General features: G+C 62.3%; 52 protein-coding genes (2 of these 52 cut by a window edge). 25 read left to right on the plus strand and 27 right to left on the minus strand.

The window, feature by feature from the left end; translation table 11 throughout:
• On the minus strand, positions 1 to 575 hold the beginning of the coding sequence (locus ACT01B_RS04520) for a 3-oxoacid CoA-transferase (RefSeq protein ID WP_445146191.1). The gene continues 784 nt to the left of window position 1, outside the view; the window shows 575 of its 1,359 coding nt (coding positions 1-575); the start codon lies at positions 573 to 575; its stop codon lies beyond the left edge, outside the window.
• 246 nt (positions 576 to 821) lie between these two features.
• On the opposite strand from ACT01B_RS04520, the gene ACT01B_RS04525 reads away from it, so the two are divergent.
• The gene (locus ACT01B_RS04525; protein ID WP_445147425.1) at positions 822 to 1,817 is read left to right on the plus strand and encodes an isoaspartyl peptidase/L-asparaginase family protein; all 996 of its coding nucleotides are present in this window, start codon (positions 822 to 824) and stop codon (positions 1,815 to 1,817) included.
• A gap of 101 nt (positions 1,818 to 1,918) precedes the next feature.
• Here the strand turns inward: ACT01B_RS04525 and ACT01B_RS04530 are convergent, their stop codons facing one another.
• From ACT01B_RS04530 to ACT01B_RS04540, 3 genes are all read right to left on the minus strand, one after another.
• On the minus strand, positions 1,919 to 2,482 hold the full coding sequence (locus tag ACT01B_RS04530) for a response regulator transcription factor (protein ID WP_445146192.1): 564 nt from the start codon (positions 2,480 to 2,482) through the stop codon (positions 1,919 to 1,921).
• Between the two features lie 101 nt (positions 2,483 to 2,583).
• Positions 2,584 to 3,861 (minus strand): ATP-binding protein, encoded by a 1,278-nt coding sequence (locus ACT01B_RS04535; protein ID WP_445146193.1) that lies wholly within the window; start codon positions 3,859 to 3,861, stop codon positions 2,584 to 2,586.
• Between the two features lie 178 nt (positions 3,862 to 4,039).
• A complete protein-coding gene (locus ACT01B_RS04540; protein WP_445146194.1) occupies positions 4,040 to 5,572 on the minus strand; it encodes a peptide MFS transporter in 1,533 nt (510 codons plus the stop codon).
• A 254-nt stretch (positions 5,573 to 5,826) separates the two neighbouring features.
• Here ACT01B_RS04540 and ACT01B_RS04545 point away from each other — a divergent pair, with 254 nt between their 5' ends.
• The 4 genes from ACT01B_RS04545 (at position 5,827) to ACT01B_RS04560 (ending at position 8,352) form a co-directional block, all read left to right on the plus strand.
• Positions 5,827 to 6,198, plus strand: coding sequence for a diacylglycerol kinase (locus ACT01B_RS04545; RefSeq protein WP_445146195.1), 372 nt, complete (start codon positions 5,827 to 5,829; stop codon positions 6,196 to 6,198).
• A 136-nt stretch (positions 6,199 to 6,334) separates the two neighbouring features.
• The gene (locus ACT01B_RS04550) at positions 6,335 to 6,955 is read left to right on the plus strand and encodes a LemA family protein (RefSeq protein ID WP_445146196.1); all 621 of its coding nucleotides are present in this window, start codon (positions 6,335 to 6,337) and stop codon (positions 6,953 to 6,955) included.
• A gap of 1 nt (position 6,956) precedes the next feature.
• Positions 6,957 to 7,847: a TPM domain-containing protein gene (locus tag ACT01B_RS04555; protein WP_445146197.1), complete on the plus strand. Its 891-nt coding sequence runs from the start codon at positions 6,957 to 6,959 to the stop codon at positions 7,845 to 7,847.
• A gap of 1 nt (position 7,848) precedes the next feature.
• Complete coding sequence (locus ACT01B_RS04560; RefSeq protein ID WP_445146198.1) at positions 7,849 to 8,352, plus strand: TPM domain-containing protein; 504 nt, start codon at positions 7,849 to 7,851, stop codon at positions 8,350 to 8,352.
• Between the two features lie 160 nt (positions 8,353 to 8,512).
• Here ACT01B_RS04560 and ACT01B_RS04565 read toward each other — a convergent pair whose 3' ends face one another.
• Positions 8,513 to 11,374 carry a TonB-dependent receptor plug domain-containing protein gene (locus ACT01B_RS04565; RefSeq protein ID WP_445146199.1) on the minus strand — a complete coding sequence of 954 codons (2,862 nt, stop codon included), beginning with the start codon at positions 11,372 to 11,374 and terminating at the stop codon, positions 8,513 to 8,515.
• 433 nt (positions 11,375 to 11,807) lie between these two features.
• Between ACT01B_RS04565 and lgt the strand changes: the two genes are divergently transcribed.
• The 4 genes from lgt (at position 11,808) to ACT01B_RS04585 (ending at position 15,012) form a co-directional block, all read left to right on the plus strand.
• Positions 11,808 to 12,638, plus strand: a complete 831-nt coding sequence (gene lgt / locus ACT01B_RS04570; RefSeq protein WP_445146200.1) for a prolipoprotein diacylglyceryl transferase — start codon at positions 11,808 to 11,810, stop codon at positions 12,636 to 12,638.
• A gap of 4 nt (positions 12,639 to 12,642) precedes the next feature.
• Complete coding sequence (locus ACT01B_RS04575; RefSeq protein WP_445146201.1) at positions 12,643 to 13,437, plus strand: thymidylate synthase; 795 nt, start codon at positions 12,643 to 12,645, stop codon at positions 13,435 to 13,437.
• A 111-nt stretch (positions 13,438 to 13,548) separates the two neighbouring features.
• Entirely contained in the window at positions 13,549 to 14,037 is a 489-nt protein-coding gene (locus ACT01B_RS04580; protein ID WP_445146202.1) for a dihydrofolate reductase, read from the plus strand.
• A 42-nt stretch (positions 14,038 to 14,079) separates the two neighbouring features.
• The gene (locus ACT01B_RS04585) at positions 14,080 to 15,012 is read left to right on the plus strand and encodes a Nudix family hydrolase (RefSeq protein ID WP_445146203.1); all 933 of its coding nucleotides are present in this window, start codon (positions 14,080 to 14,082) and stop codon (positions 15,010 to 15,012) included.
• A 22-nt stretch (positions 15,013 to 15,034) separates the two neighbouring features.
• Here ACT01B_RS04585 and coaE read toward each other — a convergent pair whose 3' ends face one another.
• The 4 genes from coaE to pilB all read right to left on the minus strand — a co-directional run bounded on the left by coaE (position 15,035) and on the right by pilB (position 19,713).
• Positions 15,035 to 15,658: a dephospho-CoA kinase gene (gene coaE, locus ACT01B_RS04590; protein ID WP_445146204.1), complete on the minus strand. Its 624-nt coding sequence runs from the start codon at positions 15,656 to 15,658 to the stop codon at positions 15,035 to 15,037.
• Positions 15,655 to 16,512, minus strand: coding sequence for a prepilin peptidase (locus tag ACT01B_RS04595; RefSeq protein ID WP_445146205.1), 858 nt, complete (start codon positions 16,510 to 16,512; stop codon positions 15,655 to 15,657). Before ACT01B_RS04595 ends, coaE begins: the two co-directional genes overlap by 4 nt.
• Before the next feature lie 65 nt (positions 16,513 to 16,577).
• Positions 16,578 to 17,846 carry a type II secretion system F family protein gene (locus tag ACT01B_RS04600; protein WP_445146206.1) on the minus strand — a complete coding sequence of 423 codons (1,269 nt, stop codon included), beginning with the start codon at positions 17,844 to 17,846 and terminating at the stop codon, positions 16,578 to 16,580.
• A 145-nt stretch (positions 17,847 to 17,991) separates the two neighbouring features.
• A complete protein-coding gene (gene pilB / locus ACT01B_RS04605; RefSeq protein WP_445146207.1) occupies positions 17,992 to 19,713 on the minus strand; it encodes a type IV-A pilus assembly ATPase PilB in 1,722 nt (573 codons plus the stop codon).
• Between the two features lie 395 nt (positions 19,714 to 20,108).
• Here pilB and ACT01B_RS04610 point away from each other — a divergent pair, with 395 nt between their 5' ends.
• From ACT01B_RS04610 to ACT01B_RS04645, 8 genes are all read left to right on the plus strand, one after another.
• Entirely contained in the window at positions 20,109 to 20,306 is a 198-nt protein-coding gene (locus tag ACT01B_RS04610) for a DegT/DnrJ/EryC1/StrS family aminotransferase (protein WP_445146208.1), read from the plus strand.
• 137 nt (positions 20,307 to 20,443) lie between these two features.
• Positions 20,444 to 20,620 (plus strand): DegT/DnrJ/EryC1/StrS family aminotransferase, encoded by a 177-nt coding sequence (locus ACT01B_RS04615; RefSeq protein ID WP_445146209.1) that lies wholly within the window; start codon positions 20,444 to 20,446, stop codon positions 20,618 to 20,620.
• Positions 20,621 to 20,712: 92 nt separating this feature from the next.
• On the plus strand, positions 20,713 to 21,567 hold the full coding sequence (locus ACT01B_RS04620; protein ID WP_445146210.1) for a glycosyltransferase family 2 protein: 855 nt from the start codon (positions 20,713 to 20,715) through the stop codon (positions 21,565 to 21,567).
• A gap of 21 nt (positions 21,568 to 21,588) precedes the next feature.
• Positions 21,589 to 22,812 (plus strand): glycosyltransferase, encoded by a 1,224-nt coding sequence (locus tag ACT01B_RS04625; protein WP_445146211.1) that lies wholly within the window; start codon positions 21,589 to 21,591, stop codon positions 22,810 to 22,812.
• Positions 22,813 to 22,859: 47 nt separating this feature from the next.
• Positions 22,860 to 24,641 carry an asparagine synthase (glutamine-hydrolyzing) gene (asnB, locus tag ACT01B_RS04630; protein ID WP_445146212.1) on the plus strand — a complete coding sequence of 594 codons (1,782 nt, stop codon included), beginning with the start codon at positions 22,860 to 22,862 and terminating at the stop codon, positions 24,639 to 24,641.
• On the plus strand, positions 24,562 to 25,761 hold the full coding sequence (locus tag ACT01B_RS04635) for a glycosyltransferase (protein WP_445146213.1): 1,200 nt from the start codon (positions 24,562 to 24,564) through the stop codon (positions 25,759 to 25,761). The genes asnB and ACT01B_RS04635 overlap by 80 nt, the downstream gene beginning before the upstream one ends.
• Positions 25,762 to 25,787: 26 nt before the next feature.
• Complete coding sequence (locus ACT01B_RS04640; RefSeq protein ID WP_445146214.1) at positions 25,788 to 26,669, plus strand: lysylphosphatidylglycerol synthase domain-containing protein; 882 nt, start codon at positions 25,788 to 25,790, stop codon at positions 26,667 to 26,669.
• Complete coding sequence (locus tag ACT01B_RS04645; RefSeq protein WP_445146215.1) at positions 26,662 to 27,624, plus strand: class I SAM-dependent methyltransferase; 963 nt, start codon at positions 26,662 to 26,664, stop codon at positions 27,622 to 27,624. Before ACT01B_RS04640 ends, ACT01B_RS04645 begins: the two co-directional genes overlap by 8 nt.
• On the opposite strand, the gene ACT01B_RS04650 is transcribed toward ACT01B_RS04645, so the two are convergent.
• The 7 genes from ACT01B_RS04650 to ACT01B_RS04680 all read right to left on the minus strand — a co-directional run bounded on the left by ACT01B_RS04650 (position 27,611) and on the right by ACT01B_RS04680 (position 35,199).
• Complete coding sequence (locus ACT01B_RS04650; protein ID WP_445146216.1) at positions 27,611 to 28,378, minus strand: TylF/MycF/NovP-related O-methyltransferase; 768 nt, start codon at positions 28,376 to 28,378, stop codon at positions 27,611 to 27,613. The genes ACT01B_RS04645 and ACT01B_RS04650 overlap by 14 nt on opposite strands.
• 67 nt (positions 28,379 to 28,445) lie before the next feature.
• Positions 28,446 to 29,216, minus strand: a complete 771-nt coding sequence (locus ACT01B_RS04655) for a class I SAM-dependent methyltransferase (protein WP_445146217.1) — start codon at positions 29,214 to 29,216, stop codon at positions 28,446 to 28,448.
• Entirely contained in the window at positions 29,206 to 29,970 is a 765-nt protein-coding gene (locus tag ACT01B_RS04660; protein WP_445147426.1) for a class I SAM-dependent methyltransferase, read from the minus strand. The genes ACT01B_RS04655 and ACT01B_RS04660 overlap by 11 nt, the downstream gene beginning before the upstream one ends.
• A 120-nt stretch (positions 29,971 to 30,090) precedes the next feature.
• Complete coding sequence (locus ACT01B_RS04665) at positions 30,091 to 31,944, minus strand: tetratricopeptide repeat protein (RefSeq protein WP_445146218.1); 1,854 nt, start codon at positions 31,942 to 31,944, stop codon at positions 30,091 to 30,093.
• 228 nt (positions 31,945 to 32,172) lie between these two features.
• Positions 32,173 to 34,122 carry a hypothetical protein gene (locus ACT01B_RS04670; protein WP_445146219.1) on the minus strand — a complete coding sequence of 650 codons (1,950 nt, stop codon included), beginning with the start codon at positions 34,120 to 34,122 and terminating at the stop codon, positions 32,173 to 32,175.
• A 59-nt stretch (positions 34,123 to 34,181) separates the two neighbouring features.
• A complete protein-coding gene (locus ACT01B_RS04675; RefSeq protein ID WP_445146220.1) occupies positions 34,182 to 34,613 on the minus strand; it encodes a pilin in 432 nt (143 codons plus the stop codon).
• A gap of 136 nt (positions 34,614 to 34,749) precedes the next feature.
• Positions 34,750 to 35,199: a pilin gene (locus tag ACT01B_RS04680; protein ID WP_445146221.1), complete on the minus strand. Its 450-nt coding sequence runs from the start codon at positions 35,197 to 35,199 to the stop codon at positions 34,750 to 34,752.
• A 602-nt stretch (positions 35,200 to 35,801) separates the two neighbouring features.
• Here ACT01B_RS04680 and ACT01B_RS04685 point away from each other — a divergent pair.
• Positions 35,802 to 37,886: a dipeptidyl-peptidase 5 gene (locus tag ACT01B_RS04685; protein ID WP_445146222.1), complete on the plus strand. Its 2,085-nt coding sequence runs from the start codon at positions 35,802 to 35,804 to the stop codon at positions 37,884 to 37,886.
• A 67-nt stretch (positions 37,887 to 37,953) separates the two neighbouring features.
• Here ACT01B_RS04685 and corA read toward each other — a convergent pair whose 3' ends face one another.
• Positions 37,954 to 38,982 (minus strand): magnesium/cobalt transporter CorA, encoded by a 1,029-nt coding sequence (gene corA / locus ACT01B_RS04690; RefSeq protein WP_445146223.1) that lies wholly within the window; start codon positions 38,980 to 38,982, stop codon positions 37,954 to 37,956.
• 113 nt (positions 38,983 to 39,095) lie between these two features.
• Here corA and ACT01B_RS04695 point away from each other — a divergent pair, with 113 nt between their 5' ends.
• Positions 39,096 to 41,069: an acyltransferase family protein gene (locus ACT01B_RS04695; RefSeq protein ID WP_445146224.1), complete on the plus strand. Its 1,974-nt coding sequence runs from the start codon at positions 39,096 to 39,098 to the stop codon at positions 41,067 to 41,069.
• 14 nt (positions 41,070 to 41,083) lie between these two features.
• Here the strand turns inward: ACT01B_RS04695 and ACT01B_RS04700 are convergent, their stop codons facing one another.
• The 6 genes from ACT01B_RS04700 to miaB all read right to left on the minus strand — a co-directional run bounded on the left by ACT01B_RS04700 (position 41,084) and on the right by miaB (position 46,741).
• Positions 41,084 to 42,325: a lipoprotein N-acyltransferase Lnb domain-containing protein gene (locus ACT01B_RS04700; protein WP_445146225.1), complete on the minus strand. Its 1,242-nt coding sequence runs from the start codon at positions 42,323 to 42,325 to the stop codon at positions 41,084 to 41,086.
• A gap of 35 nt (positions 42,326 to 42,360) precedes the next feature.
• On the minus strand, positions 42,361 to 43,209 hold the full coding sequence (locus ACT01B_RS04705) for an HlyC/CorC family transporter (RefSeq protein WP_445146226.1): 849 nt from the start codon (positions 43,207 to 43,209) through the stop codon (positions 42,361 to 42,363).
• Positions 43,210 to 43,434: 225 nt separating this feature from the next.
• Positions 43,435 to 43,902 carry an rRNA maturation RNase YbeY gene (ybeY, locus tag ACT01B_RS04710; RefSeq protein WP_445146227.1) on the minus strand — a complete coding sequence of 156 codons (468 nt, stop codon included), beginning with the start codon at positions 43,900 to 43,902 and terminating at the stop codon, positions 43,435 to 43,437.
• Positions 43,899 to 44,885, minus strand: a complete 987-nt coding sequence (locus ACT01B_RS04715) for a PhoH family protein (RefSeq protein ID WP_445146228.1) — start codon at positions 44,883 to 44,885, stop codon at positions 43,899 to 43,901. Before ACT01B_RS04715 ends, ybeY begins: the two co-directional genes overlap by 4 nt.
• A 12-nt stretch (positions 44,886 to 44,897) precedes the next feature.
• On the minus strand, positions 44,898 to 45,392 hold the full coding sequence (locus ACT01B_RS04720; protein WP_445146229.1) for a GNAT family N-acetyltransferase: 495 nt from the start codon (positions 45,390 to 45,392) through the stop codon (positions 44,898 to 44,900).
• A complete protein-coding gene (miaB, locus tag ACT01B_RS04725; protein WP_445146230.1) occupies positions 45,389 to 46,741 on the minus strand; it encodes a tRNA (N6-isopentenyl adenosine(37)-C2)-methylthiotransferase MiaB in 1,353 nt (450 codons plus the stop codon). Before miaB ends, ACT01B_RS04720 begins: the two co-directional genes overlap by 4 nt.
• A 361-nt stretch (positions 46,742 to 47,102) precedes the next feature.
• Between miaB and ACT01B_RS04730 the strand changes: the two genes are divergently transcribed.
• Positions 47,103 to 48,221, plus strand: a complete 1,119-nt coding sequence (locus ACT01B_RS04730; protein WP_445146231.1) for a lytic transglycosylase domain-containing protein — start codon at positions 47,103 to 47,105, stop codon at positions 48,219 to 48,221.
• On the opposite strand, the gene ACT01B_RS04735 is transcribed toward ACT01B_RS04730, so the two are convergent.
• Complete coding sequence (locus ACT01B_RS04735) at positions 48,207 to 49,391, minus strand: S1C family serine protease (protein ID WP_445146232.1); 1,185 nt, start codon at positions 49,389 to 49,391, stop codon at positions 48,207 to 48,209. The genes ACT01B_RS04730 and ACT01B_RS04735 overlap by 15 nt on opposite strands.
• Positions 49,392 to 49,749: 358 nt before the next feature.
• Between ACT01B_RS04735 and petA the strand changes: the two genes are divergently transcribed.
• The 5 genes from petA to ACT01B_RS04760 all read left to right on the plus strand — a co-directional run bounded on the left by petA (position 49,750) and on the right by ACT01B_RS04760 (position 53,762).
• Positions 49,750 to 50,355 carry a ubiquinol-cytochrome c reductase iron-sulfur subunit gene (petA, locus tag ACT01B_RS04740; RefSeq protein WP_445146233.1) on the plus strand — a complete coding sequence of 202 codons (606 nt, stop codon included), beginning with the start codon at positions 49,750 to 49,752 and terminating at the stop codon, positions 50,353 to 50,355.
• Positions 50,355 to 51,656: a cytochrome b gene (locus tag ACT01B_RS04745; protein WP_445146234.1), complete on the plus strand. Its 1,302-nt coding sequence runs from the start codon at positions 50,355 to 50,357 to the stop codon at positions 51,654 to 51,656. The genes petA and ACT01B_RS04745 overlap by 1 nt, the downstream gene beginning before the upstream one ends.
• Complete coding sequence (locus ACT01B_RS04750) at positions 51,649 to 52,398, plus strand: cytochrome c1 (RefSeq protein ID WP_445146235.1); 750 nt, start codon at positions 51,649 to 51,651, stop codon at positions 52,396 to 52,398. Before ACT01B_RS04745 ends, ACT01B_RS04750 begins: the two co-directional genes overlap by 8 nt.
• A gap of 101 nt (positions 52,399 to 52,499) precedes the next feature.
• On the plus strand, positions 52,500 to 53,123 hold the full coding sequence (locus tag ACT01B_RS04755) for a glutathione S-transferase N-terminal domain-containing protein (protein ID WP_445146236.1): 624 nt from the start codon (positions 52,500 to 52,502) through the stop codon (positions 53,121 to 53,123).
• Between the two features lie 186 nt (positions 53,124 to 53,309).
• Positions 53,310 to 53,762, plus strand: a complete 453-nt coding sequence (locus ACT01B_RS04760) for a ClpXP protease specificity-enhancing factor (protein ID WP_445146237.1) — start codon at positions 53,310 to 53,312, stop codon at positions 53,760 to 53,762.
• A gap of 18 nt (positions 53,763 to 53,780) precedes the next feature.
• On the opposite strand, the gene ACT01B_RS04765 is transcribed toward ACT01B_RS04760, so the two are convergent.
• The 3 genes from ACT01B_RS04765 to ACT01B_RS04775 form a co-directional block, all read right to left on the minus strand.
• The gene (locus tag ACT01B_RS04765; protein ID WP_445146238.1) at positions 53,781 to 54,188 is read right to left on the minus strand and encodes a DUF3301 domain-containing protein; all 408 of its coding nucleotides are present in this window, start codon (positions 54,186 to 54,188) and stop codon (positions 53,781 to 53,783) included.
• A 197-nt stretch (positions 54,189 to 54,385) separates the two neighbouring features.
• On the minus strand, positions 54,386 to 55,240 hold the full coding sequence (nadC, locus tag ACT01B_RS04770) for a carboxylating nicotinate-nucleotide diphosphorylase (RefSeq protein WP_445146239.1): 855 nt from the start codon (positions 55,238 to 55,240) through the stop codon (positions 54,386 to 54,388).
• Positions 55,237 to 56,817 carry the 3' portion of a DUF1631 domain-containing protein gene (locus ACT01B_RS04775; RefSeq protein ID WP_445146240.1) on the minus strand. Its footprint extends 711 nt past the window's final position, so the window shows 1,581 of its 2,292 coding nt (coding positions 712-2,292); its start codon lies beyond the right edge, outside the window; the stop codon is at positions 55,237 to 55,239. Before ACT01B_RS04775 ends, nadC begins: the two co-directional genes overlap by 4 nt.

A 56,817-nucleotide genomic window follows, 5' to 3' on the forward strand; every position in this document is an offset into this window, starting at 1 on the left:
TCCTCCACCTCGGCCACGCAGAGCTTGCCGCAGGTGGCGATCATCGGGTTGAAGTTGCGCGCCGTCTTGCGGAACACCAGGTTGCCCAGGCGATCGCCCTTCCACGCCTTCACGATGGACACGTCGGCGCGAATGGCTTCCTCCAGCACATACTCCTTGCCGTTGAAAACCTTGGTTTCCTTGCCCTCGGCCAGCTTGGTACCGAAGGCCGTGCGCGTGTAGAAGCCGGGGATGCCCGCGCCACCGGCGCGCAGCTTTTCAGCAAGCGTGCCCTGTGGCACGAGGTGCAGTTCCAGTTCGCCCGCCAGCACCTGGCGTTCGAATTCCTTGTTCTCGCCCACGTAGGAGGCGTAGACACGTTTGACCTGACGAGTCTTCAGCAGCGGACCCATGCCGAAGTCGTCGACGCCGGCATTGTTGCCAACGATGGTGAGTCCCTTGGTGCCTGCGGCGAGCAGTGCCGCAATAAGGTTCTCGGGAATGCCGCACAGGCCGAAGCCGCCGGCTGCGATGGTCATGTCGTCGAACAGCAAGCCGTCCAGGGCCTGCGTCGCGTTTGCATAAACCTTGTCCATTGCGATGCCTTCTTGCAGGGAGAGCCAGTTGCCTAGGATACGACGGATTGATAACCACCCATCCTGTACCAAGGTCGCAAGGCCCGCGAACCTGCTATACGGCCCGGTATGGGGCGGGGCTGCCGAGCTCCATGCGGATGAGCATGGCAGGGTGGCTGGATATACTCGTGGCCGAAGCCATGGGGAGTAACGCCAGTGAAGTCCAGCCGTCTTGTCGCCGCCGTAGCGGCGCTGGGGATCTCATCGATGAGCTATGCCGCCACGCCGGTGCTGGTCATCCACGGCGGCGCCGGGGTGATCAAGCGCGAGATGAGTCCGGCCAGGGAAAAGGCCGTGCGTGCCGCGCTTACCCAGGCCCTGCAGAACGGCTATGCCCAGCTCAAGGCCGGCAAGACGGCGGTGGATGCGGTCAGCGCGGCCATCACGGTGCTGGAGGACGATCCGAACTTCAACGCCGGCAAGGGCTCGGTATTCACGCATGACGGGAAGAACGAGCTGGACGCCGCCATCATGGATGGCTCGACGTTGGAGGCCGGCTCGGTGGCCGGCGTGCATCGCGTGAAGAATCCGATCCTGCTTGCACGCGCGGTGATGGAGAAGTCTTCGCATGTGATGATGGTGGGCGATGGCGCGGAGGAGTTTGCCAAGCAGGTGGGTATCGAGCTCGTCGACCCGTCCTACTTTCGCACGGAAGAACGCTGGCAGCAGTTGCAGAAGGCGTTGAAGGAAGACGCCGAGCACACCAAGCATTCGGACGTTGAGACGGCCAAACACTTTGGCACCGTGGGCGCGGTGGCCCTCGACGCGCAGGGCCATCTTGCCGCGGGCACGTCAACGGGTGGCATGAACGATAAGCGTTGGGGTCGTGTGGGCGACTCGCCGATCATCGGGGCAGGTACTTATGCGAACTCCGGCTGCGCGGTTTCTGGCACGGGCTGGGGCGAGTACTACATTCGCACCGTGGCGGCGCACGAGATCTGCATGCGGGTGACGCAGATGCGTGTGCCGCTGCGGCGCGCGGCGGCCGAAGTGATCAATCAGGAAATCCCGTCGATGGGCGGCAACGGCGGTGCGATCGCACTCGATGCCGATGGCAATGTATCGATGCCGTTCAATACCGATGGCATGTACCGCGGCTGGATCGGTGCCGACGGCGTGCCGCATGTGGCGATTTACGGCGATGAAAACGATGGTACAGCCGAGCCGCTGCCGGCGGCCGATGCGTCAACCGGGCAGCCTTGAAACAATAGCGTGCAGGTTGCTTGGTAGGAGCGACTTCAGTCGCGATGCTGTGGTTCTATCGCGACTAAAGTCGCTCCCACCGTCACCGGTGTTCTCGAGTTTCAGTCGTCGCTGTCCGGGCGCTCGCGTACCGGATGCTTGCTGAGCTTTCGTTGCAGGGTGCGGCGATGCATGCCGAGGCGGCGGGCGGTTTCGGAAATGTTGCCGTCGCATTCGGTCAGTACGCGCTGGATGTGCTCCCACTCGAGACGGCGCAAGGCGAGCGGCGCTTCCGGCGCGTCAACCAGGTCGTCGTCGGCCGTTCCGGTGTCGCCATCCAGCAGGGCGCGTACCACGGCATCCGCATCGACCGGCTTGGAAAGATAGTCATGGGCGCCGCGCTTGATCGCTTCCACCGCCGTAGCGATGGAGGCATAGCCGGTGAGCAGGAGCACACGGATTTCCGGCACCAGGGATTGCAGTTCGGGAATAAGGCGCAAGCCGTTCTCGTCGCCGAGCTTCAGATCGAGCACGCAGTAGCGCGGCTGGTGACGCCGGGCGAGGGCGCGCGCTTCGTCAGCGTTGCTGGCGGTGATCACCTCGAATCCGCGCGAGGCGAGCGCGCGCGCAAGGACGCGGGCGAACGTAGCGTCGTCGTCAATGATCAATAGCTGTTGGTCGCTCATCGAATTCTCCATCGGCACTTGCCCGCAGACGCCCATTGTTGCCGCATGCGACAACGCATGCACCTGTGGTCATCTGCCTCTGTGGCTATCTGCCGCAGCTTTTAGGAGGTGGCAATGACGGATAGAGGCAAACGTAGACACATTTGTGCGCCGTTTTCCGTATTGCTTGTAGTCAATTCACCCTCCAGCCGCTCGGCAGTGGCTTCGGCCAGGGCCAGGCCTATGCCTAGTCCGGTCATTTTGTGCGATTGACCCAGCACGGCCCATTCGCCCGTGGGGGTGAAGCCGGGGCCATGGTCGCTCACGATCAGTTCCAGCCAGCCGCCATCACGCTGCACGGTTAGCGCCACGACTTGCGACTGGTTCAGCGCCGAGGCGTCGGCCGCGTTGTTGAGCAGATTGAGCAGGGCATGGCGCAGGCCGGGCGGCGTACGCAGCACGATGCGTTGCGCATCGTCGTCCACCGTCAATTGCAGGTCAGCCTCGGGTCGCAGCAGCTGGAAGCGCTCCTGGCAGCCATGGATGAAGTGGGTCAGCGTGAGTTGCTCGGGTTCCTGCGAGAGTTGGGCTTTGCCGAAGGCCACCATTTCGCGAAGAATCGTACGGCAGCGATCCACCTGACCTTCCAGCAGGGCGAGATCCTCCCCCAAGGGTGCGTCGCCGGCATGCTCGCGACGCAGTTCGGGCAGCAGCGTGCGCATGGTCGACAGCGGCGTATTGAGTTCGTGTGCGGCGCCGGCAGCCTGGGTCGCGATGGCGAGAATGCCTTCGTCACGCAGGGCGCGTTCCCGCACGCGCTGCACTTCCATCTGCTGCAAGCGCACGGCGCGCGCCAGCCGATTGATGAAGAAGCCAAGCAGCAGGGCGGTAATCACAAAATTCACGCCCATGCCCAGCACATGCAGCGAGAAGCCTCCCGGTGTGGCTCCCAGCATCGGCGCGGGCAAGGGCACATACCAGAACAACAGCACGAGGTAGGCGATGCCAGCGAGTGCGGCCACCATGAATACGGCACCCACGGCCAGGGTCGCGGCGCTGAGCGCGATGGGCATCAACAGCAGGGTGATGAACGGATTGCTGGCGCCGCCGGTGAAATACAGCAGATAACCGAGAACCAGCGTGTCGAAGGCGACATGCAGGATGGTTTCCCATTGCCGGATCGGCCACGGCTGCGTCAGTCGCCATGCGGCGAATACGGCGAACACGGCGAGCAGGCCGATGCCCACCATCAGCGGAATCAGCGGGATGTCCAGCTTCATCCATAACGCGCAAACGAGTACGGCGGCGCTTTGACCGGCGATGGCGCAAATGCGCAGCCAGGCGAGGCTGCGGGTGAGTGCGCGGGGACCGATGCGTTGTTGCGAGGTGGGGCGTTTCATAAACGCGATACTAGCGTTCTTCGTCTTGCCTTAGGACGGCCCAGAGGTAGGCCCAGCGGGACGGATGGCGTGGGCCGTTGGGGTGAAAAAAGCAAGCTTCGAACGCAGCTCGCAGCCCCTTCTCAAGATTGGCCCCTCACCCCAACCCTCTCCCCAAAGGGGAGAGGGTGCGAAAGGCTTAGACTTCTTCGCTATGCACCGCCGGCAGCGGGGTGTGAGATTCCGCGTGACTGCGCGAGAGGCGATTCATCAGCGGCAGCATCACCACGGCAATGACCGTGCAGGCGATGCCCACGAAGCCGAGCTTGTTGAACAGGCTGATATAGATATTCAGCGACTCGACTGGATCCTTGATGTTCTCCGGCATGCTGGCGAGATTGGCCACCACGCTGCCCAGGTATTGCGAGATACCCACGGCCACGTAGTAGGCGCCCATCATGAAACCGCCCATGCGCGCAGGCACATAACGGGCAATCATGGCCAGGCCCAGGCCGCTGACCAGCAGCTCACCCAGCGAGTAGAAGCCGTAACCCCAAACCATGGTCCAGGACGAGACCTGACCGGCGACCGCGCTCATGGCGCCGATGCCGTACATGAAGAAACCCACGGCCACCGCGCCAAAGCCGAGCGCAAATTTGAAGGCGACCGACGGATCCTTGCCGAGGCGACCCAGCGAGTTGTAGATCAGCACGAGAACCGGGCTGAGGATCACGATCCAGATCGCATTGAGGTTCTGGTACTGCTCGGGAATCCAGTTGAACAGGTGCACGCCGAAGACGTCGAACGAGAGGTTGACGTTGTTCTGCGCAAACAGGTTCAGCGAGGTCGCCATCTGGGCGTAGAAGATGAAGAAGAAGATCGTTTGCACGGTAAGCACGAGCGCGGCGATCAGGCCGGCGCGTTCGCTCTTCTCGCTGCTGCGGATCAGGTGCACGAAGATGCCCAGAATCACCAGGCCAGCGAGGTAAACGCAAATCTTCGCCGCCAGCAGGCTTTGCAGGATGAAGGCCGCGATAAACACCATCGCCAGCGAGCCACCGAGCAAGGCCAGCGCGCGGCCGGGCTTCACCGGGTGATCGTCGGCCGGCGAGCCGACGTGGGCAAGCGTGCGGTGCATCAGCGAATAGTTGATGAGGCCAAGCAGCAGGCCCACGGCGCAGGCGCCGAAGGCGGTATGCCAGCCCATGGCGTCGCCGAAACGTTCGCCCACAAAGTTGCGGATCCACGGCGTGGCCGTCATGGACACCATCGAGCCGACGTTCACGGCCATGTAGTAGATGGTGAACGCGCTATCGATGCGAACGTCGTCGCCTTCGTAGATCTTGCGCACCAGGTTGCCGGCGTTGGGCTTGAAGAAGCCGTTACCGACAATGATCACGCCGAGCGCGCTGTAAAGCAGGGTGGGGTTGTTGGAGGGAATCCACAACATGGCGTAGCCCAGCGTCAACACCACGGCGCCGATGACCATGGTGCGGCGGGTGCCGATGAGCTTGTCGCCTACCCAGCCACCAATCGCGGGAGTCGCATAGATCAGCGCGGCGGCCGCGCCCCACACCAGGTTGGCCTTGCTATCGATGAAGCCGAGCTTCTTCATCATGTAGGTGACCATCAACACCTGCATGCCGTAGAAGCCGAAGCGCTCCCACATCTCGATCAGGAAGACGGTGCTGAAGGCGCGGTTCTGGGAGACAGGTGGATTCTGGATTGCCATTCAATTGTCCGTACACGGTTCATACAACGACCGCAGGGCGGCCGGCTCATGCAACCCGGAACCGGGTCACAAAGTGCGCGAGGGTAACCCATCTGTCATTCAGGCGACGTTGCACTGCCGCACGCAGGAAACTGCGATCTGGCGTGAAAAGGCCGGCTGCGGCATTATTCGCGCCTTGTGTCCGCCGTCTGCGGGCGCGGGCAAGGCGCTGCCGCAAGCCGCAAGCCGCATTCTCGAGAGGAACGACGTTCATCATGGCCGCAACCGGTTTTCGCGGACCCAGGCAGATCTGGAATGCCTTCAAGTGGTCGATGAAGGGCCTGCGCGCGGGCTGGCGCCATGAGGCCTCGTTTCGGATGGAGGTGTGCCTGGCCGTGGTGCTGGTGCCGCTGGGGCTGTGGCTGGGCAACGGTCCGCTGGAGAAGATCGCGCTGATTCTGGCGCCGATCCTGGTGCTTTCCGCCGAATTGCTGAACTCTGCCGTCGAAGCCGTGGTGGACAAGGTCAGCCCCGAGTTTCACGAGCTGGCCGGGCGCGCCAAGGATATGGGCTCGGCGGCCGTCTTCCTGCTATTGATGCTGACCGCGCTCAGTTGGGCCCTGATCCTGGGCGCTCGCTGGCTGTAAGAGCCTGCTCGCGATCTCCGCGCAGCCCAGGCCGGGTCTGGTTGCCCGCAAGCAGGCTCTAACCTCGCCAGGGCGCACGTTGCGCCCGCTGCAGTGGGGTGCTGCAATGGCGGCTCCACTGGATGGGAGCAGACTCATGAAACTTCTTCGTGTCCTTGCCTTGCTGCTGGTCGTAGCTGGCCTCTCCGGTTGCGGCTACAACGCCATTCAGCGGCAGGATGAGGCGGTCAAGGCAGCCTGGTCCGAGGTGATCAACCAGTACCAGCGTCGCGCCGACCTGGTGCCCAACCTGGTCAATACGGTGAAAGGCTACGCCCAGCACGAAGAAAAGGTGCTGACCGAGGTGACCAATGCCCGCGCCAGGGTCGGCACCATGCAGCTGTCGCCCGATGCGCTGAACGATCCGCAGAAACTGCAGCAGTTCCAGCAGGCCCAGGGTCAGCTTTCGAGCGCGCTGTCGCGGCTGATGGTGGTCAGCGAGAACTACCCGCAGCTCAAGGCCGACGGCTTGTTCCAGAACCTGCAGGCGCAGCTGGAAGGCACCGAGAACCGCATCACCGTGGCGCGCAACCGCTACGTGCAGGCGGTGCAGACCTATAACTCGATGATCCGCACCTTTCCGAACAATCTCACCGCCAGGATGTTCGGCTACCAGGTGAAGCCGAACTTTACGGTGGAGAACGAGCAGGCCATCTCCACGGCACCGACGGTCGATTTTGGCGGCAGCAAGCCAGCGCCTGCCGCCTCGGCACACTGATATGTCCCGGCGCATCACGCGCCTGCTGCTGGTGCTGGCCATAGCACTGCTATCGCCAGCCTGGCTGCATGCCGAAGACCAGGTGCCCAAGCTCACCCGGCATGTGACCGATCTCACCGGCACCCTGAGCGCGCAGCAGGTCGACCAGCTCGACGCCCAACTGGTAGCGCTGGAAAAGAGCAAGGGAGCGCAGCTGGTCGTGCTGATGGTGCCGAGCACGCAGCCTCAAGACATTGCGGAGTATTCGTTGGCGGTGGCCGAGGCCAACAAGATCGGTCGCAAGGGCGCCGATGACGGCTTGCTCCTGCTGGTGGCCAAGAACGACCGCCGCGTGCGCATGGAAGTGGGTTACGGGCTGGAGGGGGCGATACCGGATGCGGCCACGGCGCGCATCATCCGCGAATACATCGCGCCGAAATTCCGCGTCAACGATTACTACGGCGGCATCAACGATGCGCTTGGCGCCTTGACCCAGCTGGTCAACGGCGAGGCCTTGCCACCGCCGGTGGAGAGCGCCAATCGCGAGCGGCACGGTTTCAACTTCGGCAATGTGCTGTTGATCGGCGTGTTCGCCGCGTTCTTCCTGCGTGGCATTTTGGGTCGCTCCGCCGTTTGGGTCCGCACACCCCTGGGTGCGGTGGTCATCGGCGGCTTGCTGTGGCTGCTCGCCGCCTCGCTCGGTGCCGGCATCATGGGCGCCCTGATTGGTGGCGTGCTGATGCTGTTGCCGGCCGGTGCCGGTCGCTCGATTGGCGGCGGTGGCTGGGGTGGCTTCGGTGGTGGCGGCTTTGGAGGCTTCGGCGGTGGTGGTGGCTTCGGCGGCGGCAGCGGCGGTGGCTTCAGTGGTGGCGGCGGCAGTTTCGGTGGTGGCGGTTCGTCAGGGAGCTGGTGAGATGGCGCGTACCCAACGTCTGCTGATGAACCTTTTCGATGGCTGGTTCCAACTGCGCCATCGCTTTCCGAAGACCGTGCTCGATGAGATGACTCGCGCGATCGCTGGCGGCGAGCGCGAGCACCGTGGCGAAATCTGCTTTGCCATTGAATCGCGACTGGCGCCGCTGGCGGTGATCGAAGGCCAGGACGCCCACCGGCGGGCGAGGCAAGTGTTTGCGCAGCTTCATGTGTGGGACACCGAGCACAACAGCGGCGTGTTGTTCTACGTCCTGATGGCCGAGCACCGCATCGTGATCATTGCCGATCGCGGCATCGCGGCCGCGGTGACGCAGGCCGAGTGGGATGCGATTCGCGATCGCATGCGTAGCTGCTTTGCGCGTGGAGACTGGCGTGAGGGCGCCCTCGAAGGCATTGCCGAAGCGCATGCGCTGCTCAAGCGGCATTTTCCCGGGAACGACAAGGCGCAGCCGGACGAGTTGCCGGATCGGCCGGTTTTGCTTTAGGGCGTGTTTCCGTGGAGGGTGAGGCGAGGTGGATCGCGCACAGGGTGCGCTCCTACAGTAGGAGCGCACCCTGTGCGCGATCGCACCTACGCCTGTCACCCGAACGAAAAAAGGGCGGGCCCGAAGGCCCGCCCTTTCCTGAAGTCTGGCTCGTTCGAGCTTAGAACTTCTGGTTGTACGACACGTACCAGTAACGGTCGATGTCGAACGCCGGGTTGTACGGCGAGCTGCCGGTACCCGAGGTAGTGACGGCGTAGTAGAACGGACCCTTCTTGTTGAAGATGTTGTTCACACCGACCGTGAAAGTGCCCTTCCACGGCGCCGTGTAGTGGACCTGCGCGTCGTTGAACGCCACCGAGCCCTTCTGGCTCATGCCCGTCATGCCCCACCAGGCGTTGGTGTAGTTCGGCGAGCTGCACTCGACCGTCGCCGTGTAGCACTGGTCCTTCAGGCCCGAGTAGTAGCGAATCGTCCAGCTGGCGCCAAAGGCCTGGTAGGCCCAGTCCACCTGCAAGTTCGAACGCAGGCGGTACAGACCATCTTCGCCATACATGAAGCCGACCGGCGTCACCGGAATGGCACCCGGACCGCTGACGGTTTCGTACTTGGTCAGGTAGGTGCTGTCCGAAGCGATGCGGAACGTGCCGATCGCGGTTTCCGGCAGACGGTAGTGAATACCGACGTCGTAGCCTTCGGTCTTCAGCGTGCCCAGGTTCGCCAGGCTTTCGTTGAGGCTGTTGACCGAACCGTTCACCAGGCTGGCGCTATTGCTGCTGGCGCGCGTGAAGCGGCCGCAGAACGACGGATCGTTCTGGACGTAGCAGTAGTTCAGGATGCTCTGCGCGTCGACCGACGAGATGATGTTCTTCACGTAGATGTTGTAGTAATCCACCGTGAAGTCCAGACCCTGCACCTGATGCGGGCTGTAGACCAGGCCCAGGGTACGGGTGATCGAGGTCTCCGGCTTCAGGTTCGAGTTGGAGCCCGACAGGAAGGCAACCGGGGTCTGGCCGCCGCCGGTGCTGCCGATCTGGGCACCCGTCTGGTCGATCTGGCGATAGTTGGCCGGTACGCCGGACGCGGCGCAGCGCTGTGCAACACCCGCGTTGGACGCGGCCGCGCCGAACTTGGAATCGCACGGATCCAGGAACGTCTCGAAGCTCTGGCCGGTGCCGCCGTACAGGTCGTTGATGGTCGGCGCGCGGAAGCCCTCGGCGTAGGTACCGCGAACCAGCAGGTCCGCGAACGGACGCCAGCGGAAGCTGTACTTGTTGTTGGTGGTGCTGCCGAAGTTGCTGTAGTGCGAGTAACGGCTGGCGACGTTGATGCCGAATTCCTGCGCACCCGGGAGGTCACGCAGCAGCGGCACGTCGAGCTCGAGATAGGCTTCGTTGGTGTTGTACGCGCCGGAGGTCGGGGCGCTGGCGAGGTTGGTCGTCAGGCCCGCCGAGTCGGCGGCGTCGGGGCGGAAGTTGCCCTTTTCACCACGATGTTCGACGCCCACGGCCAGGTTGACCGTGCCGGCCGGCAGGTCGAACAGGCCGCCCGAGACGTTGGCGGTGTAGTCGTCGGTGGAGCTGGTCTGACGGCTGGTGCCGACGTGGCTGATGTAGCTCCACACCGAATCCGGCGTGGCGCCCGGACCGGCAAGAACGTTCCACGGCACGCAACCGGCGGCACGATCGGCGACGTTGGCGCACTCGACCTGGCCGTTGATGGTCGTCGTCGGGCCCAGTGCCTTCGCGGCGTTCGGCAGGTAGATGTTGCCGGTGGTGATCTGACGGATCTTGTTCTGGGAGTAGGTGTAGCCAGCGTCCCAGCTCCAGTCATGACCGAGGAACTGGAAGAAACCCTCGGCGCCTAGGTCGATGTGCGCGAGCTTGGAGTTACCCAGGGTGACGCGCGGCATTTCCACCGTGCGGCGGAAGAATTCGGTCGAGTTGCCCGGGAACGGGTTGTAAGCGTTGTTCGGGTCGATGGTCAGGCCGGTATTGCCGGTCTGCAGCGGATAGCCTGCCAGCTGGCTGGAGGTATCACGCGTGCTGTAGTTGGCCGCACCACGCAAGGTGATGTTGTCGGTCAGCTTGTAGCGGTCCTGCAGGAACAGGTTCTTCAGCTTGGAGCCCGCGCGGAACGTCATGTCGCTCTGCGTGTTGTACTTGTCGGCCGTGCTGGTCGGGTCGTACAGGTGGTAATTGGCGAGGTTGCCCGAATCCGTGGCGCCGTGATTGATCACGTACTGGTTGCCAGTGTTCGGGTCGACCACACGGCCCCACGGGCCCAGGCCCAGGCCGGCGTTGGGGTGGCGCGGGCCCTGGGCGTAGCTGGTTTCGCTACGCTCGTTGTTCCACATCGGATCGGTGTTCTGGTACGACGCGCCGACGATGATCGAGTTCTTGGCGGTGCTGTGGCCCCAGGTGAAGTCGTAGTTCTGGGTCTGGCCGTCGCCCTTGCCGTTCTGGCCGTAGTAGACGTTCGCTTCAGCGCCGTCGAACTTCTCGCGGGTGATGATGTTGACCACGCCGCCGATGGCGTCGGAGCCGTAGATGGACGAGGCGCCGTCCTTCAGGACGTCGATGCGCTCGATCATGGCGACAGGGATGGTCGACAGGTCGGTCAGGCCGTTGAGGCTGGTGCTCCAGCGACGGCCATTGACAAGTACCAGGGTGCGCTGCGAACCGAGATTGCGGATGTTGACGTAGCGACCGCCAACGTCAGCGCCGGAGGCCAGCGTGTCCTGCGGGGTGATGTCCGGAGTGCCAGCCGACGGCATGCGAGCCAGGATGTCGTTGACATTGGTCAGGCCGGTGGCCTGGATGGCGGCCCGATCCATGGTGAAGATCGGCTGGGACGTTTCCACGTCCACGCTGCGAATGCGCGAACCGGTAACGGTGATCGTTTCGAGGCTCTTGGCCGAGGACTGATTGGCATCGCTGGAAGACGCATCCTGTGCGGCAACCGACCACGACTGCAGCACGAGTGCTGCGGCGATGGCAGTAGCCAGCAGTGTCTTTTGCTTCATTGTTTGGAACTCCGGACAAAAAATAGCCGTCAGCCAGCGCGCAGCGCTGGGCATCTGGATATGGGGATGGCGCGTAGCACCCTGGGGAAGGATCTGCACGCCGCGGCATCGCCAGGCTTGGGGGACAGGCGATGTAATCCCGAAGTTAAAACAAAGTGACGACTGTGTGCAACCACAAATCCATATTCATGTGCTAGCAGGTGAAATAAGTCATATGTGTAGGAAAAGGTCCCTTTGCGCGCTTCTCACGCACGTTGGAATTCCCGTACGGTTGACGCATGACGTCTACCTTATGTTCTGCGGGCAGTTCGCCGCGCGGGTTCTCCGCCGTTGAGTGTGGCGGCGGCGAACGACAAACACTTAGGCGTCAATGGCTCATGTCTTGCCCCGGCTTGCCCGCTACACTGCCGTTTTGCCGCCGCCCCGTTTGCCCATGACGCAGCCCTTTACCGTTGACTTCAACCCTGTTGCCTTTCATCTGGGGCCGCTTCAGATCCACTGGTATGGCCTGATGTACCTCTCCGGCTTCCTGGGCGCCTGGTTGCTGGCGGAGTACCGGCGCGGCAAGGGACGCCTGCCGGTGACGCGCGATGCGGTGGGCGACCTGCTGTTCTACGCGATGATGGGCGTCATCGTCGGTGGGCGCGTCTGGTACATGCTGTTTTACGCCGACATCCACTGGATCTGGACCGATCCACTGGCGCTGTTCCGCGTATGGGACGGTGGCATGAGCTTCCATGGTGGCCTGCTAGGCGTGCTGGTGGCCGGCTGGTGGTGGTCCCGTCGCCAGGGCGTGCATTTCTTCGACACCATGGACTTCGTGGCGCCGATCGTGCCGATTGGCCTGGGCCTGGGTCGACTGGGCAATTTCATCAACGGCGAGTTGTGGGGTAAGCCGTCGGACGTGCCCTGGGCGATGATTTTCCCGAATGCGCCGGATCGTTTGCCGCGTCATCCCTCGCAGCTGTACGAGATGCTGTTGGAGGGCGTGGTGATGTTCAGCTTCCTCTTCCTGGTCTCGATGAAACCCCGGCCGCGTTACCTGATGTCGGGCCTATTCGCGCTGATGTACGGATGTTTCCGCTTTGCGGTCGAGTTCGTCCGCGTGCCCGATCCGCAGCTCGGTTATCTGGCCTGGGGCTGGCTGACCATGGGGCAGATCCAATCGCTGCCCTTGATCCTCGTCGGTGTCGTGTTGATCGTGATGTCGCGCAAGGCGCCGACCTTGCGCCCTTACGCGGTTTCGCTGCCGGCCAAGGAGTAAGCGCATGCGTGCCTATCTGGATTTATTGCAACATGTGCTCGATCACGGCACCGAAAAGGACGACCGCACCGGCACCGGCACGCGCAGCGTTTTCGGCTGGCAGATGCGCTTTGATCTGGCGCAGGGGTTTCCGCTGGTCACGACCAAGAAACTGCATTTGAAATCGATCATCCACGAGCTGATCTGGTTCCTGCGCGGCGAAACCAATACGGCCTACCTGAAGCAACACGGCGTCAGCATCTGGGACGAATGGGCCGATGCCAACGGCGAGCTTGGGCCGGTGTATGGCAAGCAGTGGCGCGCATGGCCTACCGCCGACGGCGGCGTGGTGGATCAGATTCGCTGGGTGGTGGACGAGATCAAGCGCAATCCCGATTCGCGCCGCCTGTTGGTGAGCGCGTGGAATGTCGGCGAGCTGCCGAAGATGGCCTTGATGCCGTGTCACGCGCTGTTCCAGTTCTACGTGGCGGACGGCAAGCTGAGCTGCCAGCTTTACCAGCGGTCCGGCGACATTTTCCTGGGCGTGCCTTTCAACATCGCCAGCTACGCGCTGCTGACCCACATGATCGCCCAGGTGTGCGATCTGGGCGTGGGCGATTTCGTGCACACCCTGGGCGACGCGCACCTGTACAACAACCACCTCGAACAGGCGCGCCTGCAGCTGTCGCGCGAGCCGCGCCCGTTGCCGCGACTGGAGCTCAATCCGGGGGTACGATCACTGTTCGACTTCCGCTTCGAGGACGTGGCCATCAGCGGCTACGAGCCGTACCCGGCTATCAGGGCGCCGGTGGCGGTGTAAACCCGCAAACAACCCGTGGATGCGTCATCGCATCCTGCTAAAATCGGTCGCCGCGGAGCCTTTGGCCGGCTGCCGTGAGCTGCTCCAACCGTCGATGACCCAAGGATTTTCATGGCTATTTCGTTGATTGCCGCTCTGGATGAGAACTTCGCCATCGGCCGCAAAGGTCAGCTCCCCTGGCATCTGCCGGACGACCTGCGCTGGTTCAAGCAGCTCACCCTCGGCAAGTACGTGCTGATGGGTTACAACACGGCCGTCGCCGTGGGCCGCGCCTTGCCGGACCGCACGAACCTGGTGCTGAGCCGCAAGCACGAGGCACCGTTTCCGGGCCAAATCACCGTGCGTTCCCTGGCCGAGGGCCTCGCCAGGGCCGGCGGCACCGGACTGATGGTGATTGGCGGTGGGGCGGTCTATAACGAGGCGCTGCCGCAGGCCAAGCGCCTCTATCTGACCTGGGTCAACGGGGCGGTCGATGGCGCCGATACGTTCTTCCCAGGCGTGCATTTCAGCGACTGGACCGAAGTCTCGCGTACGCATCACAAGAAGGATGCCGATCACGCCTATGACTTCGACATGGTCGAGTACATTCGCAACGCCTGACCCAGGCGGCCCAGCCATGGCCTTCTCCAGGTGAGCCGAGCCATGCACGTGATGGCCGGCGTGCTGCTGGATGCCCGCGGCCGTGTGTTGCTGGCCCAGCGGCCGCCTGGCAAGCATCTGGCGGGGCTGTGGGAATTTCCCGGTGGCAAGCTGGATGCGGGCGAGATACCGGCCGCCGGGCTCGTCCGCGAGTTGCGCGAAGAGCTGGGTATCGAGGCCGAGATCTGTGATCCCGTGATCCGCGTGCCATGGCACTACGGCGATCGATCCTTGCTGCTCGACGCCTGGACCGTCCGTCACTGGCACGGTGAGCCGATGTCGCTGGAGGGGCAGGCGCTGCAATGGTGCGATCCCGCGGGCATCGATCCGGCCATATTGTCGCCGGCCGATCGGCCCATCCTGCGAGCACTGCAATTGCCGGCGCGCTATCCGATCACGCCCGCCGAAGTACCTCCCGAGGCGTTCGAGGCTTGGCGGCATCGCCTGGTCGAGGCCATCGAGCACGGCCTGCACCTGGCCTTGCTGCGTTTTCCGCTATGGGCGCCTGAGCGTGTGCGTGAACTGGCGGCAGCCTTGTTGCCGGTGGCGCGGGCGCGAGGCGCACACATGCTTCTGAGTGGCGATGTCGCGGGGGCGCTCGAGCTCGGTAGCGGTGTTGGCGTGCAGCTCAAGGCCTTTCAGCTGTCCTCCCTGGAAGAGCGGCCGTTGCCTTTAAGCCAACTGGTGGGTGCCAGCTGCCATGACGAGATTGAGCTCGCCCAGGCGTCGCGGTTCGCCGATTTCGCGACACTGTCACCCGTGTCAGCCACCGCCACGCATCCCGGTGTGGTCCCCCTGGGTTGGCCGACATTCCAGTCGATGCTCGAAGCCGCTTCCGTGCCGGTCTATGCGCTTGGCGGCATGACGGAGGCCGATACTCAGGTGGCGCGACGGGCGGGCGGGCAGGGCGTGGCCGGCATCCGCGGCTTCTGGTAAAGCCTGCTCTCGTGAGAGACGCTCAGCGCGTGGCTTCAGCCAAGGCCAGATAGCGCGTGTGCAACTGCGACACGGCCTGGTCCAGCGCCGCTTCGTCGCCGTGGTTTTCGATGACATCGTGGGCCAGCATCAACCGCTCCGTGCGATGGGCCTGGCGTTCGATCATGCGCCGCGCCAAGGCTTCATCGATGCCGTCGCGCCGTACCAGCCGCTCGAGCTGCATGGCTTTGGGCGCGTCGACCACCAGCACCCGGTCCACCCAGCGGTAGTGGTCCAGGTTTTCCGCCAGCAACGGAATCGCCAGCAGGCAGTAGGCGCCGCGATCAGCGTGGGCGTGCTCGTGTAGCCAGGCGCGTACGCGCGGGTGAATGATGGCCTCGAGCGCGCGCCGTGCCTCGTCGTCACCAAACACGCGTTTGCGCATGGCGGCGCGGTCCAACTGGCCACGGCTGTCGAGCACCTCGCCACCAAAGTGATCGATGACGGCCTGCAGTCCCCCGGTACCCGGAGCGATGACCTCGCGCGAGGCCACGTCGGCGTCGTAGACATGAATGCCCAGCGCTTCGAAGCGTCGCGATACCGCGCTCTTGCCGGCGGCGACACCGCCGGTCAGTGCGACTACGAAGCTGCGGCGCTGACCACTCATCGCAGCCCGGTCAGCTGCATATAGTTGAGCAGAAGCCAGTCCCCCGCGACGAACCACACCCAGCCGGCGGCGGCAATGAAGGGGCCAAACGGCATGGGAATCTCCCGACCATGCTTGCGCAGCAGGATCAGCGTACCGCCGACCAGCGCCCCGATCAGCGACGACAGCAGGATCACCGGCAAGATGGCACTGGGCCCCATCCAGGCGCCCAGCGCGGCAAGCAGCTTGAAGTCGCCATAGCCCATGCCTTCCTTGCCCGTAAGCAGCTTGAACAGCCAGTACACACTCCACAGGCTCAGATAGCCGATGGCCGCGCCGATAATCGCTGAGGAAGGCAGAACGAACATCGGCAACACGGCGAGTACCAGGCCCAGCCACAGCAGCGGAAAGTTGAGCTGGTCAGGGAGGTATTGCGTGCGGAAGTCGATGCCGGCCAAAGCGATCAGCATCCAGGTGAACACCAGGCCTGCGAGAGCGGGCCAGGTCGGCCCCAACTTCCACACGATAACCGCGCTAAGGACACCGCTCAGCAGCTCGATCAGCGGGTACTGGATGGAAATGGAAGTCTTGCAGTAACGACAGCGCCCGCGCAGCAGCAGCCAGCCAAACAGCGGAATATTGTCCAGCGCCGAGAGCCGGTGGAGGCAGTGCGGGCAGTGCGATGGCTCACGCACGATCCCGGGAGGTAGCGGCTTGTCCTCGGACTCGACCCCCAGCGTGTCGAGCGCATCCAGTCGCCATTCGGCTTTCATGCGTTCCGGCAAGCGCAGGATCACGACGTTGAGAAAGCTGCCGACCATCAGGCCGAGCACGCCACCGGCGAGAATCCAGGCCCACAGAGGAAGATCAAGCATGCGCAGTTCCAAAGGCTATAAAAAAGCCCCCCTCCCAATGGGAGAGGGGCTTGGAGAACAGCAGATTACACCGTGCCTGCGAGCTTGAAGATGGGCAGGTAAAGCGAGATGACCATGCCACCGACCAGTGCGCCGAGGATCACCATGATCAGCGGTTCGAGCAGGGTGGCCAGTGTGTCAACGGCGTTGCTCACCTCTTCCTCATAGAACTCGGCCACCTTGAACAGCATATGGTCCAGCGCGCCGGATTCCTCGCCGATGCCGGTCATCTGCACCACCATGTTGGGGAATACGCCGGTTTGGCGCATCGCCAACTGGAGCTGGTGACCCACCGAGACATCTTCTCGCATCTGTCTGACCGCGTCGCCGTAGACAATGCTACCGGTGGCGCCGGCCACTGCATCCAAAGCTTCTACCAGCGGTACACCTGCGCGGAAGGTGACGCCAAGCGTCCGTGCGAAACGGGCGATGGCCGATTGGCGAAGGATATTGCCGATGACCGGCAGCTTCAGCATCACCCGATCGAGGAAGTGAGCGAACTTTACCGAACGCTTCTTGGCCATCACCAAAGCGACGACGCTGCCGATGATGCCGAAAATGACCGCCCACCAATAGGCCTTCATGAACTCAGATGCGTTGATCACGATCTGTGTCGGGGCAGGCAGCTCAGCGCCAGCATCCTTGAAGGTTTGGGCGAAGACCGGCACCACGAACAGCAGCATGATCATGCTGACCAATAGCGCTACCGCCAACACCATCATGGGATAGAACAGCGCCTTTCTGATCTTCGCCTTGAGTGTCTCCGTCTTTTCCTTGTAAGTCGCTACGGTGTCGAGCACGGTATCGAGCACACCCGATGCTTCGCCAGCGTGGACCAGGTTGCGGTACAGTTCGTCGAACTGCACAGGGTACTTTGCCAATGCTTCGTGCAAGGCCGAGCCGCCCTCGATGCCCTGCTTCACATCGGTCAGGATGTTCTTGAAGCGGATGTTCTTCTGGCCGTCGGCGATGATTTCGAAGGACTGCACCATCGGAACGCCCGAGGCCATCATGGTGGCGATCTGGCGACTGAAGATCGCGACGTCGCGGGGCTTTACAGCACTTCCGTTTGCACCGAAAAGCGGTTTGCCGCGTTCGCGCACCGTCTGTGGGTTCATGCCCTGACGACGCAGTTCGGCCTTGACGAGGGTGGCATTCTTCGCCGACATCTCGCCTTTCATACGCTTGCCGCGCTTGTCCAGCGCAACCCAGTCGTACATGGTCAGCTTGCTGATTACAGCGCGCTGGGCGCCCAGCGAACCGGCGTTCTTGGTAGCGGCGGTGGCCGTGGCCATTGTGATTCCCCCTGCTGGTACGGTCGGGTCGTCTTAGGAAGACGACAGCCTGATTTTTTGCAGCTTAAGTCATTCGTGTGGAGCAATTCGTGGCGCCGGACGCAACTTTGGTGCGACCCATAGCCCTATTCGGCCGCTTTAGACCTCAATCCTTGGTGACGCGATCGATCTCAGCCAGGCTAGTAACGCCCTTCTTTGCCTTCAATAGAGCGGATGCGCGCAAGTCGTTCACGCCGGCTTTGCGGGCTACTTCGGCGATTTGCAGCGCATTGCCGCCTTGCAAGATGATCTTCTGGATGTCTTCCAGCATCGGCATTACCTGGTAGATACCTAAGCGTCCCTTGTAGCCCTCGTTGCAACTATCGCAGCCGACGGCTTCATATAGGGTCAGGCCAGCGTCGATATCTTCCTGGGTGAAGCCTGCCGCCAACAGCGTTTGTGGCGGCAACTCTAGTGGCTTTTTGCACTCATGCAGGCGACGGGCCAGCCGCTGGGCAATGATCAGGGTTACCGACGACGTGATGTTATACGGCGCAATGCCCATGTTCATCAGGCGCGAAATGGTCTGTGGTGCGTCGTTGGTATGCAGAGTCGACAGCACCATGTGGCCGGTCTGGGCCGCCTTGACGGCGATTTCGGCGGTTTCCAGGTCGCGAATTTCGCCGACCATGATCACGTCCGGGTCCTGGCGCAGGAATGAACGTAGCGCAGCCGCGAAGGTCATGCCGCGCTTGACGTTCTGCTGGACCTGGTTGATGCCCTCGACACGGATTTCCACCGGGTCCTCGACCGTCGAGATATTGCGCTCGGTAGTGTTGAGGATGTTGAGCGCCGTATACAGCGACACGGTTTTGCCCGAGCCTGTCGGGCCGGTGACTAGCACCATGCCGTAGGGCTTGTGGATGGCATCCAAGTACAGCTGTTTCTGCACCTCCTCGTAGCCCAGCACATCGATGCCGAGTTTCGCAGCCGATCCGTCCAGGATACGCATCACGATCTTTTCGCCGAACAGGGTCGGCAGCGTACTGACGCGGAAGTCGACGGCACGGCTCTTGGACAGGTTGAGCTTGATGCGGCCGTCCTGCGGCACGCGCCGCTCGGCGATGTCCAGGCCGGCCATGACCTTGATGCGGGACGAAATGCGCGAAGCCAACTTCATTGGCGGGCTGGCCACGGCGCGCAGCATGCCATCCATACGCAGGCGCACGCGGTATTGGGTCTCGAACGGCTCGAAGTGGATATCCGAGGCGCCGCGCTTGATCGCATCCACCAGGATCTTGTTGACGAACTTCACAACCGGCGCGTCGTCATTCGCGTTGGCGTCGATGCCGGTGGACTCGGCCTCGTCATCACCGCCCTCCAGCGACAGATCGTCGAGCTCGCCACCGCCCATGTCGGGCATGGCGTTGCTCATGGTGCTGAGCAAGGTCTCGATCGTGCGCAGGAGCTGGCCGCGCTCGACCAGGATCGGTTCCACCATGCAATTAGAATGGAACTTGATCTCGTCCAGCGCATGCGACTGCATGGGATCGGCGATACCCACGAACAACCGCTTGCCGCGCTTGAACAATGGAATGGCGCGATGCTTGTTGATCAGCGCCTCGCTGATCAGATTGACCGGCATCTGGGTTGGTGCCAGGGAACTGACGTCCATCATCGGCATGCCGAACTCGTCGGAAGCGATGCGGGTCAAACGAGCGCTGTCTACCAGGTTGTGGTCCAGCAGCCAGGCGGCGAAGGCGGTCTTGTGCTGGAGCGAATCAGCCACTGCCTTGCGCACGTCGGCCTCGGGCAGCACGTCTTCCGACACCAGCCGGCGCGCCATGCCTGATAGGCCCGCGAGCGAGGGTTGCATTAACGTTGACATGGCAATACTGACTCAGCCCCCTGATTGATTGGGAATTTACCCCAGTTGAGCGGGTAGGTCACCCGCCGCGTGAACTCCATGGCACGCGGGGTGACGCTGCGCACAGATCGCCGCAGCGTGAAAGGCCATGCAACAGGCGTGCCTCGACGGCCAGAAAGACGTAGACGTTACCGCATGGTTGAGATAGAAAAGCCGCTTTTGCCCCGAAGTCACTAGGCATCGTGTCAAAAACCGACTCCCGGCGCCCTTTTCCGGTCTTTGGCGCCCCGCGTATCGAAGAGGCCAAGATTGCCAAGTCGGAGGCCTGCCTGCGTTCGGGCTGGCTGGGCACAGGGCCGCGGGTGGCCTAGTTCGAACGGGACTTTGCCAGTTGGCGAGGCGTGCGTCCGTCCCAGGTGGCGGCTGTCAAAGTCCTGTACGGCGGTCTTGCACGTGAGCATAGTGGCGGCCGGCCTGGTGCCGGACAGTGGGTCATTACCACCTCGCTGACGTTCTGCGCCACGGTCAATGCCATCCTGCATGCCGGGCTCAGGCCCGTGCTTACCGTTGTTGATCGCGTGACCCAGAACATTGACCCGGGGGCCATTGAATAGGCGATCATCCCGCGTAGAGGAGCACATCGCCCGTGCCCGTGCCCGCGCTGCACGGCATGAGCAAGGGTGCATGACACCGTTTCAGCGACCAAGGGTATCGCCACTATCAGGAGGTCGAGCGCGGCTTCAAATACAGGATGACGGATTTGCAGGCGGCGATCAGCATCCATCAGCTGGCGCGCGTGGAGATGAACTGGGAGCCTCGGCCCCAGATCTGGCGGCGGTGCAACGAAGCGCTCGCGGTGCTGCCGATCGACCTGCCGGCGGCACCGGAGGAAGGAGCGGGCGGGCGAGGTACACCCGGCGTGATGTGATCCACCGCCAGCAATTTCACACGGGTGGTCAGAGACCGCGGATCGGCATGTCGCTCAGGTTATGATGCCGGCTCACTCTCGGGGGCCCGCTCTTGACTCGTCTAAGCATCATCCTGCCCGCCAAAAACGAAGGGGCGGCGCTGAAGGATTTGTTGCCACGCCTGCGCCAGGCCGAACCGGCAGCGGAGATCATCATAGTAGATGACGGTTCAACCGATGACACACGCGACATTTGCGCCGCCGCAAACGTGACCTGCCTGTCCTCCCCATATGCCATGGGCAATGGAGCCGCCATCAAACGCGGCGCCCGTGCCGCCAGCGGCGACGTGCTGATTTTCATGGACGGCGACGGTCAGCACGACCCTGCGGACATTGCGCGCCTGTTGGAAAAACTGGAACAAGGTTATGACATGGTCGTCGGCGCCCGCGACTGGAGCAGCCAGGCCGGTGTGGGGCGAGGGGTCGCCAACACCATCTACAACTGGCTGGCGACGCACATGACAGGTCACGAAGTGAAGGATCTCACCTCTGGCTACCGCGCCGTGTGCGCCGACAAATTCCGTGAATTCCTGCATCTGCTGCCCAACGGGTTTTCCTATCCCACCACCAGCACCATGGCGTTTTTCCGCAGCGCGTATCCCGTGGCATATGTGCCGATCAGGGCGGCACAGCGCGTGGGCAAGAGCCACATCAAGCCGCTGAAGGACGGCGTGCGGTTTTTCTTGATTATTTTCAAGATCGCAACGTTGTATTCGCCATTGAAGTTGTTTGTGCCGGCGAGTGCGCTGTTCTTTTTGGCGGGGTGCGCCAACTACGCGCGGACGTTCTTCATGGATGGACGGCTGACGAACATGAGTACGTTGATGTGGAGCGCGGCGGTGATCGTTTTCCTGATCGGATTGGTTTCCGAGCAGATCACATCGTTGATTTACCGGCGCGATGCGTAGACTGATCCGCGTGATTCGGTCATGAAAAAAATGCGCTTGCTCGCATTGTCGACGTCATATCCGTTGCGCACGGGTAGTTCCGCAGGCGTATTCGTCCAAAGTCTTTATCGACGATTGTCTGAAGGATGCGCAATAGACGTGGTCTGTCCCGCCGATTCGAAACCCGTAAAGGCGACATTTGACGATGGCGCGGCACCGGGCATTCGCATTCATGCAGTGCGTTACGCCCCTAGGGCTTGGCGCAGGTTGGCCCAGGAGTCAGGCGGAGTGGTTACGGGCCTGCGGCGCTCACCATGGCACGCATTATTGCTACCAGGACTGCTGTTCGGGCTGTTTTGGCGCTGCCTGCTGTGCGCGGGTGATGCGGATTTAATCCATGCCAACTGGTCGGTATGTGGGGCCATGGCGGGCATCATCGGGCGTTTGCGGAGGAAGCCCGTGATCACGACGTTGCGCGGCAGCGATGTAGCGCGCGCGACGCGTTCGTGGCTGGATCGAATGATCCTCGGCTTGGCCGTGCGTAATAGTCGAATAGTGATTTGCGTTTCGGAGGCGATGGCCGAACGGCTGCAGGCGCAATTCCCACACCGTCGCGCCGACATCCATGCGTGCCTCAATGGCGCCGATGAAGCATTCTTCGAGATTGACAGGGCCGTTTCCGGCGGAACTGGCTTGCGTGTGCTGGCGGTCGGCAACCTGATTCGCCTGAAGGGCTTCGATGTGTTGATCGAGGCTGTCGCGCGTGCGCGCCATCGCGAGCGAATGCATGTATGCATCGTTGGCGACGGACCCGAGCGGGAACCGTTGCTCGCTCAGGCCGCATCCCGTGGCGTGTCCTCCTGTTTCACGTTTGTCGGGACCGTGCCTGCAACCGACATGCCGAAACGCACTGCTGAAGCGGATGTGTTCGTCCTCTCCAGTCGTTCGGAAGGTCGGCCCAATGTTGTCGTGGAAGCCTTGGCTGGCGGTGTGCCGGTTATTTCCACCGATCTGGAGGGTGTGCAGGGGATGGTCAGGAATGGTGACACCGGCTGGCTGGTCGCAGTCGATGACGCAGATGCATTGGCCGCTGCGCTGGATCAGGCGGTCACCGATCGCGTGGAACTTCAACGCCGCGGTGAACGCGCGCGCGCGTTCGCACGCATCCAGATCGGGACGTGGGTGGATACTGCGCGTTGTTACGAGGCGTTGTTCCAGACAGCCCTGACAGCAGGCGGGAGGCAGCACTCGTCATGTGCGGAATAGCCTTTCTCCGGGACCCGGCCGTTTCAACCGGGGAGCGCCGCGAACGCATGGCGGCGGCCTTGCAACGGCTCAAACAGCGCGGTCCCGATGAAACTGGATGCTTTGTCGGCGGCGATTTCGTGGCGGGGCACACGCGACTGGCGATCATCGATCTCAATGGCGGTCACCAGCCCATGCGTGATCCCGCTGGACGCTGGGTTTTGGTGTTCAACGGCGAGATCTACAACTACCGGGAACTGCGAGCGCAGTTGGCGGGACGATGGCACTTCCGGGATGACAGCGACACCGAAGTGTTGCTGGCTGGGTTGATCACGGAAGGTCCAAGGTTTGTCGAGCGCCTGGATGGCATGTGGGCGTTCGTGTTGCACGATGTTGCTTCCGGCGATTTGTTGCTTTCAAGGGATCGCTTTGGCAAAAAGCCCCTCTATTACCGCCGTCGCGGTGCGGCGTTTGCCTGCGCCTCCGAATTGCCGGCACTGGCGGCGCTGACTCCAGATGTAGCGGTCACGGAAGATGCTGCGGGCATCGCGGACTATTTTCGCTACGGTTACGCGCTGCCCGGAACAACATGTGTGGCGGGCGTCAGTGAAGTTTTGCCGGCGCACACGCTGTGGCTGGGCGCGGATGGCTCCATCGTCCAGGAGCGCTATTGGGCGCCATCGGTCGAACCTTGGACAGGCAGCTTCGGAGAAGCTGCCGGGCGGGTACGCGAACTGTTGACGCAAAGCGTGCGCCGACGCCAGTTGGCGTCCGACGTTGAAGTCGGGGCGTTCCTTTCTGGCGGCGTCGATTCAACGACCGTGTGTGCGCTCGCGCAGGAATCGGGGTTCGGAAGGCTGCGAACGTTCACGGCGGGCTTTGCCGAACCGACCTACGACGAGCGGGCGCCAGCGGCGCGGGCAGCAGCCGAGTTGGGTACGCTGCACACGGCTGAAGAGATCAAGCCGGATATGGCGGCGGCCCTTGCAAGGGAACTTCCCCGCCGCATGGGTCAGCCGTTCGGCGACTCCTCGCTAGTTCCCAGCGCTTTGGTCGCTTCAGTGGCAGCACGGCACGTCAAAGTGGTTCTGACGGGTGATGGCAGCGACGAGATCTTCGGCGGGTACGCCAGATACATGGGCCGATTGCTGCGCCAGCGATATCACCGGCTGCCGGGTTCGTTACGCTCGATCATCGAGCGTGGCGTACTGGCGACGCCTGAGCCCTACGCGCATCACAGCGGCAGCCTGTTGAAACGCGCCCATCTTTTCGTGCGGCTGGCGCGCGAGGACAGGGATTCCTACGTAGGTCCGCCGGCGATCCGCAAGGAGACGCTCGCGCAACTGGTGCCTGCCTTGGGCGCGGGAAACTCGATGCCCGATCTGCCATGGCCCGATGACCCGGACGAACTGAGGCATATGTTGTTGATGGATTGCCTGGTCTATTTGCCCCAGGACATCCTGCAAAAAGTCGATCGCGCGACGATGATGTATTCACTCGAAGCTCGCAGTCCCTTCCTGGACAAGGAGCTTTTTGAATTTGCGATACGCTTGCCTTGGCAATGGCACTTCTCAGGATTTCGAGGAAAGCGCCTGTTGCAGGCGGCCATGCGAGGCCGCGTGCCTGACTTCATCTGGGATCGTCGCAAACAGGGGTTTGCTTCGCCGGTCAGTCACTGGCTGCGCAACTGGCTGGGGGATGACCTGCTGGCCATGACGGATTCAGGAGACACCGGTGTCGTGGATGCTGCGGGATTACGCGCGCTGCTGCGTGAGCATCGCGCTGGGCGCGCCGATCATTCCCAGCCTCTTTGGTTGGCTTATGCCTACCTGCGCTGGCGCGCCGGTTGACAAGGTGGCGGCACGCGCTGATCGTATCTTGCTCGTCTTGCCGAGCCTCGAACGAGGTGGCGGCGAGCGTGTATTGCTGCAACTGGCGGGATCGTTTCTGGCCGCAGGGAGGGAAGTGCACGTGGTTGCCCTGCTTGGCGGCGGTCCGCTGCGCGCGCTTGTTCCAGATGCTGTCACGTTGCACGAATTGATTGATGCCGGGGGGGCGCCCAAAGGGCCTACGCTGGCATGGAGGGCATTCCCCAAGCTGGTATCGCTCATCCGTATGGTCAAACCACATGCCGTCTTGAGCACGATGACAGGCACAAATTTGCTGGTTGTGTTGGCATGCTTGCGGGCGCGCATTCATATGCGCCTCGTTTTGCGGGAAGCAGCCAGCCTAGTCAACACAAAAAGTGTCCTGAAACGACAGGCGATGCGTTGGCTCTACAGGTGCGCTGATGGGTTGGTCGCGGTATCAGCTGGCGTTGCGCAGGATTTGCGTGGGCTGGGCCTTTCGGATGACCGCATTCATGTCATACGCAATCCGGTCGATGTTGAACAGTTGCGATATTTGGCCGGAAAGGGACGGCCGCTGTCGAGCCACGGGGATGAGCCCTATGTGGTATCGCTCGGGCGACTGGCTGAGCAAAAAGATCATCCCACCCTGTTGCACGCCTACGCTGCCAGCGCTTTACGCGCCAGCCACCGCCTGGTCATCGTCGGTGGGGGCGACTGGCATGGGAGGCTAAAGCACTTGGCGGATGAACTCGGCCTGGCGGATCGTGTCCTGTTCACCGGTGCGATGGACAACCCGTATCGTGTGCTGGCGGATGCTGAGCTGCACGTTCTTTCTTCCCGCTGGGAAGGTTATCCGAATGTTCTTCTGGAGGCGTTGGCGTTGGGAGTTCCAGTGGTGTCCACCGATTGCCCGCATGGTCCGCGCGAGATACTCAATGACGGACGCCACGGCCGTCTTGTGCCAGTCGCCGATGCCGCTACCTTGGCACGTGCGATGGATGAAGAATTGAAGCAACCATCGTCCGGGGTTGAGGCAGTACTCGCAGCTCATCGTCCCCAGGTCGTTGCGTCGCGCTATTTGACTTTGCTGGATGGCGGAACTGAGGTGCTGCAATCATGAGTCGGCCAAGGCGAACGTGGCGCAACGTGGCGTATCTGCTGCTCGTGGTCGTGGCAGTTGTTCTGGTCGTGTACTGGTGGCCGACGCTTGCAGCGATCTGGCGCGAACAGGCGCTGACCTTCGTGGGCGCCATCGTGATCATGATTTGCGCCACGTTGGTGCAGGCACGCAACTTCTTGGTGTTCCTTGATACACCAGTCCGTTTGCGAGTCTGGCGTTTCATGCCGGTATGGGCGTGGGGCGCATTGGCCAACTACGTAGCTCCGTTACAGGCCGGCAGCATCGCAATCCGAGTGGCATGGCTGGGCCGGCATAAGGTGAGTGTCACGGACACCCTGCTGGCAACCTGGCGTCAGCTTGCATTGAGCCTCTGGATTGCGTTTGCGGGACTGGCGATTGGGCTGCTGCTTGTTGGGGACCCGCGCGGCCGCTGGCCCGCTCTTGTGCTATTTCTGCTGTGGCTGAGCATGTTTTTCATGCGCAAACTGTGGTTGACGTGGTTGAGCAACATAACGCGCCCGGCCTGGCTGGCGAACCGAAAGCAACTCATGGACCGAGCCGTCATGGGGATCACGCCTAGCGGCATCTTGGGCGTCGTTGCGCAGTATGTGCTGGGTACACTGTTGCTGTATTGGGTGTACGCGTGTTTTGATGCCTCGATAGGGCTTGGGCAGGCGCTCATTTTGGCTTGCCTGATTTATGCATCGTCCCTCATCGCTGTATTGCCCGGCAACCTAGGCGTGACGGAAGCGATCTACATGCTGGGTGGCCATGGGTTTGGCTTGGACATGGCACAGGCTGGTGCATTGGCGCTACTGATTCGCACCGCGAATATAGCGACGAATTTGTTGATTGCGCTGGTGGGCGTGTGGTGTGGTGGGAATGGATTTGGCGCAGAGCATGAATAGTTCTTGGCAAAGCCGGCTTTGCGAACTTCCGGTTGAAGCAGTGGGAGATTGCTTGCTGTGCGAGGGTGTGCAGGGGACGCCTGATCCTCAGTGGCGTGAATACCTGAATCTCGTGCCGCCATTCGACGTGGTGCGCTGTCCGGCCTGCTCTTTGCGGTGGTTGAGCCCTCGGCCAAGTGCTGAGGGTTACGTGTCGCTCTACACCGACGCAATGTATTTCGGGGGCGGCGGCGCTTCACCTGCTGACTACGAGTCCTCGACGAAAGCGCGAATCGACTACATGCGCGCGAGGATTGCGCGTCTTGAGCGCATGGCTAACAAGGAGGGACCGTTGTCTATTCTCGATTACGGTGCGGCCACCGGCGACTTTGTTCGCGCAGGTCTTGACGCAGGACATGATTGCATTGGCATCGAGCTGTCCGTAGACGCCCGAGCCATTGCAGAACAAAAGAACGGCGTGACCCTGCTGTCGATTGACTGTGTTGAGGAAATGTCCGACGCGCGATTCGACGCCATTCACATGAATCATGTGCTTGAACACATGCCTGATCCCCTCGCGCACGCTCGCTGGTGTGCGCGGGTTCTCAAGCCGGGCGGGCTATTTGTTCTGGAGGTGCCGCAACAGTTCGACAATGACCTTGACCGGTTTCGTCGTGGGCTGCGTGTTGGCGGGAGGCTTCCGCGATTCGACGCCTATTCGTTGCACCATACCTATTTCTTTACACCTTCAACGGCCGCAACCTTGCTTGCAAAAGCGGGCTTCAGTGTTCTGAACTTGTCTACATTCAACAGTGACAAGACTCCCCTCTGGCCTTTTTCGCCTAAAAATTACGTACTCAGATTACTGCTTAGCATGGCTGATCGATTGCACGCAGGCGGCAACATCATCGAGGTGTTTGCACAGCGGGCTCCGGCGTCACGTCATTGCGTTCCTGGTGAAATCAACGCTTCATGATGACGCCTTGGCCGGTGGCTAGATGCAGGATCTCGATGCCTTCCGATGCAGCCAGTTCGTCCGCGGCGCGTGTTGCGCCGGGGCAGGTCTTGAATCCGTAATCATCCATGACGATAACGCCGCCCTTTACGAGTTGCGGATAGAAAAAGTTCAGGCTGTCGCGGGTCGGCTGGTAAAGGTCGACATCGACATGTACAAGTCGGAATTGACGATCTGCGACTTCAGCAAATCGTTCGGGAATCCAGCCCGGCAATACTTCGACCGTGTCGTAGCGAGCGAGGTTGTGTCGAAGCGTTGTCTCACTCGCAGTCATATCGCCGCCACCTTCAGACCAAGGCATCACGGATTCTGCGACGTCCAGGTCCGTCGCATCTGGAGCGGAAAGTCCTTGGAATGAATCAAACAGGTACAGTTTTCCATGCGTGGATGCTTGTGCGATGAAAAACGCAGATGTGCCGACATGGCAGCCGCATTCGGCCAAGTCTCCCTGCAGCGCATTGTTGAATTTTACATATTCACGCAACGTCCACTTTCTGTCCTGCGAATACGGGTTGCCTGGCGACATGCGGTTGAAGTCATCAAGAAATACCTTGTCGTCTCGCCAAAGTTTGTGGTCCTCGCTGATCGGAAAGTCACCGAACATGGCGGCCGAGGCACGAGCCAATTCCTGCCGTACGCGCCTTCGCTCGGCAGGGTTTCCGGTCAGTAACCATTTGGCGGCCCTGCCTAGACGTCTCGCGGAAATCATCGTCATAAAATCTTGCTTTGTTGGGGCTTCGTAATAATGCCTGCAAGTCATCGAGTTCGCAGTAAATGGCGACTCAGGCGCGGGTTCGGCGCGGGCGAGCTGTAAGGAGGAACGTGCTGCTGCCAAGAATCTTGGCCATCGATCCACGAAATCGACGGGCTAAGCGGAGCCCGAAAATCTCATTCCCGGAATAGAACAGACCCGTCGGGCGTATCGCGTGGATTTGCCATCCTGTCTGCTCGAATCGCCGCTTCCAGGCACCGCGACTAAACAGGTAGTGCTCCGTGATCAAGTTGCCATGCTCGCCATGCCTTGGCGCAATCAACCCCAATCGCAGCAATCGAAGCAATCTCTGGTCGACCAAGGGGCGACTGATATCCGAAGCTTGCGATGAGTCTGGCGGTGAGGCTGCACGTTTGCGCGAACTCAAAACCCATTTCGCAGCATGGATAGGGTGCCCAAGCGTTGTCCAGAAGCGCCACGTTACCGAAGGAACGCAGTGCACTGCGACGCCGTCGGCCGTGAGCACTCGCGCCAGTTCCGCCTGGATGCGGTCGAAGTCCTTGACGTGTTCGAGTACGTTTGATGAATAAACCGCCTCGAAGGAGGCATCGGGAAAGGGGAGTGTCCGACCATCGTAGAGGGTGACCGGGGCGTATTGCGTGGCGCCCGCCGTCACGCCTGCGACGTCGATAGCCGTAACAGTGAATCCATGTTGGGCGAGAATGGACGCCTGCCAGCCATCGCCCGCGCCGAGTTCTAAAATCCTGCCGCCAGCGGGTAGCAGTGGTATGGCAAGTGCCAGTTCGACGCTCCGCATGGCATGTGCAAACTTACTTGCCATGTGACGTTGCGGTCTTGGTGAACACGAACTCGTTGCAACCCAAGCCTTGGGTAAGCTTTTGGCTTTGCAATTGGAACCCTTCTGCAGCCAGCTTGCTCACGACGCCTTCGGGTTGGGCAACCTCAAACGGGTAGCCGCCCAGCCAGTCCCTCCAATCGTGGAAGAGCGACATGCCGCGCCTTTGCGCATATTGGCGCGCATGGGTGCCGGGTACGTGGAGCTGGCGCAGGTCCAGCCACAGTGCGTACAGGGCAAAAAATGGGTAGAACAGTGCGCCAACCAGCCAGCGTCCTGGCGCGCTACTGCAGTAGAGGCGCTTGATCGCCCGCCAGACCCCGGAGCGCCAACCCTGATCGTTGTATAGCGCAATCAACAGGGTGCCGCCTGGAGCAACGCACTGTTGCGCAAGGTCAAGGGCCTGCCACATCGCGCCGGTGTGATGCAGTACGCCCCAGGAATAGACCAGATTGAATTTTCCGAGTGACTGCATGAATGCCACGTCAAGCACGGAGTCATGCGTCACGGTCCAGTGTTTGTCGCTGGCACCGTAGAGCCGGCGCAGTTCTTCGGTGCAAGCTACGGAGTCGGGGTCGTAATCGAACGAAACCACTTCGGCCCCAAGCTGATGCATGGCGAGACTGGACAAGCCACTGCCAGAACCGATGTCGAGTACGCGCCAATCCTGCAAATCCTCTCGGTCCAACAGATCGCAAATGGCGCGGCGCGATTGATCGACTCGATGTTCATCCAGCACGGCCAAAAAGGAGCGCCAGTTTTTTCCGAAGGCGAAGCGCATAGGTCGTGATTTGTCCTGATCGGTGTTGCAAATATCGAGACTGTTGAGATATGTGTTTTGGCTGAGCGCGCGCGAATTCTATCGCAGCCTGCCGTTTGACGCAGGCGTCGCGTGCGTGTCGATAAGCTCCTGCAGGGACTGGATGGTGGTGTCCAGGCGACCGCCGAAATTCATGGCTTGTAACTGTACTAGGGCCGTGCGTGCCTTTGCGCCATATCCAGTTGTCGCGAGCATGCGTACCAATGTGATGCGGTAGGCAGGTTCATTGGGTGCGGAGTTCACGGCACCCTCAATCATGCGAAGGCCCAGCGTGTGATTGCCAAGCACGTTCCAGGCATAGTCACTGTAGATGGCCTGCAATCTGGCGCTGGGGTTCGGATGCGAGAGCGCCGCCTCGAAGGCCTGCACCATGCGATCGGCGGGCAAAGGGCACCCGCCATCCCGGGCGCACTCTGCCAATGCAGCCAGTGAGCTTTCGTCCTGCACGCCGGATTTCCGAGCCTTGAGCTTGGCAATCATGCTATCCCACCACTGCGCCTTCAGCGGCAGCCCCATGCGCGAATTCATGAAGATCAGTGCCTGCTGGGGCAGGATCGATGATTCGGGGAGGCCTGCGGCCCTTTCCAAAGGGGCGTACGCGAGTCGGGTATAGGGCGAGGCAGGATCGTAGTGCGAATAGATGATGTAGGTGCGACCCAATTCGTACTGCGCACGAGGCGAGTCAGGCGCTCGTTCGGCAAGCTCCTGCGCAAGGCCCAACTGATCGCTCCAGGCATGGGCGCTGAGGGCGGTAAGTCCTGTCCACCACAGCATCAAGCTGGCAAGTACGGCACGGCGCAGCCATGACCATGTCGCCGAACCGCTCCCGGGCTCTGCGAGCCAAGGCACGACGGCCAACAACACGCCGAAGCTGGCGAAATAGTTACGGTGTTCGTACACCAATTCCAACTGCAGGATGGTGCCGGTCAGCAACTGGCAGCCAAGGAACAAGGCGATGCCCAGGGCCACCAACGGTTGCCGCTGGCGCAGTCGAAACATCAACACGACCAGAGTGGCCAGAACGAACAGGCTGATCAGTGTGGTCCACGGTGAAAGCAATCCGGTCGAGATGCGGAAATCATCGTGGTAGAACGACAGAGCGTGCGGTGTGGGCAGCACAGTCCAGACGAGGTAGTCACAAACGACGCGCGCCTCGCTGAGCAGTCGCTGGCCGAGCGTGAAATCACGCGTAGCCCAGTTGGCGGGATTCAGTACATGCGGAATCTGCCAGGCAAGCCCAGCGACCATTGGCATGATCAGCACGCATACGAACAAGCCGATAATGCATTTGTTCCGCGTCGCATCACTGCTGGTGTGCGCTGCGGCATGGCGCCGGAAACCGAACACGATCCATTCGATCAGGAATGCATACAGCGGCAGCATCACCGCCGTTTCCTTGGCGGGCAGGCCGATGGCAGTGGCGACTATCAGGCTTGCAGCGCAAAGCCAGAAGCCGCTCCATGCCCATTTGCCAGTGCCGGCTGTGGTGGCGTAGGCCAGCATCCGTTGCCGCCCCGCCACGTAACCGATCAATCCCGCAAGCACAAACAGGTTGGCTAGACTTTCTTCGCGCTGCACCACGTACAGCACAGCTGTGAGGTTGATCGGTAGGAGCATCCAGCCGGCGGCAGTCAATGCTGCAACCACGGAAGCAGGAGTGGTTTCAAACACGAGCCCTGTGTGATTGCCGGCAGCAGTTGAAACGTATCTTGCAGCGGCAAGTAAGCGTCGCATCAGCACGAACACCAGCACGCCGTTCAACAAGTGAATGGCGAGGTTAATCAGCTTCCAGCCGAACGGGTCCAAACCGCCAACCAGATAGTTCGCGGCGAAGCTGAGCGAAGCCAGTGGCCGCTTGAAATCGCTGGCCGGTGAGGACAGCGCGGCACGCACTAGGGCCGGTACGCTTACCTCGTGCGGCTGCACACCGGGGTTGTCCACGATGTTGGGGTAGTCGTCGAACAGCCAGTAGCCCTGGAGGCCGGGCCAATAGACCATCGTGACAATGAGCAGCGAGATGGGCAGAAACCAGCGCGCCGCGTGCGTTTTCCAGAGGGAGCTCATTTCACCTAAGTTGGTAGCTGGGGTTGCTATGGTGGCGCATGGAGCGCCACAACCGGACTACTCGGCTTTCCCGGAGGCGTCGCGCGCATTCTTGCGCATCTTGTCGATTTCGACGATGTCGGCTTCATTGATGGCGCGATCGTCCACCAACAGGCGACGCAGCAGCGGCAGGCGGCTGTAGTCGGTGCTGCGCAATACGCTGATGGCCTGGTCGTACAGGTGGGCGCTGACCAGGTATTTGGCCTCCAGCCGCGGGACGTTCGCATCCGGGTCGTTCTGGTAAGTGGCCTCGAGTTCGTGGATGGCCATGCCGAGGTTGCCCTGGCTGACCGCCCAGTGGTGTTTCTGATAGTGCAGGAAGCTGGCGGCAAAGCCATTATTGACGTATACCGGGTTGGACAGCAGTGCATCGGCGAGGCCCAGCCAGGCCTGGGACGTGAGCACAGGGCACGCCCCTTGAGTCGCGATCGTGCGCAGCGTTTCGATGTTCTCCAATCCGCCCTGGTCGAAATCTGCAGTGCGCAGCAGTGCGTCCAGCTTATCCAGATCAGCCTGCGCCAAGTCGCCTTGTGCACATTTGAGCTGGAGGCGATCTTCGGCAAGTGAGGCGTCATTCGGGCGTAGTTGGATGGTCTTGTCGAGCAGTCGCAATGCGATAGCCGGTTGACCGTGCTTGTACAACCGCTCAGCGAGATAAGTCTGCGCACGCACCGAATCCGGTTGGGAGTTGGCCCAGACCAAGGCCAGACTGTCTTCCGACGCGTATACACGAGCGCTCAACGCGGTCGTAATGCAGCAGGCCAGCAGCCAGAGGCCGAAAACCATGTACAGCATGCGTTGCCGCCGTTCTTGGGTCTGTCGTGCCAAGGCTAATGCCAAGGCCATCACGGGGCCGACCAGCGGCACGTAGTTGCGGTGCTCGAAATACAGCTCCAGCATCACCGTGGAGCTTTCCAGCAACTGGCCACCGAGGTACCAGAGCACCGCCAGCGCAAACAGCGGCCACCGGCGCAGGCCCGCCAAGGCGGCAACCAGTGCGCCGAACAGCGCCAGCAGCGCGGGCAGCGTGGTCCAAGGCGAAAACAGGCTGCGCGACACGACATAACCATCGTGATAAAGGCCGTACAGGCCGAAGCGTGGCAGGAAAATCTTGCCGAGGTAATCGAACAGAATGCGCGGCTCGGTCAACAGGCGCTGGCCTACGGTGAAATCGCGCGAGCCGGAGTGCCCCCACTCGTTGGGCAGTGTCCAGAGCAGGTAGCCGACCACGAACAGCGCGACGGGCCAGATCAACAGGCGTCGCAGCCAGGCCAGCCTGGGGTGCAAGCGCTGCACGTCCGCCCGCAACAGCGTGGTATCCAGCACCAGCGCATACACCGGCAACAGGATGCCGTTTTCCTTGCTCAGGAAAGCCAGGCACATGCACAGGCCGAGCCCCAGCACCATCCACATGCCGCGTCGCCATGCAGGCAGTTCTGTCGCCAGCAGTCCCCGCGTGTAGGCTAGTAGCCCAAGCAGCGTGAACGTTGCCATCAGCAGCGTCATGCGTTGCACCACTAGCACCACGCCCGAGAGCTGGATCGGGTTGAGTAGCCAAGCCGCGGCAGTCAGGCACGCCGCCAACCACGCACGGCCTTCCAGCGAGTCAGGCGTGATCTGGCCGGACAGCCAGTGGCGCGCGGCGCGCCGGACCAATGCGAACACCAACACCCCGTTGAGCAGGTGGATGCCCACATTGATCAGACGGAACGGAAACGGATGATCTGGCCAAGAGGCTTTCTGCAACAGAAAGCTCAGCATGGCCACCGGTCTGCCGGGGAAATTACGTGGTTGGGATAGATAGATGCCCAAGTCACGCCAGCTCGACACATGATCGATGCTGGTCAGTGCTGCAAGATTGGGAAAATCGTCGAACAGAAAAGGACCATGCATGGCTGGCCAGTACAACAAAACACAGACGGATAGCGTGATCGTCAGCCCGAGCAGGGCGTGAGTTCGGGCGGACATCGAGAATCCAAGTTGATCGAAGCGGGCGTAGCCATCAAGGCGGTGCGCCAAGCAAAAGGCTATTGGCAGGTTTTGGGAAGGTAGACGGGGTCTACATTGCTGGTGCATTGCCAGCTAACGGCGCTACCGTTTCCGCTCATGGTCAACGTGATTTGCTTACCCAGAAGTTTGGGAGCAACCGTGTTGCTTCGCATAAGGGCTGTGATCGAGCAGCCGGAACCCGCTGTGGTGATGCTGACGCTAGCCACATAATTGCCGTTGTAGCTGGTGGCTGCTGCTAAGCCATCCGCACCAAGTGTCGGGCAAACGCCAGTCTGCGTGTAATAGTTGGATACATCGGTCTTCAGGCCGTCGGTGATCGAGAAGGCTTCACTCAGTTGCGCCTTGGCGGTGGAGTTGGCATAGATCGATATCGCGATGCTGGCGAGAATGGCGATGATGGCCACCACGATCATCATTTCGATCAATGTAAAGCCGCGGGCGTGTTTCATGGCGGAACCCCCTGTGATTCCAACAGGAATAGCAACGGTTGTGCCACCCTATTGGGGTAATCATGATGTACCGCACAAAAAAAGAACCCCTCAAGTGAGGGGTTCCGTGTTTAGGCCAAAATCCAGCGCGGTGCGTTTACTGGCAGACCGTCGGCTTGTACTTGGCGGCGAGCGTTGTGTCTTGGCAGGTCCAAGAGAACGTGCCGCCATTATTCGTGCCCGTAAAGAGAACGCCGGCGGCGTTGGCGGTGAGCGGGGCGGATACCGAGCCGGCGGTGGCAATGAAATTCACGGTAATGGTGCAGGCCGGGTAGGCGCCAGCAAGAGTTGCCCCCGATACAAACTTGCCTTTGTAGCTACCTGCTGCCGAGAAGCCGATGGTGCCATTGGTCGGGCACTGGCCGGTCTGATTGGCATACTCCACGATCGGCGTCTTCAGGCCGTCGGCGATGGTTTGCGTCTCGGAGAACTGCGACTTGGTGATGTAGTTCTGGTACTGCGGGATGGCGATGGCGGCCAGGATCGCGATGATCGCAACCACGATCATCAGTTCGATCAGGGTAAAGCCCTTCTGCACGTTCTTCATGGTGGTTCCTCTGTTTTGATTAGCTAACCGGTGATGCCCCCTGAGCCCCGGTCCCGATTCCCCCTAGGCGGGAACGGTTCCCCATACAACGGTCTGGAACGACCAGGAAGCTCGCGGCATTCGCAGCACGTTATGTGCCACCCATGCCGTTGGTAGTGGCCCGCAGCCCTGCGGGTGCATGGATTGTGCATGCGGTCACGAGCAGCGGCAAGCGGATGGGCCCAAGGATTTCACCGGATTGTCGAGCGAGTCTCAGGCTGTTTTGCGATGACGCCTCTATCCGTCACAAAGTGACGTGAGACGTCACTTTGATTTGTGAGCCGCGTCGCGAAGTGTTCGAGATGGTCACTTCAAAGGCCCGGGGACCGGGCAGGGTAGGCCTATCACTACGAGCACACCAGGCTTCTAAGGGGGCAGGCACTGGCCGTCCCGAGACCATGCCAGCGAGATACAAGGTGGCAAATGGAGTCGTTTCGGCACCCTTCGGTCAGTGCGGCTATCTCGTCGTTAACAGGTGGGGCTGCTGGGGTATGGGCTCGGCTTGCACTGCGTGCCGCGGCCTCTTACCGTCAGCGCTTTCGTAGCATCCCAGGAACCCCTCGATGAAACCCTTGTTTTTTGCGCTGGCGCTTGCACTGGCCGGTACTTCCGCCGTCGCAGCCGAGGTCGAGAGCCACGGCCCGCACCCGTTCAATATCCGAGATCTGGTGATGATGGATCGCGTCAGCGATCCGCAGCTGTCGCCGGATGGCCGCTATGCGCTCTACACCGTGCGCGCCACCGATTATGCGGCGAACAAGGGCGTCACCTCGATCTACCTGCTTGATCTCGAAAAGAATGACGCGCCGGTCAAGCTCGTCGATAAGGCATCCACGCCGCGTTGGGCGCCGGACGGCAGCGCGTTCTATTACGTGGCACCGAAGGATGGCGTGGCGCAGCTGTGGCGTCACCCCTTGGGCAAGGCCACTGATACGCAGGCCGTGCAGGTCACCCATACGCCGATCGACGTGGACGGCTACAAGCTGTCGCCGGACGGCAAGCAGGCCCTGCTCACGCTCGGTGTGTTTACCGGCTGTGCCGACCTGGCCTGCACCAAGGAGCGTCTGGATGGTCGTGCCGCTGACAAGGCGTCGGGCACGGTCTACGACAAGCTGTTTGTGCGCCACTGGGATACCTGGGCGGACGGTCGTCGCGCACAGCTGTTCATCACCGACCTGGACAGAGCCAATGCGCAGCCGGTGCTGCTGACCCGTGGCATTGACGGCGATGTGCCAAGCAAGCCGTTCGGTGACGATGGCGAGTTCAGCTTCTCGCCGGATGGCAAGACGGTGTACTTCGACGCGCGCATCGCTGGCAAGTCCGAGCCGTGGTCGACCAACTTCGATGTCTACAGTGTGCCGGCCGATGGCTCGGCTGCGCCGCGCAATCTCACCGCCGCCAACCAGGCTTGGGATGCTGCGCCCGTGGCTTCACCCGATGGCAAGACGCTGTACTACCTGGCGATGAAGACCCCAGTGTCGGAATCGGACCGCTTCGGCATCATGGCGCTCGATCTGGCCACCGGCCAGAGGCGCGAACTGGCGCCGAACTGGGATCGTTCAGCCGGCGGCTTGCAGGTTTCCAGCGACGGCAAGACGCTTTACACCACGGCCGACCATAACGGCCAGCATCCGCTGTTCGCCGTTGACGTCGCTACCGGCAAGGTCAGCACGGTGGTCACCGATGGTGACGTGGGTGGCTATTCGCTGGGCAAGTCGCGTCTGTTGATTCAGCGCGATGACCTCAAACGTTCAGCCGACCTCTACGTGGCCGACCTGCAGGGCAAGGGCCTCAAGCAGGTGACGCACTGCAACGCCAAACGCCTGAAAGATGCACAGATGGGCGAGCCGGAGTTCTTCACCTTCAAGGGTTGGAACAACGAGACGGTGCAGGGCTACGTGGTGAAGCCGGCGGGCTACAAGCCGGGCAAGAAGTACCCGGTGGCCTTCATCATCCATGGTGGTCCGCAGGGCGCCATGAGCAACGGCTGGAGTTATCGCTGGAATCCGCAGACCTATGCGGGCCAGGGCTTTGCCGTGGTCACCATCAACTTCCATGGTTCCACCGGTTACGGCAAGGCCTTTACCGATTCCATCTCGGGTGATTGGGGCGGCAAGCCGCTGGAGGATCTGAAGGCTGGCTGGAAGGCCGCACTGGCCAAGTACAGCTTCCTCGATGGCGACCGCGCCTGTGCACTCGGCGCCAGCTACGGCGGCTACATGATTTACTGGATGGCCGGCGTATGGAACGAGCCGTGGAAGTGCATGGTGGATCACGATGGTGTGTTCGACGCACGCGCCATGTACTACGACACCGAAGAGCTGTGGTTCGAAGAGCGCGAGAACGGCGGCACCCAGTTCGAGCACCCGGAGAACTACGAGAAGTTCAATCCGGTCAACCACGTCAAGGACTGGCGCGTGCCGATGCTGGTAGTCCATTCCGCCAAGGACTTCCGCATTCCCGATACGCAGGGCCTGGGCGCATTCACGGCTCTGCAGCGCCGCGGCATTCCCAGCCAGCTGCTGCACTTCCCGGACGAAAACCATTGGGTGCTCAAGCCGCAGAACAGCGTGCAGTGGCATGAGACGGTCAATGCATGGTTGAAGCAGTGGACCTCTCCTGATTCGGAAAAACAGACCGCGAAGTAAGCGGATAAAAAAGGCGGCCTGCGGGCCGCCTTTTTTTGCGCTGGCTGTTCGTCCTATCGCAAACTGCTCAGAGCCACTTGGCCCGCTTCAGAAACACATAGATGCTGCCGACCAGGGTCCCGACTACCGCAATAATGATGGGATAAGCCCAGGGTTTGTTGAGTTCCGGCATGTGCGCGAAGTTCATGCCGTACCAGCTCGTAATCAACGTGGGGGCGGCGAGCATGGCCGCGTAGCCAGCGAGTCGCTTCATCACTTCGTTCTGTCCAAACGTCACCAGCGAGAGGTTGACGTTGATGGCGGCGGCGAGCATCTCGCGCATGGCGCTGATGGATTCGTTGACGCGGAATACGTGGTCGTAGACGTCGCGGAAGTACGCGCGCAATTCATCCGGAATCAGTTGCGGATGCAGGCGTACCAGCTGGCTGATGATGTCCTGCATAGGGGCCACGGCTAGCCGCAACGTCATCAGGTCGCGCTGCATGTCATAAAGACGCTTGACCGTACTGCGCTTGAAGGTATCGGCGAAGATGTCCTGTTCCAGCTCCTGCAATTCCTCGCGAAAGTCGCGCACGATCGGCAGCAGGTTGTCGACGATGAAGTCGAGTACGCCATATAGGCCATAGCTGGGGCCGAGTGCAAGTAGCTCCGGCGAGTGCTCGCAGTTACGGCGTGCTGGGGCATAGGAAAGCGAAGCGCCGTGGCGTACGGTGACCAGGTAGCGCGCGCCGAGGAAGACATGTGTCTCGCCAAAGGCAAGGTGGCCGCTTACCAACTGGGCAGTCTGGACCACGACAAAGAGCGAATCGCCATAGGCCTCGATCTTGGTGCGCTGGTGCGCGTGCTGGGCGTCTTCGATCGCCAGGTCGTGCAGATCGAACTCTTCCTGCAATTTGTCGAGCAGGATTTCATCAGGTTCGTGCAGGCCGACCCATACAAAGGTATCGGGTTCCTTCAGTATTTCGCTGATGTCGTCCAGGCTGATGTTGCCGATGCGCTGCCCATCAAAGCGATAGGCAACGCAATTGACAACCATGGGGCCAGAAGGGGCGGGGGATGCCGCGGAAACGGTATGTGGGGCGGTCATGGTGCTCATGATGGCTATGACGGACGTCTGGGCGCAATTGAAATGTGCGGACGGGTCTTTGGCGAAACTCGTCGCTGTGTCGGTACTATTGGGTCCTGAACGGGGCAGGGGATGACGTTTTCATGAAGTCGGACGACTATCGGCTGGGTTATCGTGGCGATATAGAAGGCCTGCGGGCGGTCGCGGTATTGCTTGTCATAGCGGCGCATGCGGGTGTCCCATGGCTCTCCGGGGGGTTTGTCGGGGTGGACGTGTTCTTCGTCCTATCGGGCTTCCTGATCACGGGCCTGCTGTTGCGTGAATTGACGGACACTGCTCGGATCGATTTTGCGGGCTTCTATCTTCGACGTCTTCGGCGCCTTATGCCGGCGTTGATCGTGATGATCGTGTTCGCATCGCTCGGCGCGGCGCTCTTTTTGGGACCGGACGAGCAGTTGCCACAAGCCAATACGGCAACCCTGGCTGCCCTTTGGCTGAGCAACGTGTCTTTCGCGCTGACGCAAACGGATTACTTTGCGCCGAGTGCGGAGAACAACCTCTTTCTGCACACGTGGTCGCTGGGCGTGGAAGAGCAGTTCTATCTGATATGGCCCGCGTTGCTTCTGTGGTCGCTGAGCCGAGGGCGTCGTGAGCTACCCATGGCACGGCTCAAGGGCATCATGCTGGGGATTTTTGCGCTCAGCCTGGGCGCGTGCATTCTCGTGACGCCGCGCTATCCGCAGTTCGCCTTCTACATGATGCCCGTGCGTGCCTGGGAGTTCGCAGTTGGGGCGTTGATCTGGCTTTACTTTGGAAGAGGACGTGCCGGCGAGGTGGCCACCGGTGAGGCCGCCGGTTCAAATGCTGCGCACTGGCTTGGCTGGATCGGTTTGGCGATGATCATCGGTGCGGCCGTGGGTTATGGCACCCAGATGTCTTATCCGGGGTGGCACGCTGTGCTTCCGGTATGCGGGGCAGCGGCCGTCATTGCAGCGGGATGGACCGACAGCATGCACGGCGTGTCGCGCGTGCTCTCGTTACGGTGGCTGCAGGCCATCGGGCGCGTTTCCTATTCATGGTATTTGTGGCATTGGCCGGTTCTAGTTCTCGGCTATGCCATGACTTGGAGTCACGATCCGTGGATCCGTGCCGCTGAAGTGCTGGTGTCGCTTGGGCTTGCGGTGGCCTCTTACCGATTCATCGAATCGCCTGTTCGCCATCAGCGTTTCTGGCTCTCGAATCAGCGTGTTGCCATATTCGGCGCGCTTGGTATCACCGTGACGGTTTGTTTGCTGTCCATGCACTGGTTCAGTGTGGCGGCGGAGCACAGCGCGAATCCCGTTATGCAGCGCTACAGCCGTGCGCGTTTCGATGCGCCCTCTATTTATGGGCAGGGTTGCGACGATTGGTACTACAGCGACCGGGTGCTCTTGTGCGGTTATGGTCCCAGCGATGCTGCGCACACACTTGTGCTGATGGGTGACAGTATTGCCGGGCAGTGGTTTCCCGCATTTTCGCAAGTGGCGGCGAGGCCGGGTTGGCGGTTGATCGTGCTGACCAAGTCCTCCTGCCCGATGGTCGATGAGCCTTATTTTTACGCACGTATCGGCCGCGAATACAGCGAGTGCGAAAGGTGGCGGCACCGCGCGGTCGAGCAGGTGGCATCGATGCACCCCGATATCGTTGTGCTCAGCATGGGTCTCGGTGGAACCCAATCGTTCTCTCAAGTGCAGTGGATCGAGGGCACGGCCCGCACTCTGGGTGCGTTGGGTGGCCAGGTGGGAAAGATCTATTTCTTGCGCACCACGCCGCACCTCGATTTCGATGGCCCAAGTTGCCTTGCCTCGCATTCCGGTCGACCGAAATGGCTGGGCGCTGCACAGGGTTGCGAAACGCTGGTCAATGATGCACGCGAGCGGCAGGTCTATCAGTGGTTGCAGCAGGCCGCCGCACGTTTCCCCAATGTGCAGACCATCGACATGAATGACGTGGTTTGTCCGGGGCAGCATTGCCGCGCCGAGCAAAATGGGCAGGTCCTCTTTCGCGACAGTCAACACTTGACCGCCAGCTTTGCGGCCTCGCTGGGGCCAGCGATGTCCGCACGGCTCGGGCTTTAGTGTGCTGCCCGAGTTCAGGGCGCGGAAGGGGGTGACCGGTGCTGCCCGCGGGTGATCCACGCCACCCCAAGCCAGGCCGGCAGCGCGAACAGGAGCCACGGCTGATTCTGTTGCACGATGCCGGGCAGCAGATGCAGGAGGATGGCGGCGAGTACGGCCAGCAGTTGCAACACGATCAGGGCGTCGGCGAATCGAGAGGCTCGCGCGCCACGACGTGAGCGCCACACGGCGCGCAGCAGCAGGAAGGCCAGCGGATTGAACAGCAACAGATTGGCATTGGCCCACGCTGATTGATGCGCGGTCAGTGTCCACAGTATCAACAACACGGTGCCGACGATGCCGGCCAGCACCAGGTAGAGTGAGCCGAGCAGGGCGTAGACGGTCGGAGCGAAGCGGCGGGCCAACACAAGCAATGCGGCGAAGATCAGTCCGGCAAACGCCAGCGGCAGGCGGAGGTCTGGTGCGCTATCCGGTGGCGGCACGAGTCGGTTTGGCGAAAGCACCTGTTCGTCGATGACCAGGGGACGCATGCCGCCCTGGCCGTCCGACACCTTCACGTCGCGCAGGCTGGTCTGCAGCTCCATCGGCAGGAAGCTCTCCTGCCAGGCACTGAGCGGTTGATCCGCGTAGGGACCCAGACCCAGGTCGAGGATCAGCATCAGCCACGCCTGCTGGCTCATCAGTCGTGCCGTTTGCTGGCGAAACGTCATGCTGCCGGCACGCGCCTTGAGTTGTTCTCTCAGTGCGCCACCCAGGGCCTTGTCCAGGGCGTCGCGCACGCGGGTGGCGCAGTTGTCGGCGTAGTAGTCGTAGCGGTAGCGCACGTTCTCCGGGCGTAGATTCCACAGCAGGAAGTCGCGCAAATCCGCCGCCTGCGCGGGCGTGAACGCGAGTTTCTGGCGCGTTACCGAGCGGCCCACGTCGACGTAGTAGTGCTGGTCGACATCGGAAGGTGCGGCGTCCATCAGATAGTTCATGCGACCGCGCGCGAAGTTGAGCAGGAAGCCCCTCTCGTCGAAGTCGAACACGCCATAGTTGAAGCTGATGGCTTCGCCGCTGACGCTGTCGCGCAGTTCGATCGCGTCGTGGCCGAAGCGCTCCCAGTACGTTTCGCCCGGACCGTAGGTGATCAGCGATACTTCGAGGCTGCTGCCCGGTGCATCGGCGACACCCGCCCAGGCATGGGACGGCCAGCCCAATAGGCAGCACAGCAGTAACGCGATGCCGGCCGCGAATCGATGCAGTGCTTGAGGCATGGCTGACGCCGGCATCCTGGCCCATGAACGCACGCTCACGCCTCCGGGCGCCGGACAACGCGGAACGCTTGCACTCGTCGGTCGTCTGCTTCGGTGACGTGGAAAAGATAGTCGCCGATGGCGATCTCCTCGCCGACCTCAGGCAGATGGCCGAACTCGGAGGTACACATGCCGCCGACGGTATCGAATTCCTCGTCGGAGAACTGGGCGCCGGTCTCTTCGTTGAAATCGGCGATGGGCGTCAGCGCGCTCACGATCCAGCCACCGCCGGACTGCTCGTGCATGAGCGTGGGTTCTTCCTCGTCGTCATGCTCATCGTCGATCTCGCCGACGATCTGTTCGAGCACGTCCTCGATGGTGATGAGTCCGGCAACGCCGCCGTACTCGTCCACCACCAGGGCCATGTGGTTGCGCGTATGGCGAAACTCCGCCAGCAACACATTCAGGCGCATGGATTCGGGAATCAGCACGGCCGGGCGCAGGACACTGCCGAAGTCGAAATGGTCGCCGTTGCCGACGAACTTCAACAAGTCCTTGGCGAGCAGGATGCCAAGGATGTCGTCCTTGTCTTCGCCGTGCACGGGGAAGCGGGAGTGGCCGGATTCCACGACGGTGTCGAGGATCTCGCGCAACGGCGCCTCGGCCGAAAGCATCACGATCTGGGTGCGCGGGACCATCGCATCGTCCACGCTCAGCTCGGTGACCTTGATGGCACCCTCGACCATGGTCAAGGTGTCGTTGGACATCAGGCCGTTGGCCTGGGCGGCGCGCAGCTCCTCGATGAGCTCCTTGCGGTTGCGTGGTTCGCCGGAAAACATGTGGCCCAGTCGATCCCACCACTTGCGGTGAGCCGGGCCGCTGGTACTGCCAGGGTCCTCGTTCATTACTCTTGCGGATGCAGCCCAATGCTGGGCGGAAGCATCAGTCTAGCGGAAAATTCGTGACGATTCAGAGTGTAAGGATTTTCCCCCTCTCCCCGTTTGGCGAGAGGGTAGGGTGAGGGACGGACTTGCGACTGGGCAGGTTCGAGGCGGGCTTCGTTGAAGCATTCCCGCGAGCACCCGCCCCTCACCTCGGTCCTCTCCCCGGAGGGGAGAGGAAGCAAAGCTTCAGGCTTCGTAGGGGTCGGCGATGCCCAGGCCGGCAAGGATGCGCGTCTCCAGCGCTTCCATCGCCTCGGCCTCGGCGTCCTGGATATGGTCGTAGCCCAGCAGGTGCAGCACGCCGTGGATCGTCATGTGGGCCCAGTGGTCGCGGGCGGCCTTGCCCTGTTCGGTGGCCTCGCGGGCGACCACGGGGGCGCAGATGGCCAGGTCGCCGATCAGCGGCAGGGTGACGCCAGGTGGCAGTTCGACGGGGAAGGACAGCACGTTGGTGGCGTAATCCTTGCCCCGATACTCGCGATTGAGCATGCGGCCTTCGTCGGTGTCGACGATGCGAATGGACAGTTCAGTGGCCTTGCGGCGCTTGGCGCCGCGAAGCGCGGCTTCCACCCAGCGGCGAAAGCTGGCCGCTGCGGGTATGCCAAGGCGCGGCGCGGCATAGCCGACAGAAAGCGTCAGCGTGGGGCCGCTCATTTGGATTGATCCTCGGACGCCTGCTCGAACGCTTCATAAGCGCGCACGATCTTCGCCACCAGGGGGTGGCGCACCACGTCGCGTGAGGTAAAGAACGTGAAGCTGATGCCTTCCACGCCGCGCAACACTTCGATGGCGTGGCGCAGGCCGGAGCGCACGTGGCGGGGCAGGTCGATCTGGCTGACGTCGCCGGTGATCACCGCGACGGAGCCAAAGCCGATGCGCGTGAGGAACATCTTCATCTGCTCGACCGTGGTGTTCTGGGCTTCGTCGAGGATGACGTAGGAGTCATTCAGTGTGCGGCCGCGCATATAGGCAAGCGGCGCGATCTCGATCACGTTGCGTTCGATCAGCTTGGCCACCTTTTCGAAGCCGAGCATCTCGTAGAGCGCGTCGTACAGCGGGCGCAAGTACGGGTCGACCTTCTGGCTGAGATCGCCTGGGAGGAAGCCCAGCTTCTCACCGGCTTCCACCGCCGGGCGCACCAGCAACAGGCGCTGCACGCGATTGGCTTCCAGCGCCTCGACCGCGCTGGCCACCGCAAGATAGGTCTTGCCGGTACCGGCCGGGCCGACGCCAAAGCTGATGTCGTGGGTGGTGATGGCGTGCAGGTAGCGCGCCTGGTTCGGGCCGCGTCCCTTGATGACGCCGCGCTTCACTTTGATGTTCACTTCCTGCGCGCCGTCGGCCGCATCGTCGTTCATCGCGTCGATGCCGGACTCGGCCAGATGCAGGTTGACCTTGGCGCCGTTGAGCGACTCCCGTTCGGTAGCGCGGTAGAGCGCGCGCATCACTTTCTCGGTGGCGCGCGCTACATCGTTCTCGCCGATCACCTGGAACAGGTTGCCGCGATGGTCGATCTCCACGCCCAGGCGCAGTTCGATCTGGCGCAGGTGCTCGTCGAACGGGCCACAGAGATTGGCGAGCCTGGCGTTGTCTTCCGGCTCGAGGGAGAAATCGCGTTGATTGAGGCCGTTGGTCATAAGTAGTGTGCGTTACAGGTGTCGATGCATCACGTAGACGTCGGTCGGGCCATGCGCCAGATGGCGAAAAGCGCCCGGCACCTGTCCGACGATGCGGAAGCCGTGGCGCTGCCATAGGCGCACCGCGGCGGTGTTGGTGGAGACCACAAAGTTGAACTGCATGGCGGTGAAGCCGGCGTCGCGGGCCTGTGCCATCGAATGTTCGCACATGGCCGAGGCAACCCCCTGGCCGCGTGCGGCGGGCGACACCATGTAGCCTGCGTTGGCGACATGATCGCCCAGGCCAGGCTGGTTCGGCTTGAGCATGTAGCAGCCGAGCACCAGGCGGCCGCGCTCGGCGACAAAGCACTGGCTGGGTGGCGTGGTCCACCAATCGCGCGCCTGTTCGAAGGTCAGGTCCGGCGGATAGCTGTAGGTATCGCCTGCCGCCACGACGCTGCGGAATAGTGGCCACACCAGCGCGAATTCGTCTGCGCCGATTTCGCGAACCGAGAGCGGCGCCGTCACGATGCCAGGGCGATGGCGTCGTCCGCGAGTTCCACGCGGCCGCGCAGGGAGTTGCTCATGGCTTCGGTAATCACCACGTCGACGAACTGGCCGATCATGCGTGCGCTGCCGGCGAAATTCACATAGCGCATATTCTCGGTGCGACCGCTCAATTCGTTGGGGTCCCTGCGGCTCGGTTTCTCCACCAGCACGCGCTGCACGGTACCGACCATCGCCTCGTTGATCTTGCGGGCGTTCTGGTTGAGCGTGGCCTGCAGGCGCGCGAGGCGCGCGTGCTTCACGTCCGCCGGCGTGTCGTCCGCGAGGTTGGCGGCGGGCGTGCCCGGGCGCGAGGAGAAGATAAACGAGAAGCTTTGGTCGAAGCCGATGTCGTCGATCAGCTTCATGGTCTTTTCGAAGTCGTCGTCCGTTTCGCCGGGGAAGCCGACGATGAAGTCGGAAGAGACGCAGATATCCGGGCGCACCGCACGCAGCTTGCGGATCTTCTGCTTGAACTCCAGCGCCGTATAGCCACGCTTCATCGCAGTGAGGATGCGGTCGGAACCCGCCTGCACCGGCAGATGCAGGTAGTTCGCCAGCTGCGGCACATTGGCATAGGCCTCGATCAGCGAGTCGGAGAACTCCAGCGGATGCGAGGTGGTGAAGCGGATGCGGCCGATGCCTTCGATCTGCGCGATGGCGTGGATCAGCACCGCGAGATCGGCGATGCCGCCGTCGTGGGTAGGGCCACGATACGCGTTGACGTTCTGGCCCAGCAGGTTCACTTCGCGCACGCCCTGTGCGGCCAGCTGCGCCACTTCGACGATCACGTCGTCGAACGGGCGGCTGATCTCTTCGCCGCGGGTATAGGGCACCACGCAATAAGAGCAGTACTTGGAGCAGCCTTCCATGATGGAAACGAAGGCCGTCGGGCCGTCGGCGCGGGGCTCGGGCAGGCGGTCGAACTTCTCGATCTCGGGGAAGCTGATGTCCACCTGCGGCTTGCCGCTGGCGCGCTGTGCCTCGATCAGCTCGGGCAGGCGGTGCAGGGTCTGCGGACCGAAGACCAGGTCGACATACGGCGCGCGCTTGATGATGTCCTGGCCTTCCTGCGACGCCACGCAGCCGCCCACGCCGATCAATACGGGTTTGCCGCCTTGCTTGTATTCCTTCCAGCGGCCCAGCTGGCTGAACACCTTTTCCTGCGCCTTCTCGCGGATCGAGCAGGTATTGATCAGGATCACATCCGCCTCGGACTCGTCCTGGGTCAATTCCAGGCCATGCGAGGCCTTGAGCACGTCGGCCATCTTGGCCGAGTCGTACTCGTTCATCTGGCAGCCGTGGGTTTTGATGAAAAGCTTGCCGGTCATGGGCGTCATTACTAGGGGTCGCGGGAAAGGCCGCCGAACCGCGTAGTTTACGCGCCCGGGCGGATGCCCGCCAGCCGAACGGGCGAGCCGGATCAAGCACTTGCGCGCCCGATGAGAGAGTCCGGCATGGGGCCGGGCCCACGAGTTTGTCTTGCCGCACGAATTGGCCGCGTCGTGCTTGGCGCGGGGCATGCGTGGAGGCACACTGCTGGCCAGGCCTGTCGCCGGCTGGATGGGCGCACAGGGTCACGGAAGGGGGATGCATGTTGGTGTTTGGCTGGGTAACCGCGGTAGCCCATGTGGCGAGCTGCGAGCGCGGGTCGGCTCCGGGCGGAGCGACGCGCTGCCTGTCGGGCAGCGCGTGACGAGGCGCTTTGCCCAGCCGAGCGGTCGAGCCGCCCTGGGATGGGTCGTCGCGGGCTGCCTGCTGTTCGCCGGTGCGCTCGGATTCGCCTCGCGCGCCCATGCAGGCGCGCTCTACCGCTGTACGGGCGCCTCGGGCGAGGTGGTCTTCAGCAGCGGTACGGCGGGTTATCACGATTGCAGTCGCATTGGCGGTGCACCCGATCCGGTCCGCCGCAAAACGCCAGCCAAGACGCCGCCCTCATTGAACGATGTGCAAGGCACGGTCGACACCAGTGCGCGCGTGGTCGCGGAAGGTGCCACCGCGAAGTCCGTCCTGGCATCGCTGGCCAGCGTTGAGGGCTCGGTCGAAACCACGGCCCACCTGTCGCTCGCCCCGCGTCAGGTCCCCGGGCCGGCGGGCAAGCCGGGCCAATGGAGTTACGCCGACGCCAGTCCGGCTAGCAGCGGGTCGGTGGCCGCCACGCCGGTGGCCGACGTTTCCGCGTCGGGTGACCGGGTGCTGCGTGGTGCGGTCTATCGCGTGGTTCGCCGCGATGGCAGCGTGGAGTACACCAATCTGCGCCCCGCCGGGCAGCAGGACCACGCGGTCACCATGTTGTTCAGCTATATCGCCACCTGCGTGGCCTGCAACCTGCATTCAAATATCCGCTGGGATGCGGTGGCGCTCAACCTCACCGCGTATGCCGATGTGATCCAGCTGGCGAGCCAGGAGTCCGGCGTGGATGAGGCCTTCCTGCGCGCCATCATCCATGCCGAAAGCGCGTTCAATCCGCGGGCGATGTCGCTCAAGGGTGCCCAGGGCCTGATGCAGCTGATGCCCGGCACGGCCCTCGACATGGGCGTGCGCGATGCCTTCGACACCGCGCAGAACATCCGTGGTGGCGCGCGCTACCTGGGCTTGCTGTTGCGCACGTTCAGCGGCAACGAGCGGCTGGCGGCAGCGGCCTACAATGCCGGCCCCGCGGCCGTGCAACGCTACAAGGGCGTGCCGCCGTATGCCGAAACGCAGGTTTATGTAGACCGTGTCGGCACCTTGCGCAAACGCTACGGTGTGGCCATCCGGCCGTCGGGGGGACGTACGCCGGTCGTCGCCGGCATGTCAGCCATCCAGTGAAGCGGTGGGCGTCAGCGGAGGTCGCTGCGCCAGGATCACTTCCACATGGAAGGGTGAGCCGTTGCGCAGACCCGATACCTCGATCTTGCTGCCGGGCTTGAGTGCCGCCTCGTGCCGACGCAGGTCGGCCGGATCAGCGATATCGTCCGAGCCGATGCGCAGCAGGATGTCGTGGGGCTGGATGCCGGCCTGGGCGGCAGGGCCACCTGGATAGACGTCGGTGACCTGGGCGCCGCGTGCGGCAGCGGGAAGTCCGCTGTCGGCGGCGATCGGAACAAACGTGTAGTCAGCTCCCATCCATCCGCGCACCACATGGCCCGAGTCGATGATCTGGTCGAGCACCTTCTTGGCGTTGTTGACGGGAATGGCGAAGCCGATGCCCTCGGCATTGGCAGCCTTGCCGATCAATAAGGTGTTGATGCCAACCAGTTCGCCTTCGGAGTTGACCAGGGCGCCGCCGGAATTGCCCAAGTTAATGGCGGCGTCGGTCTGGATGAAGTCCTCGGGACTGGCGCTGCTCAATTGGCGACCGATGGCGCTGACGATGCCCATGGTCACGGTCTGGTTGAGGCCCAGGGGGTTGCCGATGGCCAGCACCACGTCGCCGGTGCGCACGGGTTGGCGGTCGGCGATATGGATGACCGGCAGGTTGCTGGCATCGATCTTCAGCACGGCGAGGTCGGTCTCCACATCGGCACCGACGACCTTGGCCTTGGCGACGCGGCCGTCGTAAAGCAGCACCTGGATGTCGTCGGCGTTGGCGATCACATGATTATTGGTGAGTACGTAGCCCTGGCTGCTGACGATCACGCCCGAGCCCAGGCTCTGCTCGCGCCGCTTGTAGGCGGGGCCCGCCGGGCGGCCACCGAAGAGACGTTGCAGCACCGGATCGGTATACATCTGCACGGCCTGCTCGGTGACCATCTTGTTCGCATAGATGTTCACTACGGAAGGCGCTGCGCGCTTGACAGCGTCGGCATAGGACGCCGGGCCGGCGACTCGCTCGCTCGACGTGGCGGTGGACGTCTCGACGTCGGCCCCACGCAATCCGAATCGTGTGCGTAGGTGATGGCCGACACCGGGCCATATCAAACTGATCACGAACGCAGCCGCTAGCCCGATCACGACGAAGCGGGCGATGAAGGCAAGCGTGCCTGCGGCATGTTTCATGTCGTTATGCGTTTCGTGGCAAGGCGTTAGGATGGAGGGCTGGTGAATGCGGCAGACCCGGCGGTTTTATTGTACGAGTCAGGCCCTGACGCTACACTAACGCGTTTTTTGTGGGAGCCGGATTCTGCTGGCACTTGCGAAGCGGGTCGTCCCGGAAACAGGGGGGACGCAGGGTGACCGAAAGCGAAGGCCGTGTGCGTACCGCTGCACTGACCCTCGCCAACACCATGCGTGCCTGCCTTCTGGGCAGGGGGTTCTCAGCATGCGATGCTTGCTGCGGGACAGGATGACTCGCTTGGCAAGTACCTGTGGAACTCCAGTTCCGCGTCTCAATGGCATGTAAGTTCCGGAGAGCCTGATGGCGAACGAAGTCGTCGATCACGGCCGCCGCCGATTCCTCACCGCAACCACAGCAGTGGTTGGTGGAGTAGGAGTCGTCGCGGCAGTCGTGCCCTTCATCAAGTCGTGGGAGCCCAGTGCGAGGGCCAAGTCCGCAGGCGCACCAGTGACGGTCGACATCGGCAAGATCGAGTCGGGCCAGAAGGTGACTTACCCGTGGCGTGGTCTACCGGTCTTCGTGGTCTACCGCACTCAGGCTCAGCTTGATGCGCTGCCCAGCCAGGACGGCCGCCTGGTCGACGCCAAGTCGAACAGCGGTTCCGCCGAGCAGCAGCCCGCGTACGCGCAGAATGAAAACCGCTCGATCAAGCCGCAATGGCTGGTGCTGGTTGGTCTTTGCACCCATCTGGGTTGCGTGCCCGACTTCGTCCCGACGATGAAGCCCGAGCCGTTCGATCCGGAATGGAAGGGTGGCTTCTACTGCCCCTGCCACAAGTCACGCTATGACATGGCGGGTCGTGTGTACCAGGGTGTGCCGGCGCCGAAGAACCTGTTGGTGCCGCCGTACCATTTCGTTGACGACACGCACATCCAGATTGGCGTGGATCCGAAGGAGGCCGGCTAATGGCCAACGTATTCACGCGCGTAGGCGATTGGGTCAATGAGCGTGCACCGGGCCTGATGCCGGTGTATCGCAAGCACATGACCGAGTACTACGCACCGAAGAATTTCAACTTCTGGTACTACTTCGGTGTGTTGGCGCTGCTGGTGTTTGTCAACCAGATCGTCACCGGCATCTTCCTCACCATGAACTACAAGACGAGTGCGGCGGAAGCCTTCAACTCGGTCGAGTACATCATGCGTGACGTGGAGTGGGGCTGGCTGATCCGCTACATGCACTCCACCGGCGCATCGCTGTTCTTCGTGGTGGTGTTCCTGCACATGTTCCGCGGCCTGATGTACGGTTCGTACCACAAGCCGCGCGAACTGGTGTGGCTGCTGGGCATGCTGGTGTTCCTGACGCTGATGGCCGAGGCCTTCATGGGCTATGTGCTGCCGTGGGGCAACATGTCGTTCTGGGGTGCCAAGGTAATCATCTCGCTGTTCGGCACGATTCCAGTCATTGGCGGCACCCTGGTCGAATGGATCATGGGTGACTATCTGCCGGCGGATGCCACGCTCAACCGTTTCTTCGCGTTGCACGTGATCGCGCTGCCGCTGGTGCTGGTGCTGCTGGTTGTCCTGCACATCTTCGCGCTGCACGAAGTGGGTTCGAACAACCCGGATGGCGTTGAGATCAAGAAAGGGCCGAAGGGCAACCGCTGGGATCCCAACAAGCCCGCCGACGGTATCCCGTTCCATCCGTATTACACGGTGCACGATCTCGTCGCCGTCGGTTTCTTCCTGCTCATTGCCGCCTTCATCATCTTCTTCGCGCCGACCTTCGGTGGCTGGTTCCTGGAGCATGACAACTTCATCCCGGCCAACAACCTGGTCACCCCGACCCACATCAAGCCTTCGTGGTACTTCACCCCGTTCTACGCGATCCTGCGCATGATCCCGTCGTTCTTCGGCACGGCCTTCTGGGGTGTGCTGGGCATGTTCGGCGCGATCGCCCTGCTGTTCCTGTTGCCGTGGATCGACGCCGGCAAGGTGCGCTCGATCCGTTATCGCGGGTTCGGTTTCAAGGTGGCCCTGCTTACGTTCGCGGCGTCATTCATCGGTCTCGCCCTGGTGGGCGCGGGTGTGGTCGGTGAGAAGCTCGTCGACTGGGCCGTTGCGGACGCGACCTTCTGGGAGAACGCGTTCGGTCGCCTGATGACGTTGCTCTACTTCGGGTACTTCGTGTTCCTGTGGTGCTACACGCATCTGGGCTGGGAAAAGACCAAGCCGGTGCCGGATCGAGTGGTGTTTGACCATGACTAAGCGACAGTCCTCGATGAAGAAAACCCTCTCCTCGTTTGCGCTTGCATTCGGCCTGCTGGTCGGCACCACCTCGGCCATGGCCTCGGAAGAGGGCGGCTTGCCCTCGGCCGGCACCAATGTCCGCGACCAAGCCTCGCTGCAGCGTGGTGCCAAGCTGTTCTTCAACTACTGCATTGGCTGCCACTCGCTGAAGTACGCGCGTTACTCGCGTATCGCCGAGGATCTTGGCCTGTCCGAACAAGACGTGATGAGCAACCTCAATTTCACCGGCGCCAGGTTCGGCGACACGGTGATCTCGCATATGCCGGAGGATTCGGCCCAGCAGTTCTTCGGCAAGGCACCGCCGGATCTCTCGCTGGAAGTGCGGGCCAAGACCGCCGACTGGGTCTACGGCTACCTCAACTCGTTCTATCTGGACCCGACCCGTCCGGTGGGCTGGAACAACACGGTGTTCCCGAATGCCTCCATGCCCAACCCACTGTGGGAGCTGCAGGGCCTGCAGACCGCGGTGAGGAAGGACGGTGGCGAGGAAGTGGAAAAGCTCGAACTGTCGCAGCCTGGCAAACTCACGCCGGCGCAGTTCCAGCAGGCCGCGCGTGACCTGACCACGTTCCTGGAGTACGTTTCCGAGCCGGCAGCACTGCAGCGTCAGCGCTACGGCATCTGGGTGCTCCTGTTCCTGGCGGGCTTCACTTTCCTGGCCTATCTGCTAAAGAAAGAATATTGGAAGGACGTGCACTAAGACGTTGCTCCAAAGCCTGAGGTACGGCGGCTTCGTGCCGCCGTACCCGAGGATGTTCTGAATAGATCAGAGCATCCTTAACGTCGATGGGGAGATCGCGCATGGTTCAAAGTGCTCGTTCGCGTACCGCACTCGCCCTTTACACCACGGCGGACGGCATTCAATGCCACCGCACTCGGCTGGTGCTCGCTGCTAAAGGGGTCAGCTACGAGCGGGTACTGGTAGACCCGGCCAGGCCGCCGGAAGATCTGCTTGACCTCAATCCCTACGGCACCACGCCGACCCTGGTCGACCGCGACCTCACGCTCTACAACACGGCGGTCGTCTGCGAATACCTCGACGAGCGCTACCCGCACCCGCCCTTGATGCCCATCGACCCGCTATCCAGGGCCCGACTGCGTCTCGCCGCGGTGCGGATCGAGTTGGACTGGCTGCCCGAAATCGACTCCATCCGGGCGGGAGGGCGCCCCGCGGACGCTGCCCGCAAGCGCTTGCGTGAACACTTGCTGGCCTCGCTGCCGCTGTTCAAGGCATCGAAATTCTTTCTCAACCCCGAAATGAGCCTCGCGGACTGCCTGGTGGCGCCGGTGGTCTGGCGGCTGCCGTGGCTGGGGGTAGATTTGGGACGCGAGGGCAAGCCGATCCTCGATTACGGTGAGCGCTTGTTCGCCAGCCAGGGCTATGCGCGCAGCCTGACCGCCGAAGAAAAGGCCATGCGGCCCTGAGTGGCCGCCCGGCCTCCATCGGGACCCGACCAAACTCGGTCCGCTTTCCTTCCGGCGAGTAGCGGCAAACATGCGTCTCCGGCGGCAGATTTACCCTCATCTAGCCCCGAGTTGGCTTAAACTCCCCCGATCTCCCTGGCAAGCTCTGGCGATTTCGCCATAGGCCGGCCATCAACAGGTTTTTGCATGACCGACGACAAGCTTCCGCCGATGACCCCCAATCGCCCGTACCTGCTTCGGGCCATCTACGATTGGATCAGCGACAACAATCTCACTCCCTACGTGCTGGTGGACGCCGGTCGCGAGGGTGTGCGGGTGCCGCCGCAGGTGGTGAAGAACGGTCAGGTCGTGCTGAACCTGGCGATGCGCGCCGTCGCCAATCTCGATCTGGGTAACGACTGGATCAGCTTTCAGGCCCGCTTCTCGGGCGTCAGCCACAACATCCACATCCCCATTTCGGCGGTGCTGGCGTTGTACGCGCAGGAGAACGGTCAGGGCATGATGTTTCCGGCCGATGAGGGTGGCGATACGCCGCCGCCGAGCTCCCCCGATCCGGACGATACGCCGCCGGCTCCCGAGGCGGATGACACGGGCGACAAGCCCAAGCGCAGCGCGCCCTTCCTGCGCGTGGTCAAATAATCGCAGCGCGCAGCCGTCTCAATGGAGGCGGCTATCCTTGTACAGACGCGGACGCAGCGGCACCACGTTGTCTGCCGGCGTCGGCGGCACATGATCGGAACTCAGGCCCGGTAGATGGCTCTGGACGGTGGGCAGGCTCACGCCGGTCAGGGTCTGGCCGATCATCCATACTCGGCCCGGCTCGCGATCGTCGCCATCGATGCTCACTTCGAACGTGTAGCAGCGCTCAAGTAGCCAGCGGCCATGGATGCGCCGCATGCGCATGCCACGCAGACCCACGCTTTCGTCAAGCAATTGCAGGCCATGTTGCTGGCATTGTCGGCGGGCCTCGTCGGTGGCCTGTTCACGGGCACGGCTAAGCTTCAGCCACAGGCCGATCACGGCCAGCAGTACCACCAGAACAAGCAGGTCCGAAAGTTCGCTCATGCAGCGAGAGTGTAGTCTCGATCGCCGGCTTGCAAGGCCCCAAACGTCCTTCGACGTCCAGCGTTCTTCGTTCGCCCGTTGCCTCGGGGTGCGTACCCGTCACGTAGGAGCCCACCCTGTGGGCGAAACCCAACGAAGCGATGACACCGCGAGCTCGATCGCGCACAAGGTGCGCTCCTACAACAGCAGCCGGCGGATCAATCCAATTGCAGTCGCAACGAAAGGTCGACCGCACGCACGTGCTTGGTCAGCGCACCCACCGAGATGAAGTCCACGCCGGTGCGCGCGAAGTCGGCTATGGTCGACAAATCCACGTTGCCGGAAATCTCCAGGTCCGCACGCCCCTTCGCGATGGCGACGGCTTCGCGCATCAAGGGCAGGGTGAAGTTGTCCAGCATGATGCGATCGGCGCCGGCGTCGAGCGCCTGCCGCAGCTCGTCCAGGTTTTCGACCTCGATCTCGAGCAACAGCGACGGATGGCGTTGGCGCGCGACCTTGGCCGCCGGGCCGATGCCGCCGGCCGCGATGATGTGGTTTTCTTTCACGAGGATGGCGTCATACAGGCCGATCCGATGGTTGTGGCCGCCGCCACATAGCACCGCGTACTTCTGGGCCAGACGCAGTCCCGGCACGGTTTTGCGCGTGTCCAGCACGCGCACGCCAGTGCCGGCGACGGCGGCGACATAGGCCGCCGTGACGGTCGCGGTGCCGGACAACAGCTGCAGGAAGTTGAGTGCGGAGCGCTCGGCGCTGACCATCGCACGCGCGTTGCCGCGAATCCGGCAAATCACCGCGCCAGCGTTGGTGCGCTCGCCATCACGCAGGGCCCAGTCGATCGTTACCTGCGGATCGAGCTGGCGAAAGCAGGCATTGAACCAGTCGATACCAGCTATCACCGCATCCTCGCGGCAGGTCAGCATCGCGCTCGCCTGCGCATCGGCGGGCAGCAGGTCGGCCGTGGCATCGCCGCTGCCGATGTCTTCGGCAAAGCAGCGTTCGACATCCGCGCGAATCAGTTCGGGTGACGGTGGAGCAAGATTCAGTGAGGTCATTCGGTATCGGTGGCAGTCGCCGTAGCGGGCTGGCTAAGGCGGCCGACAATGGCGTCCAGGGCGCGGTCAAAGAGCGCGGTGGAATCGAGCACGCGTGCCGCACCGGACGCGAGCGCGGCGGCAAGTTCCTGCGGCGCGTGGTCGGCCACCTTCAGGCCGCGACGGTTCACGAACAGATAGCGTCCGCTCATCGGGCTGATCCATGAAAGCTTCGCGCGCTCGATGGTCTCCGTGCCGGACAGGAACTCCAGCCAGGTACCGGGCTTGAGCTCGGAGACCAGCAACATCTCCGGGGTATCGAGGGCGGGCTCGGCGTAGGGTTCGGAGCGGGCCAGCTCGGCTTCGCTTTCGGCGATCGGCTGGATGCTGTCGGGTATCGGCAGCGTGGTGGACTCTTCCGCCGCCTGGACCTCGGCCTCCGGCACCGGCTCGCCGAGCTGATGGCGGTAGTAGGTGTGCAGCTGGGCCAGCAGGCGGTCGATGTCGCTTTCCTGGAACGCGACATTGGCCAGGCCGCGACGCAGTGCGCGCTCGATGCCCGGCAGCATCTGGCGCAGCGCGCGACGCTCGTCGAGCGTACGGGCCGGCTTGGTGCTGTCGATGAAGTCGTTGGTGAAGCGCACCGCGTCGCGGAACTCGGGGGACTCTTCACCCTGGCGCAGGATGGTCAACACCAGGTAGTTCGCCCAGGCGCGGGTGAGGATGCCGTGGATCAGCGGCGGCAACGCGTGATCGCCGATGCGGCTGAGGATTTCGCGGGCGGCGCGGCGACGCGCCTGTTCCAGCTTTTCGCGGCCGCGAGTGGACTCGGCGACGCGCTGTTCGGCCAGTTCGGCACGGCGCCGACTGATGTCCTGGAATTCCTGTAGCTCGGTGCACAGGCGCTCGAAGATGGTCAGGTCGTCATCGAAATCCTGCAGCAGACGATCGACGATGGATTTGACCTTGTCGTGCAGGCGATGGTCGCGATCGGATTCGGCAGACCAGCCCTTGGCAGCATCGGCCAGGTTGTCGAGCAGGCGGCGCGCCGGATGCTGCCGATGCGCGAACAGCTTGCGATCGAGGATGGCAGCCTTGAGGTAAGGAATCTGCAGGCGCGCCAGCAGCACCTGCATCTCGGTCGGCAGGTTGCGGTCTTCGAGGATGAATTCGAACAGCATGCCGACGAGGTCGATGGTGTCCTCGTCGATCGTCGATACCTGGCTGGGGCGTTCGCCACGCAGCGAGCCGATCTGAGCGAGCAGGTGCTCCTTGAGATGCTGTACTTCGCCGGCCAGTTCGATCGCGTCGCTGGCGCGCAGCGGCATCTGCTGGCTGATGGCGGCCTGGCTCTGCAACACGCTGAGCGCGCCGATCAGCTCGTTGGCGCTGGGCATCTGGATCGCGCCAGCCGGCAGGCGGACCGACTCCGGACCGCTGCGGCGCGCGCTGAACAGGGTACGCAAGGTCTGCAGCAGTTCGCTGGATGCGGCGCCTTCGTCTTCGGAAAGGAACGCGCCCTCGCCCTGCTCGGCGCCTGCGGCGGCCGCCGCTGCAGCTGTCGTAGCGCCGCTGCCGGCGCGCGATGCGCCGCCACG

It is taken from the genome of Dyella sp. Tek66A03 (genome assembly GCF_052567735.1).

Bases quoted from the DNA above. Each gene is read 5' to 3' on its own strand.
- ACT01B_RS04525 (WP_445147425.1), top strand. From the start codon at position 822: ATGAGCTATGCCGCCACGCCGGTGCTGGTCATCCACGGCGGCGCCGGG.
- ACT01B_RS04530 (WP_445146192.1), bottom strand. From the start codon at position 2,482: ATGAGCGACCAACAGCTATTGATCATTGACGACGACGCTACGTTCGCC.
- ACT01B_RS04535 (WP_445146193.1), bottom strand. From the start codon at position 3,861: ATGAAACGCCCCACCTCGCAACAACGCATCGGTCCCCGCGCACTCACC.
- ACT01B_RS04540 (WP_445146194.1), bottom strand. From the start codon at position 5,572: ATGGCAATCCAGAATCCACCTGTCTCCCAGAACCGCGCCTTCAGCACC.
- ACT01B_RS04545 (WP_445146195.1), top strand. From the start codon at position 5,827: ATGGCCGCAACCGGTTTTCGCGGACCCAGGCAGATCTGGAATGCCTTC.
- ACT01B_RS04550 (WP_445146196.1), top strand. From the start codon at position 6,335: ATGAAACTTCTTCGTGTCCTTGCCTTGCTGCTGGTCGTAGCTGGCCTC.
- ACT01B_RS04555 (WP_445146197.1), top strand. From the start codon at position 6,957: ATGTCCCGGCGCATCACGCGCCTGCTGCTGGTGCTGGCCATAGCACTG.
- ACT01B_RS04560 (WP_445146198.1), top strand. From the start codon at position 7,849: ATGGCGCGTACCCAACGTCTGCTGATGAACCTTTTCGATGGCTGGTTC.
- ACT01B_RS04565 (WP_445146199.1), bottom strand. From the start codon at position 11,374: ATGAAGCAAAAGACACTGCTGGCTACTGCCATCGCCGCAGCACTCGTG.
- lgt (WP_445146200.1), top strand. From the start codon at position 11,808: ATGACGCAGCCCTTTACCGTTGACTTCAACCCTGTTGCCTTTCATCTG.
- ACT01B_RS04575 (WP_445146201.1), top strand. From the start codon at position 12,643: ATGCGTGCCTATCTGGATTTATTGCAACATGTGCTCGATCACGGCACC.
- ACT01B_RS04580 (WP_445146202.1), top strand. From the start codon at position 13,549: ATGGCTATTTCGTTGATTGCCGCTCTGGATGAGAACTTCGCCATCGGC.
- ACT01B_RS04585 (WP_445146203.1), top strand. From the start codon at position 14,080: ATGCACGTGATGGCCGGCGTGCTGCTGGATGCCCGCGGCCGTGTGTTG.
- coaE (WP_445146204.1), bottom strand. From the start codon at position 15,658: ATGAGTGGTCAGCGCCGCAGCTTCGTAGTCGCACTGACCGGCGGTGTC.
- ACT01B_RS04595 (WP_445146205.1), bottom strand. From the start codon at position 16,512: ATGCTTGATCTTCCTCTGTGGGCCTGGATTCTCGCCGGTGGCGTGCTC.
- ACT01B_RS04600 (WP_445146206.1), bottom strand. From the start codon at position 17,846: ATGGCCACGGCCACCGCCGCTACCAAGAACGCCGGTTCGCTGGGCGCC.
- pilB (WP_445146207.1), bottom strand. From the start codon at position 19,713: ATGTCAACGTTAATGCAACCCTCGCTCGCGGGCCTATCAGGCATGGCG.
- ACT01B_RS04615 (WP_445146209.1), top strand. From the start codon at position 20,444: ATGACGGATTTGCAGGCGGCGATCAGCATCCATCAGCTGGCGCGCGTG.
- ACT01B_RS04625 (WP_445146211.1), top strand. From the start codon at position 21,589: ATGAAAAAAATGCGCTTGCTCGCATTGTCGACGTCATATCCGTTGCGC.
- asnB (WP_445146212.1), top strand. From the start codon at position 22,860: ATGGCGGCGGCCTTGCAACGGCTCAAACAGCGCGGTCCCGATGAAACT.
- ACT01B_RS04645 (WP_445146215.1), top strand. From the start codon at position 26,662: ATGAATAGTTCTTGGCAAAGCCGGCTTTGCGAACTTCCGGTTGAAGCA.
- ACT01B_RS04650 (WP_445146216.1), bottom strand. From the start codon at position 28,378: ATGACGATGATTTCCGCGAGACGTCTAGGCAGGGCCGCCAAATGGTTA.
- ACT01B_RS04655 (WP_445146217.1), bottom strand. From the start codon at position 29,216: ATGGCAAGTAAGTTTGCACATGCCATGCGGAGCGTCGAACTGGCACTT.
- ACT01B_RS04670 (WP_445146219.1), bottom strand. From the start codon at position 34,122: ATGTCCGCCCGAACTCACGCCCTGCTCGGGCTGACGATCACGCTATCC.
- ACT01B_RS04675 (WP_445146220.1), bottom strand. From the start codon at position 34,613: ATGAAACACGCCCGCGGCTTTACATTGATCGAAATGATGATCGTGGTG.
- ACT01B_RS04680 (WP_445146221.1), bottom strand. From the start codon at position 35,199: ATGAAGAACGTGCAGAAGGGCTTTACCCTGATCGAACTGATGATCGTG.
- ACT01B_RS04685 (WP_445146222.1), top strand. From the start codon at position 35,802: ATGAAACCCTTGTTTTTTGCGCTGGCGCTTGCACTGGCCGGTACTTCC.
- corA (WP_445146223.1), bottom strand. From the start codon at position 38,982: ATGAGCACCATGACCGCCCCACATACCGTTTCCGCGGCATCCCCCGCC.
- ACT01B_RS04695 (WP_445146224.1), top strand. From the start codon at position 39,096: ATGAAGTCGGACGACTATCGGCTGGGTTATCGTGGCGATATAGAAGGC.
- ACT01B_RS04700 (WP_445146225.1), bottom strand. From the start codon at position 42,325: ATGCCTCAAGCACTGCATCGATTCGCGGCCGGCATCGCGTTACTGCTG.
- ACT01B_RS04705 (WP_445146226.1), bottom strand. From the start codon at position 43,209: ATGAACGAGGACCCTGGCAGTACCAGCGGCCCGGCTCACCGCAAGTGG.
- ybeY (WP_445146227.1), bottom strand. From the start codon at position 43,902: ATGAGCGGCCCCACGCTGACGCTTTCTGTCGGCTATGCCGCGCCGCGC.
- ACT01B_RS04715 (WP_445146228.1), bottom strand. From the start codon at position 44,885: ATGACCAACGGCCTCAATCAACGCGATTTCTCCCTCGAGCCGGAAGAC.
- miaB (WP_445146230.1), bottom strand. From the start codon at position 46,741: ATGACCGGCAAGCTTTTCATCAAAACCCACGGCTGCCAGATGAACGAG.
- ACT01B_RS04735 (WP_445146232.1), bottom strand. From the start codon at position 49,391: ATGAAACATGCCGCAGGCACGCTTGCCTTCATCGCCCGCTTCGTCGTG.
- petA (WP_445146233.1), top strand. From the start codon at position 49,750: ATGGCGAACGAAGTCGTCGATCACGGCCGCCGCCGATTCCTCACCGCA.
- ACT01B_RS04745 (WP_445146234.1), top strand. From the start codon at position 50,355: ATGGCCAACGTATTCACGCGCGTAGGCGATTGGGTCAATGAGCGTGCA.
- ACT01B_RS04750 (WP_445146235.1), top strand. From the start codon at position 51,649: ATGACTAAGCGACAGTCCTCGATGAAGAAAACCCTCTCCTCGTTTGCG.
- ACT01B_RS04755 (WP_445146236.1), top strand. From the start codon at position 52,500: ATGGTTCAAAGTGCTCGTTCGCGTACCGCACTCGCCCTTTACACCACG.
- ACT01B_RS04760 (WP_445146237.1), top strand. From the start codon at position 53,310: ATGACCGACGACAAGCTTCCGCCGATGACCCCCAATCGCCCGTACCTG.
- ACT01B_RS04765 (WP_445146238.1), bottom strand. From the start codon at position 54,188: ATGAGCGAACTTTCGGACCTGCTTGTTCTGGTGGTACTGCTGGCCGTG.
- nadC (WP_445146239.1), bottom strand. From the start codon at position 55,240: ATGACCTCACTGAATCTTGCTCCACCGTCACCCGAACTGATTCGCGCG.